The organism is Myceligenerans pegani (genome assembly GCF_014892515.1).
Taxonomy (GTDB): domain Bacteria; phylum Actinomycetota; class Actinomycetes; order Actinomycetales; family Cellulomonadaceae; genus Myceligenerans; species Myceligenerans pegani.
This window is the reverse complement of record NZ_JADBGR010000109.1, coordinates 152672-210342: the sequence shown is the minus strand read 5'-3', so window position 1 is coordinate 210342 and position 57671 is coordinate 152672. Positions and strand designations below refer to the sequence as shown.

Below are 57671 nucleotides of genomic sequence, written 5' to 3'. Positions count from 1 at the left end.
CCTACTTCTCCGGGATCGTCGACGAGAACGACCACATCCGCCTCGGCGGGTACCCCGGGGCCTACCGCGACCTGCTCGGCGTGCGGACCGAGGAGTTCTTCCCGCTCCAGGAGGGTGAGTCGGTGCGCGTCTCCGGCGCGTCGCTGCCGGGCGGCGGCCTCACCGCCGACCTGTGGACGGAGAAGTCGACCGTCACCGACGGCGTCGAGGTGATCGCCGCCTACGACGACGGGCCACTTCCCGGGGGCCCGGCGATCACCCGCCGGACGGTCCCGGCCGGCGGAGATCCGGGCACGGTGTCGGCGGCCGCGGCCCCGGTGAGCACCGCCGGCACGGCTGCCGCGGCGGGCCCGGGCGGCTCGGCGGGCCCTGGCGTTCCGGCGGGCTCCGCAGGTTCCGCCGCCGCGCGCTCGTCGACCGGCTCCGCCTGGTACGTCGCCACGCGGCTGTCCGACGAGGGAGTCGCCCACATCGCCCGCAGGGTCGCCGACGAGGCGGGTGTGCTTCCGTCGGCCGCGGTCCCGGAGGGGGTCGAGGTGGTCCGCCGCGTCGCCGACGGCGTCGAGTTCGTCTTCGCGATCAACCACACCGATGCGGAGGTCACCGTCGACGCCGGGCGCCCGGCACCGTTGTCGGACACCGATGCCGCCCTTGCGGCGGTTGTCGGCACCGACCTGCTGACCGGCGAGGACGTCACGTCCCCGCTGACGATCCCGGCCGGGGGCGTCCGGGTGGTGCGCGTCCCGGTGTGACCGCGGGGTACGCGGCCGCTCAGTCGGTGCCGCCCTCCGGATCGCCCATGGCCCGGGGGTCGGTGATGCGGTTCCTCTGGCCCACCAGCCTGTTGGTGAGCCGGGTCAGGATGCCGAGCGCCAGCCCGATCCCGAGCAGCCACGCCGCGATCTCGTACTGGATCACCGCACGTCCGGTCCACGGCCCGACGAAGAAGGCGCACGTGATCGCGCCGATCACCGGCAGGATCGTGGGCGCCCGGAAATGGGGCCGTCCGATGCGGTCCTTGCGCAGCACCAGGACACAGACGTTCACGATCGCGAAGACGGCGAGCAGGAGCAGCGCCGTCGTCCCGCCGAGGGCAGAGACCACACTGTTCTCCGGATCGCGGCTCACGAACCAGATCAGACCGAACGCGATCGCCGTCGTGAAGAGGATCGCGGCCCACGGGGTGCGCCGGGCCGGGCCGACCCTGCCGAGGAACGGCGGCAGCACGTTCTGCTTCGCCATCCCGTACAGCAGCCGCGACGCCATGAGCATGTTGATCAGCGCCGAGTTGGCCACCGCGAACATCGAGATGAACGGGAGGACGTCGGCGGCCGGCACTCCGGGCGCCGCGCGTTCCACCACCAGGACCAGTGGCGTCCCCTCCGCGGCGGCCAGCTCACCGACCGGCACGATCGCGACGGCGAAGATCGCGATCAGCACGTAGATCAGGCCGGTGAGGCCGATCCCGGCGATCATCATCCGGGGGAAGTTCCGCACCGGGTCGTGGGTCTCCTCGGCCATGTTCACCGAGTCCTCGAAGCCCACCATCGCGAAGAACGCCAGCGACGTCGCCGCCGTCACCGCGAAGAACGCGCTCTTGTCCCCGGGGCTGTCGAACACGACCGTGCGGCTGAAGTCGACCCTGTCGGCGAACACCGCGTAGAAGCCGACCAGGATCACGAGCAGCAGGCCCGAGAGCTCCACCAGCGTGAGGAAGATGTTCGCCCGGACGCTCTCGCCCACGCCGCGCAGGTTGATCGCCGCCACCGACGCCATGAACAGCAGCGCGACGACGACGATCAGCGTGGCGTCCTGCCTGTCGAGCCCGAAGCCGAGCGCGAGGTTCTCGGCGAACGCCCGCGACGCCGTCGACGCGGACGTGATGCCCGAGCACATCACGGTGAAGCACACCATGAACGTGAACAGGTGGATCCCGAACGCCTTGTGCGTGTACAGGGCGGCGCCCGCGGCGTGCGGATACTTCGTCACCAGCTCCAGGTACGAGAACGCCGTGACCAGGGCGATCAGGAACGCGACGAGGAACGGTGCCCATGCCGCGCCGCCCACCTCCGCGGCGACCTGCCCCGTCAGCGCGTACACGCCCGTGCCGAGGATGTCCCCGACGATGAACAGCAGCAGGAGCTTCGGCCCCATGACCCGCCTGAGCTCGGTGGGCTCCTCGCCCGGAACCGTCCGCCCCTCCGGCACCGACCGGCTCATCAGGGACTCCCGGCCTCGAGAGGACTCGTCGTCGACGACTCCCGGATCACCAGCTCCGGCGAGAACACCACCTGCTCCGGCGCCGAGCCCTCCGGGCGGAACAGCAGGTCGGCGGCGCGCGTGCCCAGCTCCAGCGTCGGCTGCCGCACCGAGCTCAGGGGCGTGGCGAGTTCCGCGGCGAACGTGACGTCGTCGTAGCCGACCACCGCGATCTCCTCCGGGACCGCGACGCCGTCCCGCCGCAGCGTGCGCAGCACGCCAAGGGCCACCAGGTCGTTCACGCAGAACACCGCCGACGGTCGCGCCGCCGCCGGCAGCGCGAGGAGCTCGCGGATGCCCGCCTCGCCACCGTCCGGCGTCAGGCTCGGCACCGTGATCTCCTCCAGCGCCACCTCCGGATCCAGGCCGGCGTCGGTCATCGCCGCGGCCGCGCCCTCACGACGGTCCCGGCACTGCCGGATCGTGTGCGGGCCGTTGAGGAGCGCGACCCGCTCGTGACCCTGCGCGATCAGGTGCTCGACGGCGAGGCGCCCACCCGCGACGTCGTCCACCGCCACCGACGCCACCTCCGGAACCGGCGACGGCCGGTCCAGCAGCACCACCGCGGTGCCGCGCTCGCGCACCGCGAGGACGTGGTCGATGTCGTCCGTGGCCGGGCTGACGATGACCCCCTGCACCCCGTGCTCCTCGTAGAGGCGCAGGTAGCGGCGCTCGCGATCCAGGTCCTCGTCGGAGCCGGCGACCATCAGGGTGAACGAGTCGCGTTCCAGCCGGTCCTGGATGCCGCGCGCGACATCCGTGAAGAACGGGTTCGAGAGGTCCAGCACCACGACGCCGACGCTCGTCAGCGTGCCCGCGCGGAGCTGCCGCGCCGATCCGTTGCGCACGAAGTTCAGCTCGGCGATGGCCGCCTCGACCCTCTCGCGGGTGGCGGGGAGCACACGGTCGGGCTTGTTGAGCACGTTCGAGACGGTGCCGACGGCGACGCCGGCGGCCTTGGCGACGTCGGTGATCGATGCCCGACGGCGTACCGTGCGCGCGCTCGCCGGGCTCGCCGCGTTCGACGCCTTCGTGGAATCAGCCATGTTCCCCATTATGGAGCGGTTCAGGGGGACCGGCGGGCCGGTCGGCCGGGCCGGCTGTGCCCTGCGGCGCCGGCGTGCGACGGTGGGCCGGCGTAGGCCGGTCGGCCGCTCCGGCATGGGATACGGTCTGAACCGTTTCAACCCGACGTGTTTCACCACCGACGAGGAGGTCGACGATGACGGAACCGGCAGCAGGTCCGCGGCGGGGCCGCGTGTGCTTCACCTCGCAGGTCCGGCCCGACCGGCTGGAGGAGTACCGCGCGGCGCACGCCGCCGTGTGGCCGGAGATGCTGGAGGCGCTGCGCGACGCCGGCTGGCGTGACTACCACCTGTACCTGCGGGACGACGGCTTGCTGGTCGGCATCCTCGAGACCGACGACTACGACGCCGCGCAGGCGGGCATGGCGGCCACCGAGGTGAACGCCCGCTGGCAGGCGGAGATGGGCGGCTTCTTCGTCGACGACGGCAACCCGGACGAGGGCTTCGTGATCCTCGACGAGATCTTCCACCTGGAGTCCCAGCTCCGCGCGGCGGGCCTGCCGACCACGCCGCGGCGCTGACGCCGCCGCTCCGGCGCCCCCGGGCTCGCTCAGGGCCCCTTGACGGCCCGGGTGAGATTCTCGTACCGTCCTGGGTGCAAGAAGTTGACAGCAATGAAGCAAGAAACTCTGCATCGATCGCAACTCTTCCATCTCGCCCCGTCGAGCAGCGCTGCCCGCGGGTCGACGAGCCCGCGCAGTCGGGAGAACGAGGACGTTCATGAGAATCCCCTGGAAGCACACGGTCGTGGCGGGCGCCGCGGTGGCGCTCGTCGCGCCGCTCGGGGTGGCCTCCGCCGCACATGCCGCGGACGCCACCAATCTCGCGCTCGGCAAGCCGATCACGGCGTCGTCCGTCACGCAGAACTACGTCGCGAGCAACGCGAACGACGGGAACACCGGCTCCTACTGGGAGGGTGCCGGCGGGCAGTACCCGTCGCACCTGACCGTCGACCTCGGACAGGAGGCCGCCGTGGAGCGCGTCGTCGTCACGCTGCCGCCGCCCGACATCTGGTCGCCGCGCACGCAGACGTTCAGCGTGCTGGGCAGGTCCGACGGCGAGTCGTCGTTCCGCACGCTCGAGGCGTCGGCGGCCTACGGCTTCGACCCCGCGAGCGGCAACCGGGTCGAGATCCCGCTCGCGGCGGAGGTCGACGAGCTCCGCCTGGCCTTCAGCGCCAACACCGGCGCGGGCAACGGCCAGGTCTCCGAGCTGGAGGTGTGGGGCACCCCCACGGGCGACGACCCCACGGACCCGCCCACCGAGCCGACCGGACCCAACCGCGCGGAGGGTCGCCCGGTGACGGCGTCGTCGACGCAATGGACCTACGTCGCGTCGAACGCGGTGGACGGGCAGGTCGGGACCTACTGGGAGGGCGCGGGCGGGCAGTACCCGTCCACGCTCGACGTCTCGCTGGCCGCGCCGACGACGCTCAGCAGCGTGCGTCTGCGCCTCGACCCCGACCCGGTGTGGGGCCCGCGTACCCAGACGTTCTCGATCTGGGGACGTTCGGGCACCGCCTCGTGGCAGGAACTCGTACCGTCCGCCGGGCACGCCTTCGCCTCGGGGAGCGGCAACCTCGTGGACGTCGCGGTGAGCGGGACCGTCACCGACCTGCGCCTGCGTTTCACAGGCAACACCGGCGCGGGCAACGGGCAGGTGGCCGAGCTCGAGGTCTACGGCGAGCTGGAGCCGAACCCCGACCTGACGGTCACAGAGGTGACCGCGGCCCCGGCGTCGCCCGACGCGACGACTCCCGTCACGCTCACCGCCACGGTCGAGAACACCGGCGACCGCGCGTCCGAGGCCACCGTGGTCGACGCCACGGTCGGCGGGAGCGCCGCCGGATCCGCGGACCTCGCGGCGCTGGACCCCGGCGCGAGCACGCGGGTGGAGATCCCCGTCGGGACGCATCCCGCGGGTGAGCACACGGTCGGCGCCGTCGTCGACCCCGAAGACCTGGTGACCGAGCACGACGAGACGAACAACGCGCTCACGTCGCCGGAGAAGCTCGTGATCGACGAGGCCCCCGGGCCCGACCTCGAGGTCGTCTCCGTGTCCGCGAACCCGTCTGCCCCCGCCGCCGGGGACGACGTGACCTTCGCGGTCAAGGTGCGCAACCGTGGCAACGAGCCGGTGGCGGCCGGATCCGTGACCCGTGTCGTCGTAGGCTCCAGCACGCTCGACGGCACCACCCCGGCGGTCGGGGCCGGGGAGACGGTCACCGTGACGCCCGACGACTCGTGGACCGCCACCGACGGCGGGGTCACCGCGACCGCCACGGCCGACGCGACCGACGTCGTCGACGAGACGGACGAGGGCAACAACACGGGCACGCTCACCGTCACCGTCGGGCGCGGCGCCGCCGTCCCGTACACGACCTACGAGGCCGAGGACGGCGAGTACACCGGCGAACTGCTCCAGACCGATCCGCTGCGCACCTTCGGGCACACCAACTTCGCGACCGAGTCCTCCGGCCGCGAGTCCGTGCGCCTCACGGGCACGGGCCAGTACGTCGAGTTCACCTCCACCACCCCGACGAACTCGATCGTCGTCCGCAACTCCATCCCGGACGCGCCGGGCGGCGGCGGCCAGGACAAGACCATCAGCCTCTACGCGGACGGCGAGTTCGTGCAGAAGCTGACGTTCTCGTCGAGGCACTCGTGGCTGTACGGGACGACGGACGCGCCCGAAGGGCTCACCAACACCCCGGGCGGGGACGCGCGCCGGCTGTTCGACGAGTCGCACGCGCTCCTGGGCCGGGACTTCCCCGCGGGCACGGTGTTCCGCCTCCAGCGGGACGCGGACGACGACGCACAGTTCTACATCCTCGACCTGATCGAGCTCGAGCAGGTCGCGCCGCCGCGGCCCAAGCCCGCGCAGTGCACCTCGATCACCGAGTACGGCGCCGTGCCGGACGACGGGATCGAGGACACCGACGCCATCCAGGCCGCCGTGACGGCGGACCAGGAGGGCGAGATCGACTGCGTGTGGATCCCGGCCGGCCGGTGGCGCCAGGAGCGCAAGATCCTCACGGAGGACCCCGGCCGTAACGGCTACAACCAGGTGGGCATCCGCGACGTGACGATCCGCGGCGCGGGTATGTGGCACTCGCAGCTCTACAGCCTGATCGAGCCCCAGGACGCCGATGGCATCAACCATCCGCACGAGGGCAACTTCGGGTTCGACATCGACGCGGGGGTCCAGATCTCCGACATCGCGATCTTCGGGTCCGGCCGCATCCGTGGCGGTGACGGCAACGACGAGGGCGGCGTCGGCCTGAACGGGCGGTTCGGCGAGGGCACCAGGATCAGCAACGTGTGGATCGAGCACGCGAACGTCGGCGTGTGGGTGGGCCGCGACTACTCCAACAAGCCCGAGCTCTGGGGTCCGGCCGACGGGCTCCAGTTCTCCGGGATGCGCATCCGCAACACCTACGCGGACGGCATCAACTTCTCCAACGGCACCCGCAACTCGTCGGTGGTCAACTCCACGTTCCGCAACACCGGCGACGACGCCCTCGCGGTGTGGGCCAACCCGTACGTGAAGGACACGTCGGTCGACATCGCGCACGACAACACGTTCCGCAACAACACCGTCCAGCTCCCGTGGCGCGCCAACGGCATCGCCATCTACGGCGGCTACGACAACACCATCGAGAACAACCTGATCTACGACACCATGAACTACCCCGGGATCATGCTGGCGACCGATCACAGTCCGCTGCCGTTCTCGGGGACCACGCTCGTCGCCGGCAACGGGTTGTACCGCACCGGCGGGGCGTTCTGGAACGAGGACCAGGAGTTCGGCGCGATCACGCTGTTCCCGCAGACCCACGACATCGTCGGCGTCACGATTCGTGACACCGAGATCGTGGACTCGACGTACGACGGGATCCAGTTCAAGAACGGCGGCGGGAACATGCCCGACGTGCGGATCACCAACGTCCGGATCGACAGGTCCAACAACGGGTCCGGGATCCTCGCGATGGGCGGGGCCCGCGGGAACGCCATCCTGTCGGGCGTGACCGTCAGGAACTCCGCCGAGGGGGACATCGAGACGGAACCGGGCTCGACGTTCCGGTTCACCGGGCAGTAGCTCACCGGACGGCAGCTCACCGGACGGCAGAGAGAGGCGGCAGCGCGCGGCATCGCCGCTGCCGAGGCGTGGCCGGCGCCGTCATCCTGTGGATGGCGGCGCCGGTCCGCGTCCGAGGGCCGTGGCCTGCCCGCGTCCGGGGTCAGGCCTGCCCGCGGCCGGGGTCGGACCTGCCCGCGGCCGGGAGGCGGGGTGGCTCCCCCGCCCGGGTGCTGCGGGTCGGGCACGATCGGCACCGGGACCATGCCCGGGTGACGAGGGTCGCGCACGACCACGACCGGGGGCACCCGGAGCGGAAATCGCTTGCCCGGTTCGCGGCCCGTCGCCTTGACCGCGCCCACGGGCGAGGGATACGCTCCCCTTGAATCGTTTCAAGGCGTCCTTCGAGGCGCCACACGCTGCGCGCGACGATGCGCCGGAAGGGAGCCGTGCCGATGACGCCCGAATCAGCCAAGGCGGCACTCCGAGACCACACCATCGAGCTCCCGTCGTGGGCCTTCGGGAACTCGGGGACCCGGTTCAAGGTGTTCGGCCAGCCGGGCGTCCCGCGCGACCCCTACGAGAAGCTCGCCGACGCCGCCCAGGTGCACCAGTACACCGGCGTCGCGCCGCGGGTCAGCCTGCACATCCCGTGGGATCTGGTGGACGACTTCTCCGATCTGTCGCGGCACGCCGCCGACCTCGGCGTCACCATCGGCATGATCAACTCGAACGTCTTCCAGGACGACGACTACATGCTCGGGTCGCTCACGCACCCGGACGCGAGGGTCCGGCGCAAGGCCGTCGACCACCACAAGCAGTGCATCGACGTCATGCGCGCCACCAGGTCCGCGGATCTCAAGGTCTGGCTCGCCGACGGCCTCAACTACCCCGGCCAGGACTCGATCCGCGCCCGCCAGGACCGCCTGGCCGAGTCGCTCGCCGAGATCTACGCCGCCCTCGACGACGACCAGCGCATGGTGCTGGAGTACAAGTTCTTCGAACCCGCCTTCTACTCCACGGACGTCCCCGACTGGGGCACGTCCCTGCTGCACTGCATGGCCCTGGGCGAGCGTGCGAACGTCGTCCTGGACACGGGCCACCACGCCCCCGGCACGAACATCGAGTTCATCGTCGCCCAGCTCCTGCGGCAGGGCCGCCTCGGCGCCTTCGACTTCAACAGCCGCTTCTACGCCGACGACGACCTCATGGTCGGCGCCGCCGACCCGTTCCAGCTCTTCCGGATCATGCACGAGATCGTCCAGGCGGGCGCGCTCGCCCCCGACTCCGGCGTCAACTTCATGCTCGACCAGTGCCACAACATCGAGCCGAAGATCCCCGGCCAGATCCGGTCCGTGATGAACGTGCAGGAGGCCACGGCCAAGGCGCTGCTGGTCGACGCCGACGCGCTCGCCGCCGCCCAGCAGGCCGGAGACGTGCTCGGCGCGAACGGCGTCCTCATGGACGCCTACAACACCGACACGCGCCCGCTCCTGGCGGAGCTCCGCGAGGAACAGGGCCTCGCCCCGGACCCCATGGCGGCGTACGCGGCCTCGGGCTACGCCGAGAAGATCGCGGCCGAGCGGATCGGCGGCGCCCAGGCAGGCTGGGGCGCGTAGGCCGGCCCGCGGCCGACCGCAGACGGCGCGTGGTCGGCTGGTTGTCGGATGATCGGTCCCCCGAGCGGCCGATCATCCGACATCCGACCGACCATCCGTCGTCGGACCGGCCACCCGACATGACCCACCCCGCGGCACAGCCCCGCAGGACAGCTAGGAGCAGCAGATGACCACCCCTGAGACCAACCCGGCCGTCGACGCGCTCGTCGCGCGGTCGAACCGACTCGGCTCCGACCCGCGCGTCACCAACTTCGCCGGCGGCAACACCTCGGCCAAGGGCACCGCCACCGACCCTGTGACCGGCGACGACGTCGAACTCCTGTGGGTCAAGGGCTCCGGCGGCGACCTCGGCACGTTGCGGCCTCAGGGCCTCGCGGTCCTCCGCCTCGACCGCATGCGCGCCTTGGTCGACACCTATCCCGGCGTCGACCGCGAGGACGAGATGGTCGCCGCCTTCGACTACTGCCTCCACGGCAAGGGCGGCGCCGCGCCGTCCATCGACACGGCCATGCACGGCCTCGTCGACGCCGCCCACGTCGACCACCTGCACCCCGACTCCGGGATCGCCGTCGCCGCCGCGGCCGGCGGCGAGGCCCTCACCGCCGAGATCTTCGGCGACGAGGTCGTCTGGGTCCCGTGGCGTCGCCCAGGCTTCCAGCTCGGCCTCGACATCGCGGCGATCAAGGCGAAGAATCCGCAGGCCATCGGTTGCGTCCTCGGCGGCCACGGCATCACCGCCTGGGGCGACACGTCCGAGGAGTGCGAGGAGCGCTCGCTGACCATCATCCGCAAGGCGGAGGAGTTCATCGCCGCGCGCACCGCCGACCTCGCCGAGCGCGGGGAGCACCCGTTCGGCCCCGTCCGCCCGGGCTTCGAACCGCTGCCCGACGACGAGCGTCGCGCCAAGGCGGCCGCGCTCGCGCCCGTGATCCGTGGCCTGGCCTCGACGGATGCCCCGCAGGTGGGACACTTCACCGACTCCGACGTCGTGCTCGACTTCCTGTCCCGCGGGAAGCTCGCCGTGCTGGCGGACCTGGGGACCTCCTGCCCCGACCACTTCCTGCGCACCAAGGTGAAGCCGCTCGTGGTGGACCTGCCCGCGGACGCGCCGGTGGACGACGTCGTCGCGCGCCTGCGTGAGCTGCACGCCGAGTACCGCGAGGACTACGCCGCCTACTACGAGCGTGGCGCGGCCGCCGCACGGGAACGCGGCGAGGAGCCGCCCGCCATGCGCGGCGCGGATCCGCTGATCGTGCTGGTGCCGGGCGTCGGCATGTTCTCGTTCGGGCGGAACAAGCAGACCGCCCGGGTGGCCGGCGAGTTCTACGTGAACGCGATCAACGTGATGCGCGGAGCCGAGGCGATCTCCACCTACGCGCCGATCGACGAGTCGGAGAAGTTCCGCATCGAGTACTGGGCCCTGGAGGAGGCCAAGCTCCGGCGCATGCCCACGCCGAAGCCCCTGGCCACGCGGGTTGCGCTGGTGACCGGCGGCGCGTCCGGCATCGGGCTGGCCACCGCGCGGCGGCTCGCAGCCGAGGGCGCGTGCGTCGTCGTGGCCGACCTCGATGCGGCGAAGTCCGCCGAGGTCGCGACCGAGCTCGGCGGGCCCGACGTCGCCGTCGGCGTCGCCGCGAACGTGACCTCCGCCGACGACGTCGCCGCCGCCGTGGACGCCGCCGCGCTGGCGTTCGGCGGCGTGGACCTCGTGGTGAACAACGCCGGCCTGTCGATCAGCAAGCCGCTGCTGGAGACCACGGAGCAGGACTGGGACCTGCAGCACGACGTCATGGCGCGCGGCTCGTTCCTCGTCGCCCGCGAGGCCGCCCGGGCGATGATCGCGCAGGGCATGGGCGGCGACATCGTCTACATCGCGTCGAAGAACTCGTTGTTCGCGGGCCCGAACAACGTGGCCTACTCCGCGGCCAAGGCCGACCAGGCGCACCAGGTGCGGCTCCTCGCGGCCGAACTCGGCGAGCACGGCATCCGCGTCAACGGGATCAACCCCGACGGGGTGGTCCGCGGGTCCGGGATCTTCGCCGGGGGCTGGGGCGCCAAGCGGGCGGCGGTCTACGGCGTGCCGGAGGAGGAGCTGGGGCAGTTCTACGCCCAGCGCACCCTGCTCAAGCGCGAGGTGCTGCCCGAGCACGTGGCCGCCGCGGTGTTCGCGCTGACCGGCCCGGACCTGCCCCTCACCACGGGCCTCCACGTCCCGGTCGACTCCGGCGTGGCGGCGGCGTTCCTCCGATGAGCGGTCGCGAGTCCGAGGCAGGCCTCGACGCAGCCGGGCCCGATACGGACGGGCGCGACGCAGCCGTGCCTGGTACGGAGAGGCGCGACGCGGCCGGGCCCGATGCCGCCGTGTCCGACGAGGCCCGGGCCGCGTCGGCGGCCGGTGCCGCGTTCATCGCCGTCGATCTGGGTGCGACGTCGGGCCGCGTCATGCTGGGGGTCCTGCACTCGGGCGCGACGGATGGCGACCCGGACGTCGTCCTCGGCCACGGTGCGGGCGGAGCGGCGAGGCGAGGAGACGAGGCGTCGGCGGACGACGCCGCGCGGGCAGTGGAGGACGGGCCGGCGCGGGTCGAGCTGGTCGAGTGCGGGCGGTTTCCGAACGGTCCGGCGGTGCACGACGGCGGGTTGCGCTGGGACGTCGAGGCACTCTGGGACGGGATCGTGGCCGGGCTGCGCGAAGCCGGGTCCGTCGCCGCGCGGCGAGGGCTCGAGGTGCGGGGGATCGGCGTCGACTCGTGGGCCGTCGACCACGGCTTCCTGGACGACGACGGCGCGCTGCTCGCCCGGCCCTGGTGCTATCGCGATTCGCGGACCGACGCCGCGCGCGAGCGCGTGTACGCGCGGATCCCCTTCGCCGAGCACTACGCGGTCAACGGGTTGCAGGACCTGCCCTTCACGTCGGTGTTCCAGTTCGTGGCGAGCGCGGCAGGAGCCGGCAAGACCGAGTGGTCCCGCGCCGCGCAGGTGCTCCTGGTCCCCGACCTGATCACCTACCGGCTCACCGGCCGCCGCGTGGCCGAGGTGACGAACGCGTCCACCACCGGCCTGCTCGACGCCCGGACCCGCACCTGGTCCGACGCGCACATCGCACGGCTCGCGGAGGAGTTCCCGGAACTCGGCGACCTCCGGGCGCGCCTTCCGGAACTGGTCGAGCCGGGGACCGCCGTCGGACACCTGCTTCCGGGCATCCGCGAGGCGACGGGCCTGGGCGAGGTGCCGGTGTTCGCCGTTGCCTCCCACGACACGGCGTCCGCGGTCGCCGCGGCGCCGCTCGACCATGCGGTTCCTGACGAACCACGCGATTCCGTCCGTTCTGGGGCGCAGAACGGAACGAACGACATGGTTCCTGGAGCGGCGGCCTACATCTCCTCCGGGACATGGTCGTTGGTCGGGCTCGAGCTGGACAGGCCGGTGCTCGGCGACGCCAGCCGCGAGGCGAACTTCACCAACGAGCTCGGCATCGACGGCACCGTGCGGTACCTGCGCAACGTCATGGGGCTGTGGATCCTCAACGAGTGCGTGCGGGAGTGGTCGGAGGCCGACGGCGAACCCGTCGACCTGCCAGCTCTCCTGGAGGACGCCGCGCGCGAGCCGGGCGGCCGCTGCCTCATCGAGGTCGACGGCGAGGAGTTCCTCGCGCCGGGCGGCATGGCCGACCGGGTCCGCGCGGCGATCGGGCGGCGGATGTCCGCCGCGGGGCCGGTGACGGGAGCGGTGCGGGACGGCGGCGGTCGTGCGGGAGCGGCGCGCGGTGATCGTGGGCCGGAGACTGCGGCGCAGCCTGGGGCCGGGGCGCCGTCGGGGGACCGGGGCCGATCGTCAGCCGCAGGCTCGGGCGTGGAGGCGGTCCCGGAGACCCGCTCGGCGACGGTCCGGGTGGTCCTCGACAGCCTGGCGGCGGCGTACGCCCAGGTCGTGCGGCAGGCAGGAGAGCTGGCCGGAGTGCGCGTCGGGGCGATCCACGTCGTCGGCGGCGGGTCGCAGAACGACCTGCTGAACCGCCTCACGGCCGAGGCCGCGGGCCTGCCGGTGCTCGCCGGCCCGGTCGAGGGGACGGCGCTGGGGAACGTCCTGGTCCAGGCCCGCGCGGCCGGAGCCCTGACGGCCCACGACGGCGGCCCGGCAACGCCGCGGGACCTGCGCGCGACCGTCCGCGCCAGCACACACCTGCGCACCTACGAGGCGTAGCCGACCGCACCACCTACCGGAGGGTTGCGGTCCAGTCCGCGACCGCGCGGGCGACCTCCGGGTCCTTGCCGCGGAGGTCGTGTGCGCCGAGGAGCGTCACGTGGGTGACGCTCCCCGGGATCGCGGCGGTGCGCTCCGCCAGCTCCTCCGGCGTGCCGAACGGGTCCTTGTCGCCGGACACGAAGAGTGCCGGCACGTCGAGGTCGCCGAAGTGGTCCACCCGGAGGCGTTCCGGCCTGCCGGGCGGATGCAGCGGGTAGCTCAGCAGCACGAGTCCGGCCGCGGGCAGGCCCTCGGCGACCGCCATCGAGCACATGCGGCCGCCGTACGACCGCCCGCCCAGGAGGAGGCGGTCCGTCGTCGTGCCGATCTCCTTCGCGAAGGCCTCCGCCTCCTGGACGAGGTGCGCCACCGCGACCGGCACCCGGTCCGGCATTCGCTTGCCGGCGATCCGGTACGGGAAGTCGGCGCGCCGCACGGGCAGGGGCGGATCGAGCGCGGCCAGGGCGTCCTCCACCGCGACCAGGGTGTGGTGATCGCGCGAGGCCCCGGCCCCGGGTGTGAGCAGCAGTCCGGAGACGTTCATGATCCCAGTCTCGCGGTGGCCGCCCTCCCTCACGCGGTCGGCGTGTCAGAGGGGGCGGCGGAACATCATCAGCAGGGCACCGCCCGCCGCCGCGCCGATGCCGCCGAGGATCACCCACATCCAGACGACGTCGGACTGCTGGAGCGGTCCCGTCTCGTCGTCAGCGGAGGCGGGCCGGCCGAACGACCTGACGATCGAGCTCGCCGGGTCGTTCCGCTCCGTGGACACGACGGGGCTGGGCTCGGCCGACGGGCTCGGGCTGGGGCTCGGGCTCGGCGCGGAGGGAGTAGGGTCCGGCGTCGGCTCGGGCGCGGACCGCGTGGGCTCGGGCTGCGGCGTCTCCGGCGTTCCCCTCGGGGGCGCCGGCTCTCGCGTCGGCTCGGGCCGCGTCGTCGGTTCGCCCCCCGATCCGCCGCCCGACTCGCCGGGAGGCTCCTCGGCCTCCGTCGGTGCGGGTTCCTCCGGCTCGGTGCAGGCCGGGCCGTCCATCCACTCGCCCCACTCGTAGCGGTCGAGGCGAACCCAGCTGACGCAGTAGCCGTCCGGGTACCGGTCGGGCGCCTCGTGGAAGGCGGCCCAGCCGGAGTGGCGCTCGGAGTTGCTGAGGTACCGCCGGACATAGGAAGCGTTGTCGCCGTCGAGCGGACGGACCGTGTACTCGAGGCTCGCGCCGCCGGAGACGCTCCATCTGTCGAACGAGGCGCCCTCCGCGGTGACGCCGAACTCGGCGTCCTCCTCGCGCGCGGCCGCGCCGGTTCCGGCCGCGCCGACGAGGCCCGCCGCGAGGATGGCGAGCCCGAGGAGCCGCACCGCCCCTTGCCGGATCACAGTCGGATCACGTCGGCGATCCTACGGGATTTCCCGACTTTTCCCCCGGTTCGCAGCGGGTGAAGCTCACCCGACCCGACCCGACCCGAGCCGGGCGGGGCCAAGCCGGGCAGGGCCGGATCGAGCCGCCGGAACGGCGCTGGACCATCAGGCCGCGTCGAAGCGAACCTCGAGCGTCCCGACCGGCATCTCCTTGCGGACCGTCAGCGAGAGCCGCGTGAGGTGATCGCCCCACACCGCGCCCAGTTCGTCGTCGTCGATCTCCTTGGCCTCGAGCCCGGCGTCGACCGCTTCCTGGTCCCAGCTGATCCGCAGCGTGCGGACCTCGGCGTCGGGCCTGCCGGCGGCGTGCCGCACGGTGGCGCAACCCGCCCCCGCGTCGAGCTCGACATCTCCGGCGAGCAGCCAGTGCAACGCCGTCGGGCCGTCATCCTCGTCGTCGGCGAACGACCAGTCGTCACGGACCGTCACCGATTCCGCGGCGCGATCAAGCGTGACCTCGCGCCACCAGGAGGAGCCGCGGGCGCCGTACGCACCCGCGAGGTCGAGCCGCGCGGTCCATGCCGCGTCGGCGCCCGGCGCGGCGACGGTCATCGACCGGGCCGCGAACTCCGGGCCCGGCGACTGTTCCCTGCCGCGGATCAACGGGACGTTGTGCCACGCCGAGCGCATCGGCCACTGCTCGTAGCGCCCCTCGCCGAACGTGCCGGCGCGGTAGGTCGGCTTCCCGGCGTCGACCACCACGGGCATGCCGTCGAGGGCGACCAGCACCTCCCCGACGTCGTTGTGGTTGTGGTTCTCCCCGTTGTGCCCGCCCTTGACGAACACGGCGACGCCCTCGGCCGAGCCCGGCCGGGACCGCGCGAGCGCCACCTGCGTCTCCGGCAGCCGGACCTCGCCCACCAGGGGTGGTGCGGTACCGGACGGGAGGACGGCCCACTCGTCGTCGGACAGCATGAGCACCGCCCGGGAGAGCGTGACGCGCTCGTCCCACAGGATCTCGGGGCGCCCGCGGTACGACGCCGCGTGCCGGGCGGCGTCCTCGTCGCCGACGCGTCGCGCCCACGAGTGCACCAGGTTCCACGGCCAGGCCCAGATCGGTCGCGCCGGGCTGTCGGCGACCCCGACGTACCAGTCGCCGCCCAGGTGCATCCGGTGCGGGAAGGCGACGACCTGCCGGATCGTCTCGGCGCGGCGCTCGGCGACAGTGAGGCGGTCGCTGTCCGACGGCGGCCCGTGGCCGGGACGGCTCGTCGCGCCGGGTGTTGCGCCGGCGGAGGCGATGCCGGCCGGCTCGGCGTCGCCCGCGGGGGCGTCAGCCACGGGTGCGCGGCCCTGCTCGCGGGCCCAGCCGAGCAGGTCCTCGGCCTCCAGGGCGCGGGCCGCGCCCTGCCACCAGTAGTGGTACCCCTCGTCGACGCCGCCGTCGGGCGGGAGCGAGTCCCAGTAGCGGCCCACCCCCTCGGCGACGAGCTGGATGATGTGGCGGCGCCGGGCGGTGTCGTCCTCCAGCGCGAGTGCGGCTGCGAGCACGTTGCCCTGGATCCAGACCGTCCAGTTCATCGGCGGTCGCTCGATGCCGAGCCACCACCAGTCGCGGCGGTCGGTGAACGGCCGCAGGACCCGGCGCTGCGCCTCGTACCGGATGCGGGCGCGCACGCCGGGGGCCCGGTCGTCGATCGCGGGCCCCAGCAGGTGGTCCACCCAGGCGAGCTGCGCGGCGACCTCGCCCGCGCCGAGATCCAGGCACGGATCCGTGACGTCCGCGACGACGTAGCCGTTGCGGGTGTTCGTGTGGTCGTGGGCCGCCCAGCACCAGGTGGACTGCTCGCACAGCAGGATCACGCCGTCGACCACCTCGTCGAGGAAACGTTCCTCGCCGGTGTGCAGCGCCGCGACCGCCGCGTAGGTGAGCCGCCGCTGGCGTGCGATGACGCCACCCTCGTACTCCTTGCGATCGCCGTCTCGCCAGAACCGGGCGAACTGCGACGCCCGGGCCTCGGGCCAGGGCGTGCCGAGGGCATGCTCGGCCTTCCCGACCGCGGGGACGAGCGCCGTCGCCATCCGCTCGGAGGTCCAGAACTCGCGTGCGGTGACGTCGGGCGCGGGCAGGCGGGTCATCGGGATGTCCTCTCCTTCGTCGGGTTCACGCTATCCATAGGACGAACCGGACACGACCGCACCGGACGGTCAGAGGTGCGGGGCCACGTGGTCGGCGTAGCGAGACAGCACCGTCGACGCCGTCTCCGCGGGCGGGGCCGCCCAGATCTCCTCGTTGAAGATCTCGGTCTCGATGTAGCCCGCATAGCCCGCGTCACGCACCCACCCGGAGATGGTCGCGAAGTCGATGTAGCCGTCCCCCACGTGCCCGCGCGAGTTGAGCGGCTCCGCGGCCAGCGGCAGGATCCAGTCGCACACCTGGTACGACGCGATCCGCCGCGCGCGCCCCGCCCGCTCGATCTGCTCCCGCAACTCCGGGTCCCACCACACGTGGTAGGTGTCGACGACGACGCCGACCTCCTCCGGCGCGAACGGCTCCGCCAGGTCGAGCGCCTGCCCGAGCGTGGAGATCACGGCCCGGTCCGCCGCGAAGATCGGATGCAGCGGCTCGAGCACGATCCGCACGCCGTGCTCGCGGGCGACCGGCACCAGGTCCGCGATCCGGTCCGCGACGCGTGCCCGGGTCGCGACCAGGTCCCGGTCCGCCGGCCCGGCGTCCGGGCGCGGCCCGGCCCCGGAGGCCGACATCGCGGGCAACCCGCCGACCACGAAGATCAGCTCCGGCGCCCCGATCGTCGCGGCCTCCTCGAAGGCCCGCTTGTTGTCGTCCAGCGCGGCGGCGATCCCGGCGTCGTCCCGTGCGGTGAGGAAGCCGCCCCGGCACAGCGACGACGCCACGAGGCCGGCGTCCGCGACGATCCTCGCCGCCTCGGCGGCGCCCACCTCCTGGACGCGATCCCGCCACGGCCCGACCGCGCCGAAGCCGGCCGCGGCCGCGACCTCGCACGCCTCCGCGAGCGTGGCGTGCTTGACGGTCGCGGTGTTCAGCGAGGCCCGCCGCAGGCCCGTCGGGAAGCTGGACGACGACGGCGCAGCGGGCGTGCTCCCGGCCTTTCCGGGCGCGGTGTTGTCGGCGCTCATGCGTCCACCCCGTTCACCGTGAGGAACGCGCGCATCCGGCGCGCCGCGAGCTCCGGGTCGAGGAGCATGCCGCAGCCGTCCGCGAGCCGGAACAACTCCACCAGGTGTGCCACCGACCGGCCGGAGTGCAGGCCTCCCACCAGCGAGAACGCCGGCTGGAAGCCGTTCAGCCAGGACAGGAACGCGATTCCCGTCTTGTAGTAGTACGTGGGCGCCTCGAAGATCTTGCGGCCGAGCGCCTCGGTCGCGGCGAGGATCTCGTGGCCCCGCTTCGCCGCGACGGCGTCCCCTGCGGCCGCGGCGTCGAACGCCTGGAGCGCCGTGGAGGCCGCGGGATAGATCGCCGCGAAGATGCCGAGCAGGGCGTCGGAGTGGCCCTGCTCGTCGCCGGCGATGAGCTCGGGGTAGTTGAAGTCGTCGCCCGTGTACAGGCGCGGGCGGGCGCCGCCGACGCCGGCGTCGGCCGCGGCCGCGACGCCGAAGCCGGCCGGCATCGTCACGGGCTCCAGCGCGGCCAGTGCCCGCCGCAGCCCGACCTCGTGCGCGGCGTCGAGCAGCGACACCTTCACGCCGTCGACTTTCGCCTGGTGCGCCCGGATGACGTCCAGGAAGACGTTCGTGGCGTCGGCGACCGACGTCGAACCCCAGTACCCCTCGAGCGCCGGGTCGAACATCGTGCCGAGCCAGTGCAGCACGACGGGCTGATCCGCCTCGGCCAGGACGGCGTCGTACACGCGTGCGTAGTCCTCCGGACCGCGTGCGACCCGCGCCAGCGCGCGCGACGCCATGACGATGACCTGCGCTCCCGCGTCCTGCACGACGTGCACCTGCTCGCGGTACGCGCCCGTGACGGCGGCCAGCCCGGCCTCGCCCGGCTCCAGCGCCGCGACGGCCGCGGGCGAGAGCTGGTCGGTCCCCGCGCCGCACGCCACGCGCGCGGGGTGCCCGGCGTCCGACGTCGAACGGAACGCCGCGGCCTCGGCCGCCGACCGGCGCACCAGCTCCTGCGTCGCGGCCCAGTCCAGGCCCATGCCCCGCTGGGCGGTGTCCATCGCGTCGGCGACGCCCAGGCCGTACGACCAGATGCGGTGGCGGTAGGCGAGCGTGCTGTCCCAGTCGACCGACGCCGGCTCGCCGGGCACGTTCCCGGCCCCGGCGTGCGGGATCACGTGGGCGGCGGCGAACGCGACGCGGCTGGTCAGAGGCGTGTCCGGGGTGGTCCAGGGCCCGGGGGCACCCAGGTCGTGGTTCTCGGTGCCCGACGGCGCCCCGGCGTCGTCGAACACGGGCAGCGTGATCGTCCTGGCGCTCACAGCGTGATCTCCGGGATCTCGATGCGGCGGCCCTCGGCCGACGACCTCAGGCCCAGCTCCGCGAGCTGCACGCCGCGCGCCGCCGACAGGAGGTCGAAGCGGTGCGGGCGCCCGGCGACGGCGTCGCGCAGGAACTCCTCCCACTGCGCCTTGAAGCCGTTGTCCAGCTCCGCGTTGGCCGGCACCTCCATCCACTGGTCGCGGAACGACTCCGTGACCGGCAGGTCCGGGTTCCACACCGGCTTGGGCGTGTGGGAACGATGCTGCGCCACGCACTTGTTCAGGCCCGCGACGGCCGAGCCGTGCGTGCCGTCGATCTGGAACTCGACCAGCTCGTCGCGGTACACGCGCACCGCCCACGAGGAGTTGATCTGGGCGATCACGTCGTCGCCGCCCGGGGTGCGGAGCTCGAAGATGCCGTAGGCGGCGTCGTCGGCGGTGGCCTCGTACTCCTTGCCCTGCTCGTCCCAGCGGGCGGGGATGTGCGTCGCGGTCTTGGAGGTGACCGACCTGACCTGGCCGACGATGCCCTCCATGACGTAGTTCCAGTGGCAGTACATGTCGGTGGTCATGGACCCGCCGTCGGCCAGGCGGTAGTTCCACGACGGGCGCTGGGCCGGCTGGATGTCGCCCTCGAAGACCCAGTACCCGAACTCGCCGCGCATCGACAGGATGCGGCCGAAGAAGCCCTCGTCCACGAGACGGCGGAGCTTGACCAGGCCGGGCAGGTAGAGCTTGTCGTGCACGACGCCGACCGTCACGCCGGTCTCCTCGCGCAGGCGGGCGAGTTCGATCGCCTCGTCCAGCGTCTCCGCCGTGGGCTTCTCGGTGAAGACGTGCTTCCCCTGTCGCATCGCCTTGGTGAGGGTCGCGGGGCGGAGGTTCGTCATCGCGGCGTCGAAGACGATGTCGGCGTCGGCGATGGCGCCGTCGAGGTCCGTGGTCCAGTGCTCGACGTCGTGCTGCTTGGCCAGGTCGGCCAGCTTCTCGGCATTGCGGCCCACCAGCACGGGCTCGACCTGCACGCGCGAGCCGTCCTCCAGGGTGACGCCACCCTGCTCGCGGATCGGCAGGATCGAGCGCAGCAGGTGCTGGCGGTAGCCCATGCGGCCGGTCACGCCGTTCATGGCGATGCGCAGGGTGCGTGTCATGCGGGACTCCTTCGTCAGTGCTTTCGTCGTTACTTGGAATGCGCTTTCCTCAGCCTAGCGCAAGGTGGTGGCGATGTGGGAAGCGCATGGTTCGACGGCAGACGGCGGTCAGCTGGCCGGCGGCCGTCAGTTGGTCGCCGGCGTCTGTTGACCGGCGTCCGCGCGATGGGGCGGTCGAGGTAGTCAGTCGGCGGGGCGCCGCGGCGTCGAGGCGCGGAGGACGACCTCGCCGTGGACCGTGACCGAGCCGGGGGCCGTGGCCTCCAGGCCGTCCGTGGCGTCGGGGTCGGGCTCGGCCGTGGCCTCCAGGCCGGTCGGCTCCCCGAGTGCCAGCTTGGTCGCGGCCTCGCCGATCCGTTCCAGAGCGATATGCACCGTGGTCAGCGCCGGGGTCACGTCCCGCAGGGTCGGGATGTCGTCGAAGCCGGCGACCGCGACGTCGTCGGGCACGCTCAGGCCGGCGTCGCGCACGGCGGCCATCGCGCCCACGGCCATCACGTCGTTGACGGCGAAGACGACCTCGGGGAGGGAGGCGTTGTCCGGGTCCGCACCCGCGAGGTGGCTGCCCTGACCGGTCCCGTCATCGGTGGCGGCGTCGTCGCCCCGAGGGGCGTCCGTCCCGGCGACGTCGGCGGCGCTTCCGGCGCGCGCCCGCCCGGACCGGGCGATCAGCTCGGTCATCGCGGCGTACCCGCCGTCGCGCGTGAACTCGCCGGGGACGACGTCGTCGTCGCGCACCCCGTTGCCCAGCGAGGCGAGCGCGTCGCGGAAGCCCGAGGTCCGGTCCGCGGCCGTGCGCAGGCCGGACGGCCCGGACAGGATCCCGAACCGCTGGTACCCGAGCCCGTGCAACTCGCGGGCGAGCGCGGCGGCGCCGCCGGAGTTGTCGATCTCCACGACCGGGAGGGACCCGATCGCCTGCCCGATGGTGGCGACCCCGCCGCCGGACTCGCGGAACGCGGTCAGGATGCTCTCGAGGTCCTGGCCCGCGGCTGTCCCCACGAGCGCCTCGGCCGGCCCGGCGACTCGTTCGGACTCCGTGTCGGGTGCGGGTGCGCCCGCGCCGTCGTCGGACACCATGCGGCTTCCCGCGAGGATCACGGCACGGCCACGCTGACGGCGCACCAGCTCGACGAACGCTCGCTCCCGCTCCGGGCGCAACTGCGTCGACGCGAGGGTGACGATCAGGCCCTCGGCCTCGGCGGCGCGGGTGACGCCGGAGGCGATCGCGGAGAAGTAGGGGTCGGCGATGTCGTGCACCACGAGGCCGAGCGCGGCGGTGCGGCCGCGGGCCATGGCCTGGGCGCTCGGGTCCGGGACGTAGCCGAGACGCCGGGCGGCCGCCATGACGCGGTCGCGCAGCTCGGGGCGGACGGTGCGGGTGGCGCTCCCGTTGATCGCGCGGGAGGCGGTGGCCAGCGACACGCCCGCTTCGCGGGCGACGCGGCTGAGCGTGACAGGGCCGTCGGACATGTGCTCATCCTGCCGCACGGTGAACGACGGCGGTCGCGGGCGTGCCGCACCTGTGCAAAACCGCAACCTGGCGGCGCGGAGCCGCGCGATGGCCGACCCCTCGCCCCGGCAGACCTAGGCGGGCCTGCCGGGGCGGTCTCGGCGTGGGTGCCGGGCGGCGGTCGGGGATCAGATGCGCGTCAGGCGGCGGCCGGCCTCCTTCCGGGCGCGTTCGATGACCTGGGTGTAGCCCGCGATCATGCGTACGTGGCTGAAGCGCGGACGGACGGCGTCGCGCGCGGCCCGCAGCGATTCCCGGCGGGCCGCCGCCTCGATCCAGGTCGCCGCGATGTCGGCGGGCTCGTACGAGGTGACGTACCCGATCCCGGCCACGATCGACGGCGCGTCCCCGACCGGCGTCGTCACCGGGACCGCCCCGCACATCGCGCCCTCGATGAGGCACAGCGGAGCGGCCTCGCCGAACGCGGAGGTCAGGGCGACCACGTCCGCCGCCGCGTACAGGAGCTCCATGTCGTGCCGGACGCCGAGCAGCTGCAGCCGGCCGAGCAGGTCGGGCCGGTCGCCGAAGATCCGCGTGAGGTCGTCGGCGAGCCCCGGGTTGGAACCCGTCATCCCGGCACCGCACATCAGCACCTGGCCGGAAGGGTCCAGGTCGAGGAACTCGCGGGCGGAACGCAGGAACAGCTCCGGGTTCTTCATCGCGTCGTAACGGGCGGCGTACACGACGGCGGTGCTGTCGGGCGCGACGCCGAGCGATCCCCGCAGCGCGAGACGCCGGGACCCGCGGACCGGGCGGAACCGGACCAGGTTGATCCCGTTCGGCACGACGCGGAGCAGTTCCCCGGGGACGCCGGCCGCCCGGTACGCGTCGCGTGTCGACTCCGCGCAGCACACCACCGCGGCGAGCTTCCCGAGGTTCGCCGCGGTGATCAGGTCGTCGAGCGCGTGACCCTGGTGCTCCGGATCGGACCGGTGCAGGCACGCGACCACGGGCCGGCGCGGGAAGGCCGGCTGGTTCACGAGTCGCAGAGGTTGCTCCTTGAGCGACAGGATCACGTCCGCGGCCTTGGCCTGACGGACCGCCGCCGTCATCTCCGCATCGGTGAACCCGCGGGGATCGTGCTCCACCTCCGTGCTGCGGCCCAGCGACGTGACGCGCACGCCGGCGGCGCGAAGCGCGCGATAGCGCGGATCGTCCTCCATGCGTTGCAGCGTCGACTCCCGCTTGACCTCGTGGTGCAGGCTCAGTACCGAGTGCTGCTGCCGGCCGCTCTGGTGCAGCCCGGTCACGACCGTGGAGTGCAGTACCCGGGCACCGCCACTGAAGAAGCCCTCGTAGAGCGAGAGCACACGCAATCCGTTGCGCTGGATCACAGACATCACCTCCGTCTCTAGGAGGCCGTGTGGGTGGCTGATGCCGCCGCGGCACCGTTCCGGCACACGCCGACATCAGCCACCCACGTGACCTCTTCACAGGGTGAGGTGGATTGATGAGAGGCATGTGGCGTCTGTGTTACGCGTACATGACTTCTCTCAGAGGATGTCGCGCGCGAGCTTCCGCAGGGACAGCTCGGCCCGCGTACGACCGACCGCGCGGCAGCCCAGCGCCGTCCAGCGCCTGATGAGCCGGGGCTCGTCACGGTAGAGCGCCACTCCTCGGCGCAGCAGGGTGCCCAAGGGCTTGCGGGACTCCGCGACATCACGCAGCAGCCGGAACCAGAACGTCACGATGCGGGGCCTGGCCAGGCAGATCGCATCGGCGAGGATGCCCTCGGACCGGCACGCGGCGACGAGTTCCGCCGCGAAGATGCCCTCCGCGATGACGAGCGGCGCGCCGCCGGCGTCGAAGACGTGCGTGCCGGTGCGGCGCGAGGTCGGGATGTCGTAGACGGGGAGCTCCGCGCGCCCCGAGGTGGCGATCTCGCGGAGTGCGGCGAGGGCGGCGGTCCCGTCCCAGGACGCCGGATCGTCCCAGTCGACGATGCCGAACGCGCGCGGCAACCCCGGGTGGTCGGCGTCGAGGTAGAAGTCGTCGAGCTCGACGACGGGCATGCCCAGGCGACGGGTGAGGGACGACTTGCCGGAGCCCGACGGGCCTGTGAGCAGCACGATCTTCGTGCGGGGGTGGCGGCTCCCTGCGGGGACGTCGAACAGGGTCATCTCGCTGGGCGAACCGGGATCACTCACGAGCGTCCATTCTCCCGCATCGCCGAGGGAACATCCGAGATCACCGCTCTGATGGCGGCAGCGGTCGCTACCCTGCGGACCGTAGGCGTGTCCCTGGCCTGAGCCATCGCTCGGCCTCCGATCGCGATGCCGGTCGGCGTCTCGCCACCGATGGCGAGACGCCGACCACGTCACCGACGGCTTCCCTGTCGATCAGCTCTTGTCGTCGCCGGGCGATTCCCGTGCGATCACTCGGTAGCAGAGCCAGGCGATCGCCGCGCAGCCGACGGTGACGAGCGCCGCCATACCCGTGTGGGACCAGTCCGTGCTGCCGCGCAATGAGGCGATCGCCATGACCACCGTGACGATCACCCCGACCACCGCCCCGAGCCCGCCGACGATCGCTGCGCCGATCGCCCCGAAGACGCCCGCTCCCTGGGCGAGCGCGGCGACAAGTTCACCGATGTCCCGGAGGAAGGCCAGAGGCCCCGCCCGGCCATGGCTCTCGCTGGTGATGCCCGTGACCGACTTCTTGGCCTGCGCGAGCTCCCGCTCCGTGCGGGCGCTGCCGGCCTGTGTCATCTCCTTGTAGCCAGGAGGTTCCGGAGCTTCACGCTCCGGCAGGACGACGCGGGCCTTCTCTGGCACCCGCGACGTGACCCGCTGCTCGACGGCGTCGGGCTTGAGGTCGTCGTGCAGCACCGGCTCGATCGGGATGCGTGCGCCGCTCTTCCCCACCAGGAGTCGCCCGCCGTCGGGGTACATGAGGAGTGCCGCCGTGTCGTCGAACCGGACCGTGCGCCAGGTCCAGCCGTCGCGAAGCGTGACGCCGTCGTCGCCGATCACGACGTCGATGTCGGCGTCGAGGCGCTTGTGGGTCGTGCCCTCGACGGGATCCCCGGCACCGGCCTGTGCCTCTTCTGTCCCGATCCAGCCGCCGGCGACTGGCGTCACGATCAGTGCGGTCTCCCACGCGGCGCGCGCGACGGCGACGACGTCGTCCGCCGTGACGCGCTCGAGAGCGGCACGGCGCTCGCCCGGCGTCGGCACGGGGCGCCCGAGCGCCGTCAGGATGGCGTCGTGAACGATCCACTGGGCGTCCAGGTGGGGTTCGTCGAACGGCGCCAGCAGGTGCGTCCGGGCCGAGTCGACCTCGGCGTCGGTCACCCGGAACCGTAGCCGTCCCAGCGTGTCCAGAAACTCGCCGGTGGCGGCCGACGCCGTCTCCCGGCGGAGGTTCGCCGAGACGCGCAGGACGGCGTGGGCCCCGTCGAGGCGCAGGATGTCGGCCGACACGTCGTAGGACCAGCCGTACTCCTGCCGCACATCTTGGAACAGGGCGCGTCGTGCGACCTCCGCCAGTACGTCGGTGGCAGGACCGTCGGGCACGACGACGTCCCAGGCGGCTTCCCGGCCACCCACCACGGCTTCGGCGGGAAACGGGATCGCCGCCTCCGGAACCGGCGGCGGCGCGCCGACCACATCGCCCGGCGCACCCGAGGGCAGCGGCAGATCGACGTCCAGCTCGTGTTCGGCGACAACCCATGCCACGGCGTTCCCAGCGGCGAAGTGCCGGCCCGCCCAGGCGCGGAGCTGCTCGTCGGAGACGGCCCGCGCGCCGAGCAGGAAGCCGTCCAGGCCGTAGTTCTGCGTGCCGAACCGGAGCGTCGCGACGTCGTTCACGCTGAACGAATCGTTGAGAGCGAACGTCTCGGCCTCGCGGAAGCGCAGCGGCAGGTCGGCAAGCGCTCGTGAGACGTCACGCAGCGCCGCGGTGACGCGCTCGTCGCTGCCGGACACCTGGATCTGGGTCGTGGTCGGCCCGACCCCGCCGGAAAGGTCGAGCCCCGGGCGCTCCGCCGCGCGCATCGCCATCGCCACGATCAGGGCAGTGATGCCGCTGGTCGGGAGCGTCTCATCCGCGGAGCCGACACGGAAGACCAGGCCCGCCGCGGTCCGGCCGGGCCGAGTCGCGCGCAGGAGGCGCACACCTTCATGGGTCAGGGCGGTCACTGGTTCTTCTCCTTGCCATGGCGCGAACGGACGATGGACATCGCGGCCAACACGGCCAGGGGCGCGAGGCCCACCCCGACAGGGACCGACGTCCCGGTGAGTTTCTCGATCCCCGCACCGATCCCGATGCCGACCACCATGATGGCGATCAGTGTCACGGGGACCAGCACGATCGTCGCCACCACCTTGCGGGCCCGCCGTCTCAGGTCCGACCGTCCCGCTCGGTTCGCCGGCCCGGGATCCCGCGGCACGGGAATCTCGTCCGCTTCGCGGGCAGGCAGGTGGACGACGACGTCCTGGGGGACCTTCGTGTCGATGCGCGCGATCAGGTCCGGGCCGAGGCCCTGGTACAGCGTGGGCTCGAGTTCAACCCGGAACCCGTCGTGGCCGGTCAGCGCGCGGGCGCCATCGGGCACCGTTTCAAGAAGCGCGACCTCGGAGAACAGGACTGTGACGGCGGCGTCGCCGGCGACGAGGCTGACGCCGTCGTCCCCGATCACGAGCGAGACCGACGGGTCGTCCAGGCGCGGACAGGCGGTGCCGTTCACTCGTGTCAGCGAATGCTCGGGTGCCGGCGTGGCGCCGATCGAACGCAGTTCTCGCGGGCCGAACCAGAGGGCCTCGGACCAGATGGCGGCGATCAGCTCGCGCACGCTGTCGGCGGTGGCCGCCTCGATCCGCGCTCGAACCTCGGCCGGTTCCTCGACGAGTCTCCCGGTCAGCGTCTGATGCGCGATCGACGGCAGCACGGCTGCCTCGGGGGCCGCGGCCCATTCGGCCAGCTCTTCGAGACGGAGTGCCCGGGCCGCGGCCAGATCGTCGTCGGACACGTGGAACCGGAGACGTCCCAGGACGTCGGTCAGGCCGCCGGCCGTTGCCTCGTGCCTGCCCTCGGCCGCGTGGACCGTGATGGTGACGCGGACGTGGTCGTCATCGAGGCGCTCGTGTTCAGCGTGGATCTGGCTTGCGATGTCGGTGTCGCGGCGCAGGTCGCGGTGCAGGGCCTGTTCGATGACACCCGTGACGACGGACTCGATGCCGGTGCGGCGGACGATGGCGTCGACCGCGATGCCGTCCCGCAGCCCGGTGAGAAATGCCGGCGTCCCACTCAGCACCTTCGTGACCGGCGGGAGCGGCATCCGGCTACCTTCTGGCAGGCGGAGGTCCAGCGCGCTCGGAACGGTGTCCGAGCTGAACCAGGCGATGGCGTTCTGGCGGGTGAACCGCGTCGTGGCCCACGTCTCGACCTCGCGTGCGGTGAGGCGGTCGAGACCGCGCTCGCCGAGCGCGCGCACGCCGTAACCCTGCGCGCCATGTCGCTCCAGGTGCATACGGCCGACGTACCCGGGGTTCCTCAGGCTCGCCTCGGAGCGGAGGATCTCCATCTCGGTCTCGAGCCGATCCAGGGGAAGCCCGTCACGCAGCGCGGAGCAGACGTCATTGAGGTAGCGGACCACCTCGTCCTCGCTGCCCGTGGCGTGGAACACGGTCACGTCGGGACGCGTCTGCCCGTTGACGTGCGCATCACTGAGAACCTGGCTCTGGAGCGCGAGGTGCTCCACGAGGTGGGTGATGCCGGACGTTGCGAGCGTCTCGTCGGCTGAGCCGACGCGGAAGATGATTCCGCCGGTCGTGTTGCCCTCGCGGGGGGCGATGAGGACCGGTACGCCGTCGGCCTCGACACGCTGGATGCCGGGGAACGCGGCGGTGAGGGGCGCGGTCGTCACGACAGCCCGCCCTTGGCCGCGGCCTTGTCCGCCCTGGCGCGCAGCTTGCGGTACGTGGCCTCCGGGGCGCCGTTGTAGAACGTGGTGCCCTTCGCCGGGCGGTCGCCGAGCCAGTCGTAGTGGGGCTTGGCCTCCGCGGGCAGTCCGGCGAGCGAGAAGAAGTGTGCGAGATCCGCGTGAGCCTGTGCCGTTCCGTGACCGGCGACGTGCTCCGGATGCCTGACCGACTGCCGGGCAGCCTCTCGGACTGCATCGACCTGCTGGGCGGGCGCCTGCTTGTCGCCGTCCCAGTGGCGCTCGATCGTCAGATCCACGATCAGCAGGTGGCTCAGGCTCGCGGGCGGGGCGTCGCGGGTGCACGCGCTGACGAACTCGGAGGACTCCTCCCAGCTCCCGCTCCACTTCGGCAGGATCTGCTGGAGGAACGCCTTCTGCGCCCGGCTGTGGTGCGGCGCGATGGCCGCGAGCTGGTCGTAGCGGCGGCGCGTCTCGCTCGCGCCGAGCTGGAGGCCGCGTGCCGAGGTGATGCGGGTCTCCCAGGCGGGCACGTACTCCGGGAACTCGCAGCAGACGTCGAACAGCACGCGCTCGGCCTGCCGCAGCAAGGCGTGGAACTGCTCGAACTGACGAGCGGTGACGTGTTCGGCACGCGCGTGGGAGCGGATCTCCCAGCCCAGCACGACGTAGCGGCTGGCCAGCAGGGTGGCGGCGAGGGGAGAACCGTCCTGGGCGTCGCGGATCGCGCCCGTGAGTCCGTTCTCGTCCGGGTCGAGGGTCTCGCCCGCGACCGTCCACAGGGCGGCGCCGAGCTCCTCCTGGTCCTCGATCGCCTCGAGGGTCTTCAGGGTCGTCGGCACGTCGGCGGACCGAGAGGCGTTCCGCAGGGCCTCGGCGTCACGCACGTACGCCCACGGATCGAAGAATGGAGTCGTCTGCTTCGCGCTGATGGCAGTCATGGTGACCTGTTCCGGATAGTTCTGATACGTCGGGCAACGCCCCGGGCAGGATCGTAGACGCCGTCAGCCGGCAGATATGGCCGATTCCGGGCTGGGCGCGGGTGAATTCGCCGGTGTCGTCGTCAGGTCTTGTTCGGCGCGCCAAGTCCATGGATCGCTACGTGGCCCCTCCGCCGCGTTGGTACCGCCCCGGCGTCGTGCGGAGGAGCCGGCGGAAGTGGCGGGCCAGGTGGGCCTGGTCGTGGAACCCGGTGGCGGCCGCGACGTCGGCGGCGGGCTCCCCCGCGAGCAACCGGCGTCGCGCCAGGTCCAGCCGGCGGCCCACCAGGTAGCGGTGCGGCGGGAGGCCGAACTCCCGGGTGAATGCCCGCACCAGATGGGGGACGGTGACGCCGATCCGGTCGGCGATCTCGGCGAGCCGGATCGGCCGCGTGGGGTCGGCGTCGAGCAGATCGCGGGCGTTCCGGGCGGTCGAGGCGGGCGGCGGCTCGCGCGGCGGGGCGGGCCGGCCCGAGAGGTGCCAGGCCAGGCCTTCCGTGACGAGGGCGAGCAGGCTCTCGGCGGCGACGTCCTCGCGCAGGGTGAGCGCGCGGTCGAGGCCGGCGAAGCGGGCTCGGAGCGAGTCGTCCACGACGAGCGGCGCGTCGACCGCATGACCGACCAGACGGCCGTCGAGCGCGCCCTCCTCCAGGTAGACGACCCGCTTGCGGAAGCCTGCCGCGCTCACGGACCGCCCGTCGTGCACGACGCCGGGCGGCAGCACCGTGACGCCCACGTCCTGCGCCGCGTGCTCGCGTCCGTCCAGGCCGTAGCCGATCAGGCCGTCGTCCACGATCAGCACGGTCCAGGTGTCGTGCGTGTGGGCCGGGTAGGAGTGCTCGCGCCAGGCGGCGTGCAGCACCTCGGCGACACCGGGAACCCCGGGGCGCCAGGCGCGCACGATGTCGTGAGCCATGTCAAGAACGTACAAGATCCGCGCCGCCGCCCGGCTGCAGCCTGGGTGCCATGACCTTCGAACAAGCCAAGATCGTGATCGTGCTGCGCGACGACCTGCTCGGCTGGCAGGAGAACAACGTCACCGCCTTCCTGGCCAGCGCCGTGACGGCGGCGTACCCCGAACTCGTCGGCGACACGTACCGTGACGCCGACGGTCGCGAGTACCTGCCCATGCTCGGCACCCCCGTCATGGTCATGGTGGCCGACGGCGATCGCCTCGCCACGATCCGCGCCCGCGCGGAGTCCCGCGGGCTGAGCATCGGCGTCTACACCGCGGACCTGTTCGCGACGGGCAACGACGTCGACAACCGCGCGGCGGTCGCGGCGGTCGCCACCGAGAAGCTCGATCTGGTCGGCGTCGCGGTGGCCGGCGAACGCCGCGTCGTCGACAAGGTGGTCAAGGGCGCGAAGCTGCACCCGTGATCGGTGATTCGTAATCCGCGACCTCGGCTCGGTCACGGGGCCCCCGGCCGCTACTGGAGCTTGCTGTGATCGGTGCCCGAAGGAATCACCACGCGATGCGGACGCCCGGGAGTCCTGTGAACGCGGCATCGGCTGTGACCAGAACGACGTTCTCGACGATCGCCTGCGCCGCGAGCAGGCGATCGAAGGAATCACGGTGCTGCCAGGGCATGGAGCCGGCGTGGAGTGCGTGTGCCGTCGTCAGATCGAGTGGCGTTGCGTCGATGTCCTCGACTCGCCGGTCCCAGGTGTCGACCAGTGGCCTGGCCTCGTCGAACTTGCCAAGGCGGACCTTGGTGGCGATCTCCATGGCTGAGACCGCCGAGACGAGGAGCTGGTTCTGCGTGGATCCGAGCTTGGCACGCAACTCGGCGTCGAACCTCTCCGGTGCACTGAGAAGCCAGACGAATGCATGCGTGTCCAGCAGGTATGTCACTCCCATGCGGCCAGTTCGTCCTCATCGAGCGGCTGGAAGAAGAGGTCGTCCGGCAGATTGATCGGCACGGTGCCGAACGTGCGCTCGGCCACGGGTTCCACAGGGGTCAGACGCACCATGGGTTTCCCGGCGCGCGCGATGGTCACCTCGTCGCCGTGCTGAGCGCGCGAGATCAGCCGGGACAGATGAGTCTTTGCTTCCTGGACATTGACGACCGTCATGGATCAAGTATTGGTCGCCGAGCTTGGTCTGGTCAACCTGACCAGGTCAGAGTTCGATGCGACGCGGCATCGACGAGGACCACGTGCAGCGTCCGCGGCCCGTGGACTCCCTCGACGCGGTTCAGTTCGATGTCGCTCGTGGCGCTCGGGCCGCTGATCCAGGTGAGGGGGCGGTCGGGGTGGTGTGCCAGGAGGCGCACCGCCTCCGGGACCGTCTGCACCACCTGGTCCGCGCGGACCACGCAGATGTGCACGTCCGGGACCAGCGAGATGGCGCGCCTGCCCTGGTCGGGGCCGGCGTCCAGCACGATCGTGCCGGTCTCGGCGATCGCGACCCGCGCCGCCGTCACCACGGCGGCCGTCCGGTCGAGGTCCGACGGCGTGAGGGGCGCCTCGGGCGTGTCGACGACGACCTCCACACCGCCGTCGGACATCGCCGCCACCCACTCTGGCTCCAGCCCGGAGGGCGCGACGACGCGTCCGCGCGGCGTGTCGGCTGCGGGCGCGATGGCGTCAGGGCCCGGCGTCGGTCCGGAGCCGGCCGACTCGGCGCGTTCCGGAACGTCGTCTCCGCTCGGCAGCGCGGCGGTGAGCCGAGCGACGGCCGTCGGCACCTCGGCCGCCGAGACGCGATGCACCTCCGCCTTGTAGTCCTCCAGCCGATCGACCAGCAGCTCCAGCGCCGCCGCCGACCCCACGGCATGCTCGCCGCTCTCCCGGTACTCCCGGGAGACGTCCGCCGCCATGCCGTCGTCCGACGGCCCTGCGCTGCTCGACATGCCCGTCGATCCGGCGGAACCCGACGTCAGTGCCGCGCGGACGCGGGCAAGGACCTCGTCGCGGGCGGTCGTCATCGGGACTCCGTTCCAGGTGCGTCGGTTCCAGGTCGGCCCGTTCGGGGCCGTTCCGATCCGGGCCGGTCGCCTCCGCTCCGCTCGTCGTCGGCCCCCTCCCGCTCATGCGCAGCCCACCAGTCCCGGAACGTCTGTTTCGGCGGTAGAGGCAGGTCGCGTGAGTCCGTCCACGCCGCTCCCGGCCCGGGCAGCCGCGCGATGACGCCGTCCCGCCCGCCCGCGACACGTCCCACCCGGCCGAGCCGGGCCGCCCGGCGGAACCGGCCGCCGTCGGACATCACCATCGACGCGGCCTTCATGGCGGCGCCCCAGCCCCGCCCGGCCGATCCGGACTCGACCTCACGGGCCCGCAGGTCCACGAGGATGGACGGGATGTCGATCTTCACCGGGCACACGTCGTAGCACGCGCCGCACAGCGTCGAGGCGTACGGGAGGTCGGAGGGCTCGCCGGTGAGCTGCGGCGTGAGGATCGCGCCGATCGGCCCGGGGTAGACCGACCCGTAGGCGTGCCCGCCGACGCGTTCGTACACGGGGCACACGTTGAGGCAGGCCGAGCAGCGGATGCAGTGCAGGGCGGACCGTCCCACCTCGTCGGCGAGCACGCGTGTCCGCCCGTTGTCGAGCAGGACCAGGTGGAACTCCGAGGGTCCGTCGCCCGGCGTCACGCCCGTCCACATGGACGTGTACGGGTTCATCCGCTCACCGGTGGAGCTGCGCGGCAGGAGCTGGAGGAACACCTCGAGATCGGTGAACCGGGGGATCAGCTTCTCGATCCCCATCACGGTGATCAGGGTCTCGGGGAGCGTGAGGCACATCCGCCCGTTGCCCTCCGACTCGACCACCGACAGCGTCCCCGTCTCCGCCACGCCGAAGTTCGCCCCGCTCACCGCCACCTTTGCGGAGAGGAACTTGCGCCGCAGGTGCGCGCGGGCGGCCATGGCGAGCTCGCGCGGCACGTCGGTGAGATCCGGCGGCGCGTCGCCCATGCGGTCCAGGAAGATCTCGCGGATCTCCGCGCGGTTGCGATGGATCGCGGGGACGAGGATGTGGGACGGCATGTCGTCGGCGAGCTGCACGATCAGCTCGGCCAGGTCGGTCTCCGTGGCGTGGATGCCCTCGGCCTCCAGCGCCTCGTTGAGCCCGATCTCCTGCGTGGCCATGGACTTCACCTTGACCACCTCGTCGGTGCCCTTCGCGCGGACCAGGCCCGCGACGATCCGGTTGGCCTCGGCGGCGTCCCGCGCCCAGTGCACGACACCGCCCCGCGCCGTCACGTTCCGCTCCAGCTCCTCCAGGAGCTCCGGCAGGTTGTCCATGACCTGCGTCTTCAGGGCGGAGCCGGCGTCGCGCAGCGCCTCCCAGTCGGGCACCTCGCCGACCACCTTGGCCCGCTTGGCGCGGATCGTCGAGGTGGCGTGGCCGAGGTTGCGGCGCAACTGGTCGTTGCCCAGCTCGCGCCGCGCGGCCTCCGGGAACGACGACCCCCAGCGCAGGGGGTCGGCCGGTTGCGGCATGCCCAGGAAGGTCGTGGTCGACGACGTGCCGGCGGTGTGCTCCGCGGTCATCGTGTGGCCCCCTTCGACGCGTCCCCGGCCGGTGTGCTGCGCATCGTGCCACTCGACTCCGACACCGGTGCTCCACCTGCGGATTCGGCGAGCCAGGGCCGCTCACGAGTGCTCGCGAGGATCTCGGCGAGATGAATGGTGCGGACGGCGCGCGACGAGCGCGACAGGCCGCCGCCGATGTGCATCAGGCACGAGTAGTCCCCGGCCGTGAGGAACTCCGCGCCCGTGCCGGTGACGTTGCGGACCTTGTCGGCGAGCATCGCGGCGGAGGTGTCCGCGTTCTTCAGCGCGAACGTGCCGCCGAAGCCGCAGCAGCCCTCGGCCTCCGGGAGGTCGGCGAGCTCGATGCCCTCCACGGCCCGCAGGAGGCGGAGCGGCCGGTCGCCGACCCCGAGCATGCGCAGCGAGTGGCAGGTCGGGTGGTAGGTGACGCGGTGCGGGAACCAGGCGCCGACGTCGGTCACCTCGAGGGCGTCGACCAGGAGCTCGGACAACTCGTACGTGCGGGAGGCGACGGCGGTCGCGGTGCGGGCCTCGGCCGCCAGTCCGGCGCGGTCCAGCACCATGGACTGCTGATGCCGGATCGAGCCCGTGCACGACCCGGACGGGACGACGACGGCGTCCCACTCGCCGTCGGCCACCGGGCCGAACGCCCGCACGTGGTTGCGGATCACGGGCACGGCCTGGCGCCGATAGCCGGTGTTGACGTGCATCTGTCCGCAGCACGCCTGCTGCTCCGGGACGACGACGGTGTGGCCGAGCCGTTCCAGGAGCCGTACGACGGCGGTGGGCGCCTGGGGGAACATCGCGTCACCGAGGCAGGTGGCGGCGAGGGCGATGCGCATCCTGAATCCTTTCAAACAGCATCGCCGCGGGCGGCGATGCGCGCTTCGGCACACCGTACCGCATGTGGTCAGACCACAGGGGTACGGTGACCGTCATGCGTACCCATGAGCGCGTCCTCGCGCAGATCGAGGCCGACCTCGCCGCCGGACGATGGGCGCTCGGGGAACGTCTGCCGGGTGAGCGGGCGCTCGCGGAGGAGATCGGGGTGTCGCGGGCCTCGGTGCGCGAGGCGGTCCGGATCTTGGAGGCGGCGGGGATCGTGCGCACGGCGGTCGGTTCGGGGCCGACGGCGGGTGCCGTGGTGATCGACCGCCCGGCGGCCGGGCTCGGGACGGCCGTGCGGCTGCACGTCGCGTCGGGCGCGCTGCCGGTGTCGGACGTGGTCGCGACCCGAGTACTGCTCGAGACCTGGGCGATGCGGGAGGCGGCGGAGCGGGTGCGGGGCGGTCGGGTGCCCGGGGAGGTCGGGGGCGGCGCTCGTGGTGATCGCGCTCGCGACCGGGCCGACGACGGCTCCCCGCTGGCCGGGGCGCGGCGCCTGCTCGCCGAGATGGAGGAGCCGGGTGTGAGCTCCCTCGACTTCATCGCCCGCGACCAGGACTTCCACCTGGAGTTCGCGCGCATCGCCGGCAACCAGCTCGTGGAGGCCTTCATGCTCGGCCTTCGCGGGGCGATCGGTGCTTACGTGGCCGAAGGCGTCTCGCGACTGCCGGACTGGCCGACGACCTCCGCTCGGCTGCGCACCGAGCACCGGGCGATCCTGGAGGCGGTCGCGGCGGGTGACGGGCCGGCGGCGGAGCGGCTGACCCGCGAACACATCGAGGGCTTCTACGCCGAGGCAGGGCTGGCGGGCGGGACGAAGTTCACCGAAGCCGGTTGTGGATAACTTCCGGCGCGTGTCAGACAGTCTTCCTAGGTTCGATGTCGTCCGGACGGCCCGGGCGGTGACGAATCAAGGGGGCAGCCATGAACCTTGTCGAGGCGCGGAACCTGGCGCGGGATCTCATGGACCAGCACGGTCTGGTGGACTGGAAGTTCGAGTACGACGACGCGAAGCGGCGCGCCGGCATGTGTCACTTCGCCAGGCGGCGCATCAGCATCTCGGCCCCGCTCGCGGCCGTCTACGACGAGGCCGAGGTCCGCGACACCGTGTTGCACGAGATCGCGCACGCGCTCGCCGGCCGTGAGGCGGGGCACGGCGAGAAGTGGCGGGCGAAGGCCCGGGAGATCGGGTGTTCCGCGATGCGGTACGTGGACCCCAGCGCGCCGACGCTGGACGGGCCATGGATCGGGGTGTGCCCCGGCGGGCACCGGATGACCCGCTTCCGCCGTCCCGGCGCGCCGGTGTCCTGCCGGAGGTGCGGTGACGGCGCCAAGACCTTCCAGCCGCTGCACCTCATCGCGTGGACCTACCGCGGTCACGACGCGGCGATGGGTGAGCGGTACGAGCGCGAGCTGCGTGATCTGTGCGTGCAGTTCGGGGTGCCGGTGTCGGTGGAGCCGGGCACCGAGGAGCGGATCGTGCGGGCGGCGTCCGGGCGGCGACCGCTCGTCGTGGAGCCACTCGACCTGAGCACGCTCGACCTCGACGAGCCGGCGAGCGAGGTCCCCGTGACCGATCGCTGGCGGAGTCCGGTATCGAGGCGCTGACGCGCCGGTCGAGTCCGCCACCGGCGGGATGCGGGCCGGAACCATGTCCGGTCCGCATCCCGCCAGGCCTCGCCGCCGGCGGCGAACGATCGGGCCGCGGGATCGCCGACCGATGGACCGGCGTCGCGGCCGTGTACGGCACACGTATGCGTGCCGCGAAACCGCGGCCGTTCAGTACCAGTAGCCGTTCAGCGACGTGACCGCCGCGGCGGGGTTGCCGACGTCGTACCGGTCGACCATGAGGTAGTTCGGCTTCTTGCGTGCGGCCGGCTGGCAGAACCGCTGGGCGCGGTTGAGCGCGTTCGCGTTGTCGGTGCGTGCGGTGGCCTCGACGGGCACGTCGCGGAAGTGGTTCATCACGAACAACGGCCGGAATCCGGGCTCGGTGCGGGTCAGCGGAATGTTCTCACCCGCGCCGTACCACCGGCTGTAGCACGCCCAGTCGGAGTCGCCGATGCCCGGACCCATCGACCAGTAGTTCTCGACCGTCCACTCTCGCTGGTACATGACGCCGAACTCGTCCCGGGTGAGGCCGGCGGCGGTATCGGCCGCGCGGCTGTGGTCGGTGAAGATGAGCAGCCGGTCGTTGTTCGCGATCAGCTCGTCCAGCGTGTGCCAGCCGTTCTGGCGGACGCCGGTACGAGCGGGGTCGTAGAGCACGTCCGGCAGCCCGTTCACGCGCTCGATCTCGCTGCGCAGCACCTCCGGGTCGACGTAGTCCTCCAGGAAGACGGTGACCACCTGGTCGGGATGGGCGTTCAGGAAGTCCACGATCCGCTGCAGGTCCACCCAGAGGGCCACCGGGCTGCTCACCCAGAAGCAGCTGTTGTGGCACAGGATCGCGCCGTCCGGCGTCTGGTGGATGTCGAACGAGAACCCGCGAACGCCGTCGGCGAGTTGCTGCTCGATGCCCCTGACCTGGTTGGGGGCGAGGTTGATGAAGGGAGGCGCGAAACCGCCGTCGACTCCGTTGGCGTAGGAGTTGTGCGTGGTGAGGAACGACAGCTGGTCCAGCGTGCGCTCGCCGGCTGGCGGAAGGGGACGCCGTACCGGTTCGGCCGGGGTGAGGTACCAGCGGGTGAGCTCGCTCGCGCCGCCGACGCCCAGCCCAGCGGGGTAGTTCCCGCCGGACGGCTTGGGCCGCACCGTCAGGAAACGTTCGGTCCCCGGCTCCCGGAGCAGGTGCCGATCCTCTCCGGCGTCGTCGATCGCCCAGACGGCGGCACTGCTTGCGCAGTCGACGACGCGTGCGTCACCGCTCTCCCGGCCCAGGCAGCGGCCGGCACCGTCGACGCTCTCCAGGACGTGTCCCGCCCCGGACGCACGCAGCAGCCACTGCTGACGATCCTCGTCGCCCTGCGGGCGGTGCTGTTCGACGGCGCCGTCGGAGTCGGCGGCGTTCAGGCCGGTCGTAGCGCTCTGGACGTAGTAGGTGCCGTCGGCGGGCGCGGCGGTGGCAGCCGCGGGGACGACGGCGGTCGCGGGGACGGCCACGAGTGCCGCCGCGGCGGCACCGGCAAGGGCGGGAAGCATACGGGAGGCGCGCATCGGGAACCTTCCTCGAGGTCACGGGATCGCTCGGTGCCCATCCCAGCAGACCTGTCGGCCCATGTCAGTAAGGGAAATCTGCACGACGGGGGAATTCCCCACCACGAATACGCCTGTACACCTCATATCGGCGAGCTCCGCCGCGCAATAGCTTGAGCGGCGTTACCGCGCACCAAGCCCGAAGGAGCACAAGGATGCGCATCCCAGCTGCCGAATGCCGGCGCGTGGCCGTCGCCGTGGTCACCTCAGGAATCGTCGCGACACAGTTGGCGGCACCCGCCGCGGCCCAGAGGGATACCGGGATCGAGCAAGTGGTCGCCGAGGTCATGGAGGACCATGGGCTGCCCGGAGCCGCCGTGGCGGTGGTCGCCGACGGGAAGGTGGAGACCCATGGCCTCGGCGTCAGTGACGCGACGAGCGGCGACGCCGTCGACCCCGAGCAGACGCGGTTCCCCATCGACTCCGTGACCAAGGTGTTCACCGCGACCGCCGTCATGACGCTCGTCGACGAAGGGTTGCTCGACCTGGACACCGACGTCAACGACTACCTCCGCGAGGTCGAGGTACCCGACACCTACCCCGGCCGGCCGATCACCCTGCGGCACCTGCTGACCCACACCGCCGGATTCGAGGAACGGGTCATCGGGAACCTGGCCGCGAGCGACGGCGGCCTCACCGCCGTGCTGCGCGACCGTCTGCCCGCGCGGCTGCGGCCGCCGGGAGAACTCGCCGCCTATTCGAACGACGGCTTCGCGCTGGCGGGTCTGGTCGCGGCGGATGCGCTCGGCGTCGACTTCGCGGAGGTCCTTTCGACGCGGCTGCTCGCGCCGCTCGGTATGGACTCCACCTCCCTGCTCGCCCGTGATCCTGTTCCCTTCCTGGCCACGCTCCACGGCCAGGACGGTCGCGCACTCCCGCGCGAAGGGGAGCCCCTGTCTCCGGCCGGAGGCCTCGTCTCGACCGCCGCGGACATGGGCTTGTTCATGAGGTTCCAGCTCGGCGAAGGCGACCCGGTGCTCACTCCGGATGCGAAGTCCGAGATGCACCACACGCAGTTCCGGCACGATCCGCGGCTGCCGGGCTCGGCCCTCGGACTCCGCGAGGACTACCGCGGGAAGACCCGCATGCTCGTCCACGGCGGTGACGGGCCGGGATCGCACAGTCTCATGACGCTCGTGCCAGGCCACGACCGGGGCGTGTTCGTCGTCTTCAACGGTGACGGCACCCGCGACGGAGCCGCCTCCGCCGAGCTCGCCACCGATCGCATCCTCGATCTCCTCCTGGGAAAGAGCACGAGCGCGGACGGTCCGTCCGGCACGGAAACGCCGGACACTGCCGCGGCGGCCGAATCCGGCAGCTATGGCACGACCCGCATGAACTACAGCGACTACTCCGGCCTGTTCCTCGCGCTCGGCACCGGCGTCGATGTCGCGGTGAAGCCCGACGGGTCGCTCACGACGATCGGGCTCACCACCGACCCCGGTGCCGCCGAACAGGACTGGCGGCCCGTGGGCGAGGGCCTGTACCAGGAGCGCGGTGGCTCGCGGCTCATCGCGTTCGGCGAGAGCGACGGGCGCCTCATGCTCTACGACGGTCACGAGGCGCACACGAAGCTCGCCTGGCACGAGCAGGTGTGGCTGCATCTCGTCCTGGCGATGGCGGGCTTCATGCTGCTCGCGAGCCTGATCGTGTGGCCGTTGGGAGCGGCGGTCCGCCGGCGGCGCGCAAGACGACCACTCCGGCGATCCCACGGTGAGCGCATCGCCGAGATCCTGGCTGGGGCCACCGGTCTCCTGGTCACGGCGTTCGTCGTGGCGATGAGCCTGCTGCTTGCCGACCCCGAGCGGTTCATGGTCCGCGTCCTCGAGGGCCGCCAGGACATCGAACTCGCCGCGATCCCGCTCGCGCTCGCGGTCGTGACGAGCCTCGGTATGGTCTGCGCAGCCGTCCTCGGCTGGATTCGCGACTGGTGGGGTCGTGGACGCCGCGTCCACTACACGCTCGCCGCGCTCGGGGCGACCCTGGTCGTCGGCTTCGCCATGCGCTACCACCTGGCCACCGCCCCGCTGGCGCTCCTCTGACGGGAAGTCGTTGTCATCAGCGGCTGAGACGTCGATGTGGAACTGCTTCAAGCTCAACGTGGTGAGCGGAGGCAGTTGGCGACGCTGTTGTCAGTGTCGGGCGGGCTTGCCGGATCCGGGCCAGGTCTCCGATCCGCTGCCCTTCTTCTGGTGCATGGCGGTCACGCCGTTGACGACGCCGACCCGCTGTCCGCAGGACGGGCACTTGGTGGACTTGCTCATCAGAACGCCTCAGAGATCTTGAATCTGGACTCCTCGGTCCGGCGCTGGCCGGACTGGAGGGTGTAGAACGGCGTGGAGTAGGTGCGTTCCAGGCTGTGCCAGTAGACGCAGAACCCGAACTGTGGCTGATACATGGCCTCGCGGGTGGACAGCCGCTCGACGCGGTCCATCTCCTTGTTGCCGGCGTTGTTCAGGACCACCATGAGCCATTCCTCCAGGTCCGCCATGCGGATCCGACCGTCCGCGGAGACCTTGAGGTCGATGGGCGCGGCCGGCTCGGGCGGGTTGCCCTCGACGATCCGCTCTGGCTCGTCGTAGCTGTCACCGCTGGATTTGAAGTTGGCGTTGGTCACGCTCATGTACATCACGCCGCCCGCAGGTGAGCGCAACACGATCCCGTCGGTGTGCTCTCCCACGCCCGGGTCCTTGCCGATGCCGGTCTCGCCCCAGTCCAAGCGTTCGACGCCCTCGGGTAGGTTCGCATCGATGACGGGCCACAGCCATGGTTTGAAGCGGTTGAGTCGCATGAGCATGAGCCTCTGACGGGCTCTCTCCTCTCGCTCTCAGGGGATACGTGCTGGATCGATGGCGGTGGGCCGCGACCGGGGACCTCGTTGGCGAGCCGTCGCGGCGGTTGTGGTCGTTGATGGTGCGGCCCGTCAGGTAGTGATGCGGTGTTGGGTCCAGGTACGTGCGGCCTGGACGGGTCCATCGCGGTGGGGGCTGGGGTGTTCGACGGCGAGGCGGCGCCACATGCCGTAGGTGGAGGCGGCGAAGGTGGTGACCGCAGCTGCGCTTGTGTCGGGCTGCCGCATCCCCCACGTGGTGACGACGAGCTGTCCGGCGTCGGCCGGGTCGTGGCCGGCCGCGATGAGCCGGATGGTCAGGAGCGTGGCGTCGACCCATGCCGGTCCGGTCCGTGCCCAGGCCCAGTCGACCAGGCTCGCCTGCCCGTCGGTGACCATGAGGTTCAGTTCGTGCACGTCGCCGTGGACGAGGCTGTGTCCGTCCAGGGCTTCGGTGATGCCGAGGTCGGCCCGGATGAGCCGGTCGAGGTGCTGTTTCTCCCATGGGTCGAGCGCGTCGGCGTGCCGGTCGGCAAGCCATTCCCAGCCCGCGAACCGCTGGTGCTTCCTCGCGAGCGGGGCCACGTCCGGGACGGGACCGGGGGTGAGTTCCTCGGCGAGGTGGGAGATGAGGCCGGCGACGGCGGGGATGTCGGGTGATCCGGGGCTCAGATCGGCGTGCCGGCCGGGCACGAAGGTGTACCCGGCCAGCAGCCAGTGGTCGGTCTCCACTGTCCACAGCAGGCGCGGCACATGGGCCGTGATCTCCCGCAGCCGCTGGTTGACGTGGATCTCATGCCGGTGGGCGCGTGCCTGCTGGTCGTCGAGCCGGACACCCTTGCAGAACACCGGCCCGCCTGAGGTGTCGAGAACGGCGGCGAACATGCTGTTGCGGCCCGCTTCCGGCGCGGTCGTGTGCAGCACGGTCCCGCACTCGGCTTCGACGGCTCGGCGTACGGCCTCGGGCAGGTCGTGCCACGACCAGCGGCTCATGTGGGTCTCTCCGATCGGATCAGACGAGGGTCTCGCGTCAGGTGGGTGAGCTGGTGCAGCCCTGGTGGCACTGTGAGCATTCGACGTGGTTGCCGGTGGGCCACAGTTCGGTGTCAACGTAGAACCCGGCCGCGCTGATGGCGTCGACGGTGCGTGTCAGCGTGTCGTGGGCAGCCTCCCCGGTGGTGTTCGGGTCCGCGGGGTCGGTGGGCACGTGGTGCAGGAACCGTCCGGCGATCTGATCGCAGAAACGGGCGTAGTCGATGGTGTGCAGGATGAACTCGTGCCAGCCGTGGTCCACCAGCGGCGACGGGGACAGAGCCTCGTCGGTGGTGGCGGACACGGCCAGGAACGCCAGCGCCTGGTCCACGATCCGCTCGGCCAGCGCCGTCCCGTGGCCGTGCTCCTTGGCGACGCGGTCGGCGAGCCTCTGGAACAACTCGTGGTCGATCAGCTCTCGGCCTTCACGCAGGGTGTGCTCGGTGATGGTGGCCATCATTTCCTCCAAGTTCTCTCGGTGCTTGATCGAGGTGCGGGCCGGGACCGAGGGGCGTCGGTCCCGGCCCCTCTGTGGTGCCCGCCCGGGGTGGGCGGGCGTGCGGCCGGGCGTTGTGCAAGGAGGTGCAGGAAGCGAAGGGACTTCCTGGGGGTGCGCGCCCGGCCGCAAGTCGAGTGGTGTCAGGAAGGCGGAGTGACGGGGAGCCCGAACCCTGGGGGGCGGTGGGAGTGTCGTCCGGTGACGGCGAGTGTGGAGTGCCAGTGCGCGCGGCGTCTTCCGACCTGGCCGCGGGGGAAGGTCAGGCCCGCGTCGGTGACGGCGTGTTCGATGTCGCGCATGGTGGCGCCTCGTGCGGCCGGGAGTGGGGCGTGCCGGGCCCCGTCTGTTGTGCCGGGTAGGCGGGTCCAGAGCTCGGCACCGGCCAGGTCGGTGTCCGAGTGGGTGTCGTGCCAGACCCGTACCGTCACGACCGCACCCGGGGTGCGGCTGGTGGCGGTGGTGACCGCGGCATCGAGTTGCGCGGCCAGGGGCGTGAGCCCGGACCGCAACGCTGTGGCCGGGACGAGGGAGCGTAGGACATCCACTACCCCGTTGACGTCGATGGACCCGGTGACCTCGTCGGCTACCGCGCGCACGGCCTCGGGTGCATGTCGCATCGCGACGCCGCGGGCGGCCCACTGCAGCAGCGGCGCGTCGTTGTGGCCGTCGCCGACCGCGATCGTCGCGCTCTGGGGGATGTCGAGCAGGCGGCGTACCGCCTCGATGGCTGTGGCCTTGGAAACCGTGGAAGACGTCGCATCACACCAGTCGGGCCCGGCAGGCGTGACCGTCAGCCGAGTCAACGACGCCAATACGCCGGCGTGTTCGCCGATCCCGGGCGCATGGAGCGCGACCCGCGTGGTCGCCTCCCCGGTCAGGTCGTTGTTGGTGACCACGGACTGGGGGCCGTTGAGCAGTCCGGGGCCGAACTTGCGATTGACTCTCCACCGGTCCCCGATACTCTCCACCGCGACCAAGGCGCGGGACACCAGCGCCTGAGCCTGCTGGATCAGCGGGGCGGGGTCGAAGGTGGCCGCGTCGATGACCTCGTACCCCGACGGCATCCCCGGGTCCAGGCGTACGGTCGCCGCACCATTCGAACACACCGCATACCCCTCGCTCAGCCCGCACTGCCGCGCGATCGGCAACAGCCCGACCAGACTCCGCCCACTCGCCAACACGACCTCATGCCCGGCCGCACGCACCAACTCCAGCATCTCAACAGTCTCGACCGGCACCGTCCGACCTGAACCGGTCAGAGTCCCATCCACATCCAGGGCCACCTGCATCTTGGCCCATACGGCCTGGTCGGAAGCTGCCGAGTCCGCTGTCGTCAAGGTAGTCGCGGGGCTCATCGGGCAGCTCCGTCCGGTCGGCGCAGTTCTGCGCGGACCTGGACCTCCAGGCCGTAGCGGTCGCCGGTCCACACCGTGTGCCCAGGAACGAACATCTGATGGTCCAGGGGTAGATCCAGACCGAGTTCTTGCGCGATGGACTGGCCGTCGCGAAGGTGTCGGGGCTGCAGTCCGAGGCGGGCTCGCGTGATCGTGACGACCTCGATCAGATGTGTGCCGGTCTCACGCAGTAGCCGGGAGGTGGCGCGGATCGCGTTGTGCAGTTCGGCGCTGCGTGTCTCGATCTCGTCGTGGCTTGCGATGTTCATCACTCTGCCCTTCGCCGGTAGACGTGCCGTTGTCCCCACAGGCTCTCCCGGTCGGCAGACCGAGCCCAGGGTGCCAAGAGCATCTTTCGGCGATGGACTTCTGGCGAACCATGCCACTCAGGCATGGTTCGCTTCCTGCGGCGCCGGATATGGTCGGTCCATGGATCTGCTTCCGTTCGACGAGTACGTGGCCTCGCTACCGCGCAAGCGGATGTCGGCCGGTGTGCTTCTGCGAGGCGATGCAGGTCGCGTGGTGCTGATCGAGCCGTCGTACAAGGCGCACTGGGACATCCCTGGTGGTGTCGTCGATGACGACGAGGCGCCATGGCGCGCGGCGGCGCGGGAGCTGTCCGAAGAACTCGGGCTGGTCCGGACACGGATGCCGCTGTTGGTCATCGACCACGTCTCGGCGCTACCGGATGGGATGCCCGAGGGCATCGCGTGGGTGTTCGACGGTGGCCGGATCAGCGAGGCAGAGTTGGGCGGGCTCGATCTCACCGACCCGGAGATCGTGTCGGTGGGTCTCTACGCTCTGGACGAAGCGGCCGGCAAGATGAGCGCCGACCTGGCCCGCCGTGTCCGGACCGCGCTGCACGCGGTCGAACAGGGCACGGGCCCCGTACTGTGCGACGACGGTACCCCGGCCTCCTGGTGACGACGTGTCCTACCTGGCGGAGAACGTGGCCCGGCTGCGCAAGGCCCGCGATATCTCCCAGGAAGACCTGGCCGCTCGCGCCGGGGTCGGCATCGACACGGTTGCTCGTATCGAGCGGGGAACCCGGACCTCGTGTCGGCCGGCGACGCTCAATCGCCTCGCAGCAGCACTCGAGGTCAGCGCGATCCGCCTCCTGACCGGTCCGGACAGCGCTCGAACTCGCGCGGTGGCGGATACACAGGCCCTCACTCGCATCCGGCAGGCGATCAGCAGTTCCAGAGAGATTCCCGGGCTCAACGAGTTCGCAGATGCTGAAGACATCTCGATCGGCGGTGCCGCACGGCAGACCAGTCTGGCCTGGCAGCACTACGTCGCCGGACGGCACACCGAACTCGTCGATGCACTTCCTGTCGTACTCGACGACGCCCGGCGCCTCGTCGATTCAGCGGTCGGTGACGACAAGGCCCGGGCTCATCGCGTGCTCGCCACCTGCTACCGCATCGCCGCAGGCATCGCGGGACGGCTCGGACAGGAAGACCTCGCCTGGAGCGCCGCTGAGCGCTCCTTGAGCACTGCCCGCCATTCCGACGCGCCCGAACTGCAGCAGGCGATCTCGTTGCGCTACCTCGCCTGGACACTCGTGCGGCAAGGCCGTGGTGTCGAGGCCGAGCGAGTCGCCACCCGAGCCGCCGAATCCATCCAGCCGCGCATGCTCGACAACGAACCCATCCGGGCCACCGTGTTCGGGAATCTCCTGTTCAACGCAGCCACAGCGGCCGTCCGTGTCAACGCGCCCGGCCGCGCAGCGGACCTGCTTGCCGAGGCGCGCTCGGCCGCCACCCGAACCATGACTGAAGTCGTCTCCGAAGCCGGGATCTTCAGCCTGCGCGCTGTCGCGCTCCAGGAGATCGAGCACTTGACCAAGACAGGCGACCCAGAAACCGCACTCCAGCGAGCCGCCGGCCTGCATCAGGCCCCCGGACGGCTTCCCGCCTTCTGGGAAGCCGGAAATGCCATCCGCCTCGCGTCCGCGTCAGTGGCAACACGACAGTATGACAACGCCATTGCCTACCTCGAACACGCCCACCGCCTCGCCCCGGATTGGTCCCAAGTACAGCCACTGGCAGTCGGCACCATGCGTCAACTCCTCGACCGTGCTACACGACGACGCGGCCCTCGCTTCGCCGCCCTTGCCACAGCATTCGGCCTCGGATAGCGCGGAAACCGACCAACGACCTCCGGAGGAACCTCATGCCGCCAGCGCACAGTGAGGCCGACTGGATCGCCGGGATCGCCGCTGAAGGCGTGGTCTCCATCGGTGACCCTCGCCTGAGGCACCCGCCCGCGAGGCGGACCTCGCGCCGGACACCAGGCCGAAGCGCATGTTCGTGATGGAAGGAGCAGCCTCGATGAGCAGCCACCCGCGGTGGACCAGCGTCTCGATGCCGTATGTCACCGGGGTGCCCGGGGATGCCTGGGCGGCCGAGGCGGCGGCTCAGGGAGGCACGGGCACCCAGCGGCTGCTGGAGGTCGGGGAGAAACCCGCCCCCGAACCCGTCGCCGCCGCACTTGACCTCCAGGCGGGGGACCCTGTGGTGCTGCGCTCGCGCCTCATGCTGCTGGACGACCAACCGGTGGAACGAGTCGAGTCCTACTACCCGGCATCGATCGCCCGTGGCACCAGGCTCGCCGAAACACGGAAGGTGCCCGGCGGCGCCGTGGCACACCTGACCACGCTCGGCTACCCCTCCCGGCGCATCGTGGAAGACGTCACCGCACGCCTTGCCAGCCCCGACGAGGCCGAAGAATTCGGCCTGCAGCCGCCGTCGTGCATCGTCCAGATCTCGCGCGTGATCCTGTCCGACCACGACCTGCCGGTCGAGGCCAGCATCATGACCGCCCCGGCCGACAACCGCCGCCTCAGGTACGAGATCACCCCATGAACGCTCACGACCTGCGGCGAAGATCATGCCTCGCTTCATGTGTCGAGTCCTACGAACGGGCCTCGGCCCGGCCCGCCGAATCACTGACGGAGGCTCGATGAGCAAGGCCACCCGGCGCATCGACTACTGGCAAGACCCGAGTGCGCCCAAACCCACCAGTCGCAAGACCTCGGCCTCCGTGTTCGTCCGCGACGACGAGGGACGCCTCCTGCTGCTTCGCCGTGTGGACAACGACCTGCGGACCATCCCCACCGGCGCGGTCAAGAAGGGCGAGACCGTCGCACAGGCCGGCGTGCGCGAGTGCCGCGAAGAGACCGGACTCGACGCCGAGGTCACCGGCCTAGTGGGAGTGTTCTCCACCCCGGACCACGTGATCGTCTACCTGCACGGCGACACGATCGACGAGGTACGCCAACCCATCAACATCTGCCTCCGCGCCCGCCTGACCGGCGGACACATCACGCCACAACCCTCCGAAGCATCGGACGTCGGCTGGGTCGACCCAGCCGACCTCTACGACTACTTGATCCACCCCGCTCTGCGCACCCGCATCGACCACGGACTCCACTCCACCGAGCCCTACATCACCTGACCGGGATGCCGACTACGCAGGTAGGGAAACCATCATGAGCAACCAGAGCCCGATTCCGGAACTGGCGCAGGATGTCGCGCGTCTGGTGACGTCGATGATGGGTCAGATCCGGCCGCGGCTGGTCCAGGCGGCCGTGACCGGGCGGCGCGGTGAGAATGAGAACGTGCGCCACCAGGGCAACTTCTTGTCCGACTTCGACCTGTGGATGCACGAGCGGTACAAGGAACTGCTGGTCGAGGTCATCCCGTCCTTCATCTACGCCTCGGAGGAGGACGAGCCCGAAGTCGTCGGCAGCGACCCGGACCCGGACCTGTGTGTCCTGGTCGATCCGCTGGACACCAGCGAGCTCGCGGTACGCGCATTGAACGGCTACACCCACATCCTCATCTACTCCCGCTCCTTGCAGCGGCCCGTGGCCGCCATCGTCGGCGACATCTTCCACCACGTCCAGCTCTACCTCGCTGCACGGGGCGAGGATGGCGTCGACCGGGCGTTCCTGATCACCGCCGACGGCGACCAGCATGCCCTGACCCGGTCCTCGGCCCCACCTCTATCACGGGCGCTGGTCACCAACTACCTCATGCGCCCGGCCGAACGGTTCGGGCCTCTGGCGCGACAGCAGCGCTTCCTCGACCTGCTCAGCGCCCCTGCGGCGGACGGGAAGAAGAAGGGCAGGATCGGCGTCGACTTCGGCTCCATCAGCCTGTGCCACATCGCCGCCGGGTTCACCGACGCCACCCTGGAGATTGCCAAGGGCTTCGCCACCTGGGACCTGTCCCCCGGTCAGTACATCCTCCACGCCGCCGGTGGCACCACCACCGACCTGGACGGCAAGCCCATCCCGCTCGATCTCGGGCTCAACACGCTCCCGGAGATCACCAACGCCATGAACACCCGCCAGAAGTTCATCGCCGCAGGCAGCCACCCCCTCGCCGAAGAGATCCGCAGCGCGATCGAACCGTAGAGCCAGCTGCTGCTGTCAAACGAACCCCGGATCACCTCGACGCCATCGAGTCCGTCGACCGCATGCCTGACATGCACACCCTCACCACCGTCCAGAACTGGCTCCACCGAGAGCGAATGACGGCGTGGGCAAGCGGCTCGTGCCGTCCGGCCGCCGAACTCGGGAAATCTCGTTGGCAGGCCACGGCAACCGCTGCTACCGTCCCAGAGGCCGTGCGAGAGATCGAGGAGGTGGTACCCGTGAACGCAGTACTGACATGGGTGCTCCCCTCCGGGGTCACGGTCGGGCGATAGGTCGTCCGGGAGCGCCGTTCACGAGCACTCCCGAAAGGCACGACCATGCGATTCATCTCCGAACAGCGCCTCGACGACGACGTCCTCGAGCGCGAGTTCACGCTCGGCGAGATCCCCGGCATCCTGTGGACATCCGGGTCCGCCTCCGCGCCGGCGCCGCTGGTCCTGGTAGGCCACCCCGGCGGACTGCGCGCGATGTACCCGCGGCTGGTGGCCCGCGCCCGGCAGTCCGTGGCGAACGGCTTCGCCGCGGCCACCATCGAGCTCCCCGGGAGCGGTGACCGTCCCCGCGATCCCGCCGCCGAACAGGCCCGCGCCGACCTGCGCTGGGCGCTGGAGGCCGGCGAGCCGGTCGGCGACGAGATCGTCGACGCCCTCGTGCTCCCGCTGGTCGAGAAGGCGGTCCCGGAATGGCGGGCCACCCTGGACGCCCTCCTTGCGCTGCCCGAGATCGACGGCCCGGTCGGCTACTCGGGCGGCGTGATCGCCATCGGGGTCCGCCTGGCGGCGATCGAACCGCGCATCGTGGCGGCCGGCCTCTTCGCGGGGAGCTTCGTCCCCCGCGCCACGTTCGACGACGCCCGTCAGGTCACGATTCCGGTGCACGTCCTGCTCCAGTGGGACGACGAATGGAACGACCGGCAGCAGGCGCTGGACCTGTTCGACGCTCTCGGCAGCAGGGAGAAGGCGTTGCACGCCAACATGGGCGGACACACCGGCGTCCCGGCGCACGCGGGGGACGACGCAGCCACGTTCTTCGCCCGCCACCTGAAGTAAGGCCGGGCTACGGGCGGCGGTGGCGAGAGCAGTGCATGCCGGTTGAAGCGGTTGGCAGCGGGTATGGCTTTGCCCCGTGACGCGACCCGTTCATAGGGTGATCCGGTGCGTATCTTCCTCGCCGGGGCGACGGGCGTGATCGGGTCCCGATTGCTGCCGCTGCTCGTCGCCGCCGGCCATGACGTCGCGGGGACGACGCGCTTGCGCGAACGCGCGGGCATGATCGAGAGAGCCGGCGGCAGTGCCGTCGTCGTGGACGTGTACGACGCCGAGGCGCTCACCTCCGCCGTCGTCGACTTCCGGCCCGACCTGGTGATGCACCAGCTCACGGACCTGCCCGACGATCCCGCGGAGATCCCGGCGCGGGCCGTCGCGAACGCGCGGATCCGGACGGAGGGGACCGCCAATGTTCTCGCGGCGGCGCGAGCCGCAGGCCCGGCTCGTGTATTCGCGCAGTCCATCGCCTGGACGCCGCCCGGGCGGGGCGATGCCGTCGCGTGGCACGAGGCCGCTGTGCTGGACGCCGGCGGGGTGGTGGTCCGCTACGGGCAGTTCTACGGTTCGGGAACGTACTACGAGGCGGAGCTGCCCGCGCATCCGCGGATCCATGTGGACGAGGCCGCGAGGCGGACGGCGCCGCTGGTGGAGGCGAGCCCGGGGATCGTCGTCGTGACGGACCCCGAGGACTGAGCCACGATCGTTCTCGCGGCCTGGTCGTGCGGGGATGTGCTACCCGCCGGGGCAGTGGCGGCTGGGCCGGTTGCCACGCGGCCAAGACGTCGAAGGCACGGCAGGGAAGCGCTTTCCAAAATTGCCTCCGGCTGAGTATTGTCATGAGGCGACCCAGTTCGTCGACGATCTGCTCGTCGATGTTCCGCCTGTCGATGACGACCCCGAGGAGCGCACCATGCCCGAGCCGACAGCCGAGCGGCCCGAACCCCAGCCGAACGCCCCCACGACCGAGCCGATCACCGGGTCCACCCACGTCCCGGCACCGATCGACGGTCCGCTTCCGGAGGGCCGCACCCGCTACGCCGTCGTCGGGACGGGTCACCGTGCGGCGATGTACATCGACGCGCTGATCGGCGCGCACGCCGCGGACGGCGAGATCGTCGCCTGGGTCGAGCCGAATCCGGTGCGCGCGGCGTTCCACGAGGCGCGCGTCGCCGCGGCGGTCGGCGGGGAGCGCCCGGTGTACGACCCGGACGACCTGGAGAAGGCGATCGAGACCGAGCGCGTGGACCGCGTGATCGTCACCTCGATCGACCGGACCCACGGGGACCTGGTCAGTCGCGCGCTGCGTGCCGGGGCCGACGTCGTCGTCGAGAAGCCCATCGCCGCGCACGCGGACCAGGCGCGTCAGATCGTCGACGCCGTCGCGGAGACCGGGCGTGACCTCGTGATGACCTTCAACTACCGGTACGCGCCGCGGAACTCCGCGCTGCGCGAGGTCATCGCCTCCGGCGAGATCGGCCGAGTGCTGTCCGTGCACTTCGACTGGGCGCTCGACACCGTCCACGGCGCCGACTACTTCCGCCGCTGGCACCGCGAGAAGGTGAACAACGGGGGGCTGCTCGTGCACAAGTCGAGCCACCACTTCGACCTGGTCAACTGGTGGATCGACGACGCCCCGCGCCGGGTCTTCGCGGCCGGCGGCCGCATGTTCTACGGCGACGACGCCGGCCACGCGAACGGCTACGAGCCCACGGAGACCGAGAAGAAGCTGAACGACGGCGGCGTCGACCCGTGGCACCTCGACGTCGACAAGAACGAGTGGTTGTCCGGGCTCTACGGTCCGGAGGCGCAGGCGCACGACGGCTACGTCCGCAACCGGTCCGTGTTCGACGCCGGGATCACCACCGAGGACACGCTCAGCCTTGTCGTCGAGTACGCGAGCGGCGCCACGATGAGCTACTCCCTGACGGCGCACTCGCCCTGGGAGGGTTACCGGGTGGTGGTCAACGGGACGCGCGGGCGGGCCGAGCTCGACGTGGTCGAGCGTGGATCCGTCACGTTCTCCGCGGAGGGGGCGGCGATCCTCGATCCGAGCGCCACCGACGCCCAGGCCGAGGATCCGGTCCGCCCGGCGGGCGAGCGGCTCGTGGTGCAGCGGCACTGGGAAAAGGCGGAGGAGCGGCCGATCGTCGCGGTCGGTCCGGGCGGCCACGGGGGTGGCGACACGCTGCTGCTGCGCGACGTCTTCGCGCCGTCGGGCGAGACCGACCCGCTCGGACGGGCGGCGGGCTATCGCGACGGCATCCGGGCCTCGGCGGTCGGCTACGCGGGCAACGCCTCCCTGGAGACGGGCGACCCGATCCCCCTGAAGGACCTCGACCTGGCTCTCTGACGCGGACGCCCCTCGCTGCGCAAAGACAGGCTTGCGCGGTCGAGGGGTTTCGTGCCACCGTACGGGAAACCGGTTTCCCGAAGGTGCCGCGATGTGCGCGGCAGCAGGTGGCGGGTACCGCACCCACGCATCTCAACGAGGAGATCATGTCTCGAACACGCGTAGGACCTCGCCCGTTGTTCACCGCGGTCGCCGCGTCGGCGCTCGTCCTCGCCGGCCTCACCGTGCCGGCCGTGGCCGACCCGGCCTCAGCGCTCGTCGCCGACGACCTCAACCCCGGCAGCATCACCACCGCCGACGTCGTCGCGGGCGCCTTCGCGATCATGGCGTCCGAGGCCAAGGCCGTCACCGTTGACTCCGCGGACCGTACGTCGGACCGCGGCGACGTCTACACGCAGCGCCTCAAGCTCAACGGCTCCGGCAGCGCCGCCGAGCGCTCGCTGCGCTTCGACGCGACGGCCGGCACCGAGGTCACGGTGCACGCCCGCAGCGGCAGCGGCACCGCCGACCGTGCCCTCGCGCTCTACGACACGTCCTGGACCGAGGTCGACCGGGTCGTCGCGGCGGCCGACGACGACAGCGCCCCCATCGCCACCGAGGTCCTCACGGTCCCGGCGGACGGCACCTACTGGCTGGCCTCGCCCAGCTCCGGGGTCAACGTCTTCTACGCCGAGCTCGACGTCGCGCCCGACACCGGACGCACGCCGTGGTCCGAGGTCGCGGCGCCCGTGGTAGACCAGGTCGTCGCCGGCCCCGGGGCCCCGGGAAGCCTGCTGGTCGGCTACACGGGAACCGTCGGGCCGGACGGCGCGGACCTCGCCCACGCCTACCTCTACGACGTCGACGGGAACGTCGTCGACCGGGCCTTCACCGCCGCCGACGGCGCCACCGGCACGCTCGCGGTCGAGCCGCCGTCGTCGGGCAGCTACGCCGTGGAGGTGCTGCTCACCCGGGCGGGCGAGGATGCCCCGCTCGTCTCCGAGCGTGTGGCGACGCCGGAGTTCTCCCTCCCCCTCGCGACGCCGGAGATCTCGGGCATCCTGACCACCGCCGTCTCGGGCGCCGCGGGCACGGTCACGGTCGAGTGGGGCGCGGTCGCGGAGGCGGAGACCTACTCCATCGGCCTCCGGCAGGGCACGGAGGAGTTCACCACCGTCGTCGACGGCGTCACCGGCACCACCGCCGACGTGACCGGCCTGACCGTGGGCCAGACCTACGAGGCGCGCGTCGTCGCGCACCGCGGGGGCGACGCCGCGACGTCGGCCCCCGTCGAGTTCACCGTCTCCGACGCCGTGGAGCGCTGGCAGACGGCGCACGTCGGCGTCGGCTCCGGCGGCGAGGTCATCGAGAACGAGGACGGCTCGATCACGTTCGACGCGCTCGGCAACTCCGGCAAGGCCGCCGACTCCGAGGACGGCTTCTGGTACCACTACACCGCGATCGACCCGGCGACGGAGAACTTCACGCTCCGCGCGACCATCCACGTGGACGACTCGGCGTCGAAGGACAACCAGTCCGGGTTCGGCATCGTCGCGGTGGACGACCTGATCCCGAACGACAGCTCGGCCCGGTACATGAACTCCGCCGGAGCGTCGGTCGCCAAGTACCTGTTCGGCGCGGGCGGCGAGGAGGGCGTGCGCTACGGCACGCCGGGCGCGAAGTTCGTGCACGGCTACACCGGCCCGCCCACGGAGAGCTCCGCGAGCCGCGACATGACCGACTCCCGCGCGTTCGACTGGGACTACAAGGACGGCTACGAGGAGGGCGGCAACGCCAACCCGCCGCGCTTCGAGGCGGGGGAGGACTACGAGCTCACGCTGCGCCGCTCCAACACCGGGTTCCACGCGATCTGGCACCGCGACGGCGAGCAGAGCCACGAGGTGATCCAGTACGACCCGGACATGCTGCTCACGCAGAACGACGAGGTCTTCTACGTCGGCCTGTTCGCGGCGCGCAAGATCAAGGTCACGGTGACCGACTGGTCGTTCGAGACGATTCACCCGGACGACGACGAGCCCGCGCAGGAACCGCCGCCGGTGTACGTCACGCCGGAGCTGGCCGCGGACGTCACGCGCACGACGCCGCACGACTCGATCGACGTGCCGCTCACGTCCAACGTGTACGGCACCGCCCGGGTGACCGACGCCGACGGCGCCGTCGTGGCCGACGGCCTCGACGTCGTGCCCGGCGAGCGCACCGTCGTGCCGCTCGACCTGGCGCGCGGTACCAACGAGTTCACCGCCCGCCTGGTGCCGGCCGCGGACCAGCCCCACTTCGGTGAACGCGAGGAACTGGAGTCCACCGATCCCGTCGAGATCGGCCTGAGCTTCGACGCGCGGGCGTACAACGAGCCCGGCCAGGCGATCCGGGTCGCGCCCGACGGCGACGCGGGCGGGGACGGCACCTCCGACGCACCGCTCGACCTCCACACGGCGGTCGCCTACGCCCAGCCCGGCCAGCAGATCGTGCTCGAGGGTGGCACCTATCTCCCGCAGGAGGCGATCGTCATCGAGCGCGGCCGGAACGGCACCGCCGACGCCCCGATCACGCTCATGTCGGAACCCGGCAGCCGCGCGGTACTGGATCTGTCCGAGTCCGAGAGCGGCGGCATCTGGCTGCGCGGCGACCACTGGCACCTGTACGACCTGGAGATCACCCGGTCGCAGGGGTACAAGAAGCCGCTGCACATCGGGGGCCACCACAACGTGATCGAGAAGATCGAGTCGCACCACAACCAGGACTCGGGCATCCAGATCTCCGGGCTCTCCGCCGAGCCTCCCGAGATGTGGCCGTCGCACAACCTCGTCGTGTCGTCCGAGGCCCACAACAACAGGGACCCGCTGGGCAACGACGCCGACGGCTTCGGGGTGAAGCTGACCGCCGGCGAGGGCAACGTGATCCGGTACAGCATCGCCCACCACAACATCGACGACGGCTGGGACCTGTACGCGAAGTCCACGACCGGCCCGATCGGCGTCGTGACGGTCGAGGACTCGGTCGCCTACGCCAACGGGTGGCTCGAGGACGACGAGAACCTGACCGACCTCGGCGAGGGCAACGGGTTCAAGCTGGGCGGCGAGTCCATGCCGGGCGCGCACGTGCTGCGCAACTCGGTCTCGTTCGGGAACCTGGCCAAGGGCGTGACCTCCAACTCCGGTCCGGACGTCCGCCTGGAGAACGTCACGAGCGTCGGCAACGGGATGGTGTCGCCGTCCAGGAGCGCCATGAACGTGCAGCTCAAGACGGCCGCGAGCGAGACGGACTACCGGGCGTCCGGCGTGCTGTCCTGGCAGGCCACGCTCGCCGACGAGCTCGAGCTCAAGCAGGACGACACCTCGCTCCTGACCGACCCGACGAACTACTTCGACGGCGTCGCGGCAGCTCCGGGTGACGGCCCGGCCGCGGTGACCGAGGACTGGTTCGTCTCGACGGACGCTGTGAACCTCCGGCCCGAGATCGGCCCGGACGGCTCGGTCGTGATGCACGGCCTGTACGAGCTGACGGACGTCGCGCCGTCGGGCACCGGGGCGCGCCTCGCGGGCAACCCGGACCCGACCGTGATCGAGCCGCTCCCCGAGGTGGTGCCGGTCGCGCCCTGGTATCCCACCACCATCTACACCGCGGGCGACGTCGTCGCCTACGACGGCGTCGCGTACGAGGCGCGCTGGTGGACCCGCGGTACGACGCCGGTCGACGGCTCGTGGTGGGGCCCGTGGGTCGCCGTGGGCCCGGCGGCCATGCCGCCCGTCGAGGAATGCGCGACGCCGTGGTCTGCGGACGCGGTCTACACCAGGGACGTCGTCGTCTCCCACGACGGCGTGAACCACGTGGCCTACTGGTGGACCCGGGGACTGGAACCGGGCACGTCGGTCCACGGCGCCTGGGGTGCGGTCGCCCCCTGCCGCTGACGCAGGGTGCATAACCGTTTCACCCCTCTTCTCAAGAGGTCACGAAGGCGCAATCCTGCTGTGTATCGATTCAATCGGTCAACGACGACCTTCTGGAGGAAGCGATGCCCATCAACCGAGCGACCGTCGCCGTCGCCGCGGCGGCTCTCGTCGCCGCCGTCGGCCTGATCCCCGGTTCCGCCCCGCCCGCCGCGGCCGCGGACTGCAACTCAGGCACCTCGATGGTCACCGGATCGTCCGGTAACTACACCACGACCAGTCACGGCAACACCGTCTACCGGGGCGGCGACTACCGCGCCGCGATCCAGGCCGGGATCGACAACCTGACGCCCGGCCGCACCTCGCAGCAGCACGTCGCGGTCCCGGCGAGCGGCTCGATCGGCGCGAGCACGATCTCGCTGCCGAGCCACACCTCGATCTCCATCTGCGGAACGATGAACGTGGGCAACCGGGGCGGTCGCGGCGCGATCGAAGCCCTGAACGCCACCGACGTCACCATCTGGGACGTCAACATGACCGGCAATCCGTACTTCGGCATGCGGTTCTACGGCATGAACGGGCTGCACCTCGGCGACATCGACCTCAACCTCAGCGGCGGGCTCGGCATCCGGTTCGAGCGCGACCACGCCGGGAGCCGCAACGTCGTGATCGACGACGTCTACGTCTCCGGCACGAACAACCACGGCGTCGAGACCTGGAACGTCGACGGCCTGGAGGTCGGCACCGTCGTCGCGCGCAACGTGGACGGGACCGGACTGCTGCTCAACAACACCGTCAACGCGAGGATCGGAACGGTGGACGGGAACGACGTCGCCACCGGTACCGGGTACGCCACCTTCCGCACCGCCAACCGGGCAGGCCGGATGAGCAACGGGTCCTACCCGACGAACATCGTGGTGGACCGCGTCGTCTCACGCGGCGGCGGGCGCGGCGTCTTCTGCGTCTCCGAGTCGGGCGGCGTGCAGATCCGCAACATCGACCTCGCGAACAACGGCAACAACGCGGTCCTCATCGAGAACTGCTACAACTACCGGATCGACGGCGGGACGGTGAACGGCGGCGGCGAGGTCCGCGTCGCCGCCCGCAGCGAGTTCCCCAACACCCGCGACGTCACGGTCACGGCCCGCGTGGACAACACGAGCGTCCGCGAGTCCCCGTGCGGCGTGAACATCACCTGGAACATCACCGGCAACGCACGCGTCAACGTCTGCTGAACCGGCTGTCGGCCCACCGCCGGCCGCCCCGAAACGGCGGCCGGCGGCTGGTCCGGCCAGCGAGCATCGGAGCCGTGGCGTCGCGGTCAGGCGCGGACCGCCGTCCAAGGTGCGCCGAGTTCCGAGAAGAGCTTCTGTGTCTCCGCGACGCGTTCGCACCAGCGCTCGACGTCGTGGATCACCGGCCGACGGTCGCCGCCCTCGCCGCGCCACTCCATGACGACGGCGGGGCCCGCCACCCCCGCGACACCCTGCGGCCGCACCCGGCCGGCGCCGGCCTCCACGGCCCCCGCGCCGTCGCCCCCGATCGCGCGCGGCTCCGCCCCCGTCCGCACGGCCTCGAGAACCCGCATGAACGCCCCGGTCTCGGCGACCTCGCAGAGCAGCGGCCCGCCGGTGCGCCGCGCGGCCAGCAGGTCCTCCAGCAGCGAGGTCCGGCCGTACTCCTTCTCGGCAGTCACCGACCCGGTGCGCAGCAGCACGCGGTCGTACTCGTACTCCAGCGCGATCGTCCCCTCGGTGCCGTACACGATCACGCGCGCGGGGGTTCGCTCGTGGGCGCAGAGCGTCAGCCCGAAGCCGTACCGTGTCCCGTTCGCGGCGACCACCCTGACCGATGACGTGTCGTCCGCCTCGATCGGGTTCGCCCGCCACAGGTCGGTGTCCACGTAGGCGACGTCGTCGGCCCGGCGTGCGCCGCCGATCCGCAGCGCCGTCGCCACGGCGTGCGCGAGCGGGTTCGTCACGACGCCGTCGACGACGTCGTGGCCGTCGAGGTGCCGCCGCCCGGCCCAGGCCGAGCGGCTCCAGTACGACGCCGTCCGCACCCACGCGCCGACCGCCCCGATCCCGGTGACCTCGCCGATCTCTCCTCGCTCGATCATCCGCGAGACCGCGGGCAGCGCGTGCGACCCGAACGTCTGGAAGCCGACCTGGCACCGCCGTCCGGTCCGCTCGGCCACGGCGACGAGCGCCTCGTGCTCGGCGAGCGACGCCGCGGTCGGCTTCTCCAGCAGCACGTCGATCCCGGCCTCCATCGCGGCCTGAGCGAGCGGCAGGTGCGTGTGGATCGGTGTGGACAGGACGACGACGTCGGGCAGCTCGCCTTGCGACAGCAGGTCCCCGAGGCTCGCGAACCACGTGGCCCGCGCCCCGCCGAGCGTTCCGGCCTCCGGCTCCCGCGGGTCGACGACGGCCGTCAGCTCCGCCTCGCCCCGCGCCGCCAGCTCGCCGACTCGCCGCACGTGCGACGCCCCGTGCCCGTGCACGCCGACGACGGCGATCCGGGGAACGTCCCGCATGCGGCCGGCCTCGGCCGCCACGGCACTCGCTCCGCGCGTTCCGGCGCCTTCGCTGGGTCCTGCGGCGCCGCGGGACGTCATACGATCGCCTCCGCCACGGCGGCCGCCTCGGCCGGCCCGAGCTCGGCGTCGAACAGCGCGGCGACCAGGCCCACCTGCACCGATCCGCCGTCGGGCACGAGCAGCGGCGCGTCCCAGGCCAGGGCCGGGCAGGCGCCCGGGTACTCGGCCGAGCGCACGAACCAGGGCCGCACGGTGCCCGGCTGGGCGAGCACGAGCGTCGTCGGACGGTCGCCGTGGCGCTGCACGAAGGCCAGCCAGGGCGAGTCGCTGCCGTGCGCGAGGGTCTCGCCCTCACCGGCGACGGACAGCACGCGCGTCTCGTCCGCGATCGGCAGCCGCCAGAAGAGTCCGCCGTAGCCGGCACCCGGCCGGCCGT

At 71.6% G+C, this 57671-nt stretch carries 49 protein-coding genes (2 of these 49 running past the window's edge); 20 read left to right on the top strand and 29 right to left on the bottom strand.

Translation table 11 applies throughout. The features are described 5' to 3' along the window. A protein-coding gene (locus IIE03_RS23890; RefSeq protein WP_192865279.1) for a beta-galactosidase crosses the window boundary here: on the top strand, positions 1-752 show its final stretch. It extends 1492 nt beyond the left edge of the window; the window shows 752 of its 2244 coding nt (coding positions 1493-2244); the start codon falls outside the window, past its left edge; its stop codon occupies positions 750-752. A gap of 19 nt (positions 753-771) precedes the next feature. Here IIE03_RS23890 and IIE03_RS23885 read toward each other — a convergent pair whose 3' ends face one another. Both IIE03_RS23885 and IIE03_RS23880 read right to left on the bottom strand, forming a co-directional pair. Then, the gene (locus IIE03_RS23885) at positions 772-2220 is read right to left on the bottom strand and encodes an APC family permease (protein WP_225998242.1); all 1449 of its coding nucleotides are present in this window, start codon (positions 2218-2220) and stop codon (positions 772-774) included. Next, the gene (locus IIE03_RS23880; protein WP_192865278.1) at positions 2220-3305 is read right to left on the bottom strand and encodes a LacI family DNA-binding transcriptional regulator; all 1086 of its coding nucleotides are present in this window, start codon (positions 3303-3305) and stop codon (positions 2220-2222) included. The genes IIE03_RS23885 and IIE03_RS23880 overlap by 1 nt, the downstream gene beginning before the upstream one ends. A 176-nt stretch (positions 3306-3481) precedes the next feature. On the opposite strand from IIE03_RS23880, the gene IIE03_RS23875 reads away from it, so the two are divergent. The 5 genes from IIE03_RS23875 (at position 3482) to IIE03_RS23855 (ending at position 13243) form a co-directional block, all read left to right on the top strand. Next, entirely contained in the window at positions 3482-3865 is a 384-nt protein-coding gene (locus tag IIE03_RS23875; RefSeq protein WP_192865277.1) for an L-rhamnose mutarotase, read from the top strand. Positions 3866-4064: 199 nt separating this feature from the next. Continuing rightward, complete coding sequence (locus IIE03_RS23870; protein WP_192865276.1) at positions 4065-7442, top strand: CARDB domain-containing protein; 3378 nt, start codon at positions 4065-4067, stop codon at positions 7440-7442. A gap of 434 nt (positions 7443-7876) precedes the next feature. Beyond that, complete coding sequence (gene rhaI, locus IIE03_RS23865) at positions 7877-9040, top strand: L-rhamnose isomerase (RefSeq protein WP_192865275.1); 1164 nt, start codon at positions 7877-7879, stop codon at positions 9038-9040. Between the two features lie 166 nt (positions 9041-9206). Continuing rightward, positions 9207-11291: a bifunctional aldolase/short-chain dehydrogenase gene (locus IIE03_RS23860; protein ID WP_192865274.1), complete on the top strand. Its 2085-nt coding sequence runs from the start codon at positions 9207-9209 to the stop codon at positions 11289-11291. Continuing rightward, positions 11288-13243 carry a rhamnulokinase gene (locus IIE03_RS23855; RefSeq protein ID WP_225998241.1) on the top strand — a complete coding sequence of 652 codons (1956 nt, stop codon included), beginning with the start codon at positions 11288-11290 and terminating at the stop codon, positions 13241-13243. Before IIE03_RS23860 ends, IIE03_RS23855 begins: the two co-directional genes overlap by 4 nt. 13 nt (positions 13244-13256) lie before the next feature. Here the strand turns inward: IIE03_RS23855 and IIE03_RS23850 are convergent, their stop codons facing one another. The 13 genes from IIE03_RS23850 to IIE03_RS23790 form a co-directional block, all read right to left on the bottom strand. Next, positions 13257-13829, bottom strand: coding sequence for an alpha/beta hydrolase family protein (locus IIE03_RS23850; protein WP_192865273.1), 573 nt, complete (start codon positions 13827-13829; stop codon positions 13257-13259). 45 nt (positions 13830-13874) lie between these two features. Continuing rightward, positions 13875-14657: a hypothetical protein gene (locus IIE03_RS23845; protein ID WP_192865272.1), complete on the bottom strand. Its 783-nt coding sequence runs from the start codon at positions 14655-14657 to the stop codon at positions 13875-13877. Positions 14658-14804: 147 nt separating this feature from the next. Next, positions 14805-16778, bottom strand: coding sequence for a heparinase II/III domain-containing protein (locus IIE03_RS23840; RefSeq protein ID WP_192865271.1), 1974 nt, complete (start codon positions 16776-16778; stop codon positions 14805-14807). A 69-nt stretch (positions 16779-16847) separates the two neighbouring features. After that, the gene (locus tag IIE03_RS23835; protein WP_192865270.1) at positions 16848-17798 is read right to left on the bottom strand and encodes a sugar phosphate isomerase/epimerase family protein; all 951 of its coding nucleotides are present in this window, start codon (positions 17796-17798) and stop codon (positions 16848-16850) included. Next, positions 17795-19111: a dihydrodipicolinate synthase family protein gene (locus tag IIE03_RS23830; RefSeq protein WP_192865269.1), complete on the bottom strand. Its 1317-nt coding sequence runs from the start codon at positions 19109-19111 to the stop codon at positions 17795-17797. The genes IIE03_RS23835 and IIE03_RS23830 overlap by 4 nt, the downstream gene beginning before the upstream one ends. Continuing rightward, positions 19108-20262 carry a Gfo/Idh/MocA family protein gene (locus IIE03_RS23825; protein ID WP_192865268.1) on the bottom strand — a complete coding sequence of 385 codons (1155 nt, stop codon included), beginning with the start codon at positions 20260-20262 and terminating at the stop codon, positions 19108-19110. Before IIE03_RS23825 ends, IIE03_RS23830 begins: the two co-directional genes overlap by 4 nt. Before the next feature lie 183 nt (positions 20263-20445). Further along, complete coding sequence (locus IIE03_RS23820) at positions 20446-21735, bottom strand: LacI family DNA-binding transcriptional regulator (RefSeq protein WP_192865267.1); 1290 nt, start codon at positions 21733-21735, stop codon at positions 20446-20448. 168 nt (positions 21736-21903) lie between these two features. Beyond that, positions 21904-23115, bottom strand: a complete 1212-nt coding sequence (locus IIE03_RS23815) for a glycosyltransferase (protein WP_192865266.1) — start codon at positions 23113-23115, stop codon at positions 21904-21906. A 153-nt stretch (positions 23116-23268) separates the two neighbouring features. After that, on the bottom strand, positions 23269-23922 hold the full coding sequence (locus IIE03_RS23810; protein ID WP_318843151.1) for a uridine kinase family protein: 654 nt from the start codon (positions 23920-23922) through the stop codon (positions 23269-23271). 192 nt (positions 23923-24114) lie between these two features. Beyond that, complete coding sequence (locus IIE03_RS23805; protein ID WP_192865265.1) at positions 24115-25914, bottom strand: insulinase family protein; 1800 nt, start codon at positions 25912-25914, stop codon at positions 24115-24117. Continuing rightward, positions 25911-27641, bottom strand: coding sequence for an insulinase family protein (locus tag IIE03_RS23800; protein WP_192865264.1), 1731 nt, complete (start codon positions 27639-27641; stop codon positions 25911-25913). Before IIE03_RS23800 ends, IIE03_RS23805 begins: the two co-directional genes overlap by 4 nt. Next, positions 27638-28597: a hypothetical protein gene (locus tag IIE03_RS23795; RefSeq protein ID WP_192865263.1), complete on the bottom strand. Its 960-nt coding sequence runs from the start codon at positions 28595-28597 to the stop codon at positions 27638-27640. The genes IIE03_RS23800 and IIE03_RS23795 overlap by 4 nt, the downstream gene beginning before the upstream one ends. Before the next feature lie 157 nt (positions 28598-28754). Further along, positions 28755-29552: an AraC family transcriptional regulator gene (locus tag IIE03_RS23790; protein ID WP_192865262.1), complete on the bottom strand. Its 798-nt coding sequence runs from the start codon at positions 29550-29552 to the stop codon at positions 28755-28757. Between the two features lie 50 nt (positions 29553-29602). On the opposite strand from IIE03_RS23790, the gene IIE03_RS23785 reads away from it, so the two are divergent. Beyond that, positions 29603-30016, top strand: a complete 414-nt coding sequence (locus IIE03_RS23785; RefSeq protein WP_192865261.1) for a DUF2000 domain-containing protein — start codon at positions 29603-29605, stop codon at positions 30014-30016. 85 nt (positions 30017-30101) lie between these two features. On the opposite strand, the gene IIE03_RS23780 is transcribed toward IIE03_RS23785, so the two are convergent. Genes IIE03_RS23780 through IIE03_RS23760 form a run of 5 tightly spaced genes read right to left on the bottom strand, consistent with a single transcriptional unit; the run spans position 30102 to position 33976 of the window. Then, positions 30102-30497 (bottom strand): type II toxin-antitoxin system VapC family toxin, encoded by a 396-nt coding sequence (locus tag IIE03_RS23780; RefSeq protein WP_192865260.1) that lies wholly within the window; start codon positions 30495-30497, stop codon positions 30102-30104. Beyond that, positions 30488-30712 carry a type II toxin-antitoxin system Phd/YefM family antitoxin gene (locus tag IIE03_RS23775; RefSeq protein WP_192865259.1) on the bottom strand — a complete coding sequence of 75 codons (225 nt, stop codon included), beginning with the start codon at positions 30710-30712 and terminating at the stop codon, positions 30488-30490. Before IIE03_RS23775 ends, IIE03_RS23780 begins: the two co-directional genes overlap by 10 nt. A gap of 32 nt (positions 30713-30744) precedes the next feature. Further along, positions 30745-31566 carry a LutC/YkgG family protein gene (locus tag IIE03_RS23770; RefSeq protein ID WP_192865258.1) on the bottom strand — a complete coding sequence of 274 codons (822 nt, stop codon included), beginning with the start codon at positions 31564-31566 and terminating at the stop codon, positions 30745-30747. Beyond that, the gene (locus IIE03_RS23765) at positions 31563-33131 is read right to left on the bottom strand and encodes a LutB/LldF family L-lactate oxidation iron-sulfur protein (protein ID WP_408632868.1); all 1569 of its coding nucleotides are present in this window, start codon (positions 33129-33131) and stop codon (positions 31563-31565) included. The genes IIE03_RS23770 and IIE03_RS23765 overlap by 4 nt, the downstream gene beginning before the upstream one ends. Then, the gene (locus IIE03_RS23760; RefSeq protein ID WP_192865257.1) at positions 33128-33976 is read right to left on the bottom strand and encodes a (Fe-S)-binding protein; all 849 of its coding nucleotides are present in this window, start codon (positions 33974-33976) and stop codon (positions 33128-33130) included. The genes IIE03_RS23765 and IIE03_RS23760 overlap by 4 nt, the downstream gene beginning before the upstream one ends. A gap of 95 nt (positions 33977-34071) precedes the next feature. Here IIE03_RS23760 and IIE03_RS23755 point away from each other — a divergent pair, with 95 nt between their 5' ends. Both IIE03_RS23755 and IIE03_RS23750 read left to right on the top strand, forming a co-directional pair. Continuing rightward, complete coding sequence (locus IIE03_RS23755) at positions 34072-34863, top strand: FadR/GntR family transcriptional regulator (protein ID WP_192865256.1); 792 nt, start codon at positions 34072-34074, stop codon at positions 34861-34863. 80 nt (positions 34864-34943) lie between these two features. Beyond that, positions 34944-35627: a SprT-like domain-containing protein gene (locus IIE03_RS23750; RefSeq protein WP_192865255.1), complete on the top strand. Its 684-nt coding sequence runs from the start codon at positions 34944-34946 to the stop codon at positions 35625-35627. Positions 35628-35798: 171 nt separating this feature from the next. On the opposite strand, the gene IIE03_RS23745 is transcribed toward IIE03_RS23750, so the two are convergent. After that, entirely contained in the window at positions 35799-37175 is a 1377-nt protein-coding gene (locus IIE03_RS23745) for a PI-PLC domain-containing protein (RefSeq protein ID WP_192865254.1), read from the bottom strand. Positions 37176-37369: 194 nt separating this feature from the next. Here IIE03_RS23745 and IIE03_RS23740 point away from each other — a divergent pair, with 194 nt between their 5' ends. Next, the gene (locus tag IIE03_RS23740) at positions 37370-39256 is read left to right on the top strand and encodes a serine hydrolase domain-containing protein (protein ID WP_192865253.1); all 1887 of its coding nucleotides are present in this window, start codon (positions 37370-37372) and stop codon (positions 39254-39256) included. A 90-nt stretch (positions 39257-39346) separates the two neighbouring features. Here the strand turns inward: IIE03_RS23740 and IIE03_RS26520 are convergent, their stop codons facing one another. The 6 genes from IIE03_RS26520 to IIE03_RS23715 form a co-directional block, all read right to left on the bottom strand. Continuing rightward, entirely contained in the window at positions 39347-39478 is a 132-nt protein-coding gene (locus IIE03_RS26520) for a hypothetical protein (RefSeq protein WP_264158631.1), read from the bottom strand. Beyond that, positions 39478-40005: a hypothetical protein gene (locus IIE03_RS23735; RefSeq protein WP_192865252.1), complete on the bottom strand. Its 528-nt coding sequence runs from the start codon at positions 40003-40005 to the stop codon at positions 39478-39480. Before IIE03_RS23735 ends, IIE03_RS26520 begins: the two co-directional genes overlap by 1 nt. A gap of 132 nt (positions 40006-40137) precedes the next feature. Then, a complete protein-coding gene (locus tag IIE03_RS23730) occupies positions 40138-41037 on the bottom strand; it encodes a phosphotransferase (RefSeq protein ID WP_192865251.1) in 900 nt (299 codons plus the stop codon). A 37-nt stretch (positions 41038-41074) separates the two neighbouring features. Further along, entirely contained in the window at positions 41075-41533 is a 459-nt protein-coding gene (locus IIE03_RS23725) for a glycine-rich domain-containing protein (protein ID WP_192865250.1), read from the bottom strand. 182 nt (positions 41534-41715) lie between these two features. Continuing rightward, the gene (locus tag IIE03_RS23720) at positions 41716-42864 is read right to left on the bottom strand and encodes an HAD family hydrolase (protein ID WP_192865249.1); all 1149 of its coding nucleotides are present in this window, start codon (positions 42862-42864) and stop codon (positions 41716-41718) included. Between the two features lie 62 nt (positions 42865-42926). Beyond that, positions 42927-43238 carry a hypothetical protein gene (locus IIE03_RS23715; protein WP_192865248.1) on the bottom strand — a complete coding sequence of 104 codons (312 nt, stop codon included), beginning with the start codon at positions 43236-43238 and terminating at the stop codon, positions 42927-42929. 160 nt (positions 43239-43398) lie between these two features. On the opposite strand from IIE03_RS23715, the gene IIE03_RS23710 reads away from it, so the two are divergent. From IIE03_RS23710 to IIE03_RS23665, 10 genes are all read left to right on the top strand, one after another. Further along, positions 43399-43893, top strand: coding sequence for an NUDIX domain-containing protein (locus IIE03_RS23710; RefSeq protein ID WP_192865247.1), 495 nt, complete (start codon positions 43399-43401; stop codon positions 43891-43893). A 4-nt stretch (positions 43894-43897) separates the two neighbouring features. Beyond that, positions 43898-45109, top strand: coding sequence for a helix-turn-helix domain-containing protein (locus IIE03_RS23705; RefSeq protein ID WP_192865246.1), 1212 nt, complete (start codon positions 43898-43900; stop codon positions 45107-45109). A gap of 193 nt (positions 45110-45302) precedes the next feature. Then, positions 45303-45836 (top strand): GntR family transcriptional regulator, encoded by a 534-nt coding sequence (locus IIE03_RS23700; RefSeq protein ID WP_192865245.1) that lies wholly within the window; start codon positions 45303-45305, stop codon positions 45834-45836. A 97-nt stretch (positions 45837-45933) separates the two neighbouring features. Beyond that, the gene (locus tag IIE03_RS23695) at positions 45934-46428 is read left to right on the top strand and encodes an NUDIX domain-containing protein (RefSeq protein WP_192865244.1); all 495 of its coding nucleotides are present in this window, start codon (positions 45934-45936) and stop codon (positions 46426-46428) included. Positions 46429-46462: 34 nt separating this feature from the next. Further along, the gene (locus IIE03_RS23690) at positions 46463-47392 is read left to right on the top strand and encodes an inositol monophosphatase family protein (RefSeq protein WP_192865243.1); all 930 of its coding nucleotides are present in this window, start codon (positions 46463-46465) and stop codon (positions 47390-47392) included. A gap of 338 nt (positions 47393-47730) precedes the next feature. After that, entirely contained in the window at positions 47731-48462 is a 732-nt protein-coding gene (locus IIE03_RS23685) for a dienelactone hydrolase family protein (protein WP_192865242.1), read from the top strand. 105 nt (positions 48463-48567) lie between these two features. After that, on the top strand, positions 48568-49152 hold the full coding sequence (locus IIE03_RS23680; protein WP_192865241.1) for an NAD-dependent epimerase/dehydratase family protein: 585 nt from the start codon (positions 48568-48570) through the stop codon (positions 49150-49152). 217 nt (positions 49153-49369) lie between these two features. Further along, positions 49370-50809 (top strand): Gfo/Idh/MocA family protein, encoded by a 1440-nt coding sequence (locus tag IIE03_RS23675; RefSeq protein WP_192865240.1) that lies wholly within the window; start codon positions 49370-49372, stop codon positions 50807-50809. A 146-nt stretch (positions 50810-50955) separates the two neighbouring features. Next, entirely contained in the window at positions 50956-54717 is a 3762-nt protein-coding gene (locus tag IIE03_RS23670; protein ID WP_192865239.1) for a carbohydrate-binding protein, read from the top strand. 104 nt (positions 54718-54821) lie between these two features. After that, entirely contained in the window at positions 54822-55931 is a 1110-nt protein-coding gene (locus tag IIE03_RS23665) for a hypothetical protein (RefSeq protein WP_192865238.1), read from the top strand. An 86-nt stretch (positions 55932-56017) separates the two neighbouring features. On the opposite strand, the gene IIE03_RS23660 is transcribed toward IIE03_RS23665, so the two are convergent. Together IIE03_RS23660 and IIE03_RS23655 are read right to left on the bottom strand one after the other, a co-directional pair. Further along, the gene (locus IIE03_RS23660) at positions 56018-57232 is read right to left on the bottom strand and encodes a Gfo/Idh/MocA family protein (protein WP_192865237.1); all 1215 of its coding nucleotides are present in this window, start codon (positions 57230-57232) and stop codon (positions 56018-56020) included. Between the two features lie 77 nt (positions 57233-57309). Continuing rightward, positions 57310-57671 carry the end of a DUF6807 family protein gene (locus IIE03_RS23655; protein WP_318843150.1) on the bottom strand. 1651 nt of this gene lie beyond the right edge of the window, so the window shows 362 of its 2013 coding nt (coding positions 1652-2013); its start codon lies beyond the right edge, outside the window; its stop codon occupies positions 57310-57312.

What these genes read in the sequence shown, in the direction of transcription:
- IIE03_RS23885 (WP_225998242.1), bottom strand. Translation starts at nt 2,220, where the DNA reads ATGAGCCGGTCGGTGCCGGAGGGGCGGACGGTTCCGGGCGAGGAGCCC.
- IIE03_RS23880 (WP_192865278.1), bottom strand. Translation starts at nt 3,305, where the DNA reads ATGGCTGATTCCACGAAGGCGTCGAACGCGGCGAGCCCGGCGAGCGCG.
- IIE03_RS23875 (WP_192865277.1), top strand. Translation starts at nt 3,482, where the DNA reads ATGACGGAACCGGCAGCAGGTCCGCGGCGGGGCCGCGTGTGCTTCACC.
- IIE03_RS23870 (WP_192865276.1), top strand. Translation starts at nt 4,065, where the DNA reads ATGAGAATCCCCTGGAAGCACACGGTCGTGGCGGGCGCCGCGGTGGCG.
- rhaI (WP_192865275.1), top strand. Translation starts at nt 7,877, where the DNA reads ATGACGCCCGAATCAGCCAAGGCGGCACTCCGAGACCACACCATCGAG.
- IIE03_RS23860 (WP_192865274.1), top strand. Translation starts at nt 9,207, where the DNA reads ATGACCACCCCTGAGACCAACCCGGCCGTCGACGCGCTCGTCGCGCGG.
- IIE03_RS23855 (WP_225998241.1), top strand. Translation starts at nt 11,288, where the DNA reads ATGAGCGGTCGCGAGTCCGAGGCAGGCCTCGACGCAGCCGGGCCCGAT.
- IIE03_RS23850 (WP_192865273.1), bottom strand. Translation starts at nt 13,829, where the DNA reads ATGAACGTCTCCGGACTGCTGCTCACACCCGGGGCCGGGGCCTCGCGC.
- IIE03_RS23840 (WP_192865271.1), bottom strand. Translation starts at nt 16,778, where the DNA reads ATGACCCGCCTGCCCGCGCCCGACGTCACCGCACGCGAGTTCTGGACC.
- IIE03_RS23835 (WP_192865270.1), bottom strand. Translation starts at nt 17,798, where the DNA reads ATGAGCGCCGACAACACCGCGCCCGGAAAGGCCGGGAGCACGCCCGCT.
- IIE03_RS23825 (WP_192865268.1), bottom strand. Translation starts at nt 20,262, where the DNA reads ATGACACGCACCCTGCGCATCGCCATGAACGGCGTGACCGGCCGCATG.
- IIE03_RS23820 (WP_192865267.1), bottom strand. Translation starts at nt 21,735, where the DNA reads ATGTCCGACGGCCCTGTCACGCTCAGCCGCGTCGCCCGCGAAGCGGGC.
- IIE03_RS23815 (WP_192865266.1), bottom strand. Translation starts at nt 23,115, where the DNA reads ATGTCTGTGATCCAGCGCAACGGATTGCGTGTGCTCTCGCTCTACGAG.
- IIE03_RS23795 (WP_192865263.1), bottom strand. Translation starts at nt 28,597, where the DNA reads ATGACTGCCATCAGCGCGAAGCAGACGACTCCATTCTTCGATCCGTGG.
- IIE03_RS23790 (WP_192865262.1), bottom strand. Translation starts at nt 29,552, where the DNA reads ATGGCTCACGACATCGTGCGCGCCTGGCGCCCCGGGGTTCCCGGTGTC.
- IIE03_RS23785 (WP_192865261.1), top strand. Translation starts at nt 29,603, where the DNA reads ATGACCTTCGAACAAGCCAAGATCGTGATCGTGCTGCGCGACGACCTG.
- IIE03_RS23780 (WP_192865260.1), bottom strand. Translation starts at nt 30,497, where the DNA reads ATGGGAGTGACATACCTGCTGGACACGCATGCATTCGTCTGGCTTCTC.
- IIE03_RS23775 (WP_192865259.1), bottom strand. Translation starts at nt 30,712, where the DNA reads ATGACGGTCGTCAATGTCCAGGAAGCAAAGACTCATCTGTCCCGGCTG.
- IIE03_RS23770 (WP_192865258.1), bottom strand. Translation starts at nt 31,566, where the DNA reads ATGACGACCGCCCGCGACGAGGTCCTTGCCCGCGTCCGCGCGGCACTG.
- IIE03_RS23765 (WP_408632868.1), bottom strand. Translation starts at nt 33,131, where the DNA reads ATGACCGCGGAGCACACCGCCGGCACGTCGTCGACCACGACCTTCCTG.
- IIE03_RS23760 (WP_192865257.1), bottom strand. Translation starts at nt 33,976, where the DNA reads ATGCGCATCGCCCTCGCCGCCACCTGCCTCGGTGACGCGATGTTCCCC.
- IIE03_RS23755 (WP_192865256.1), top strand. Translation starts at nt 34,072, where the DNA reads ATGCGTACCCATGAGCGCGTCCTCGCGCAGATCGAGGCCGACCTCGCC.
- IIE03_RS23750 (WP_192865255.1), top strand. Translation starts at nt 34,944, where the DNA reads ATGAACCTTGTCGAGGCGCGGAACCTGGCGCGGGATCTCATGGACCAG.
- IIE03_RS23745 (WP_192865254.1), bottom strand. Translation starts at nt 37,175, where the DNA reads ATGCGCGCCTCCCGTATGCTTCCCGCCCTTGCCGGTGCCGCCGCGGCG.
- IIE03_RS23740 (WP_192865253.1), top strand. Translation starts at nt 37,370, where the DNA reads ATGCGCATCCCAGCTGCCGAATGCCGGCGCGTGGCCGTCGCCGTGGTC.
- IIE03_RS26520 (WP_264158631.1), bottom strand. Translation starts at nt 39,478, where the DNA reads ATGAGCAAGTCCACCAAGTGCCCGTCCTGCGGACAGCGGGTCGGCGTC.
- IIE03_RS23735 (WP_192865252.1), bottom strand. Translation starts at nt 40,005, where the DNA reads ATGCGACTCAACCGCTTCAAACCATGGCTGTGGCCCGTCATCGATGCG.
- IIE03_RS23730 (WP_192865251.1), bottom strand. Translation starts at nt 41,037, where the DNA reads ATGAGCCGCTGGTCGTGGCACGACCTGCCCGAGGCCGTACGCCGAGCC.
- IIE03_RS23725 (WP_192865250.1), bottom strand. Translation starts at nt 41,533, where the DNA reads ATGGCCACCATCACCGAGCACACCCTGCGTGAAGGCCGAGAGCTGATC.
- IIE03_RS23720 (WP_192865249.1), bottom strand. Translation starts at nt 42,864, where the DNA reads ATGCAGGTGGCCCTGGATGTGGATGGGACTCTGACCGGTTCAGGTCGG.
- IIE03_RS23715 (WP_192865248.1), bottom strand. Translation starts at nt 43,238, where the DNA reads ATGAACATCGCAAGCCACGACGAGATCGAGACACGCAGCGCCGAACTG.
- IIE03_RS23710 (WP_192865247.1), top strand. Translation starts at nt 43,399, where the DNA reads ATGGATCTGCTTCCGTTCGACGAGTACGTGGCCTCGCTACCGCGCAAG.
- IIE03_RS23700 (WP_192865245.1), top strand. Translation starts at nt 45,303, where the DNA reads ATGAGCAGCCACCCGCGGTGGACCAGCGTCTCGATGCCGTATGTCACC.
- IIE03_RS23695 (WP_192865244.1), top strand. Translation starts at nt 45,934, where the DNA reads ATGAGCAAGGCCACCCGGCGCATCGACTACTGGCAAGACCCGAGTGCG.
- IIE03_RS23690 (WP_192865243.1), top strand. Translation starts at nt 46,463, where the DNA reads ATGAGCAACCAGAGCCCGATTCCGGAACTGGCGCAGGATGTCGCGCGT.
- IIE03_RS23685 (WP_192865242.1), top strand. Translation starts at nt 47,731, where the DNA reads ATGCGATTCATCTCCGAACAGCGCCTCGACGACGACGTCCTCGAGCGC.
- IIE03_RS23675 (WP_192865240.1), top strand. Translation starts at nt 49,370, where the DNA reads ATGCCCGAGCCGACAGCCGAGCGGCCCGAACCCCAGCCGAACGCCCCC.
- IIE03_RS23670 (WP_192865239.1), top strand. Translation starts at nt 50,956, where the DNA reads ATGTCTCGAACACGCGTAGGACCTCGCCCGTTGTTCACCGCGGTCGCC.
- IIE03_RS23665 (WP_192865238.1), top strand. Translation starts at nt 54,822, where the DNA reads ATGCCCATCAACCGAGCGACCGTCGCCGTCGCCGCGGCGGCTCTCGTC.
- IIE03_RS23660 (WP_192865237.1), bottom strand. Translation starts at nt 57,232, where the DNA reads ATGCGGGACGTTCCCCGGATCGCCGTCGTCGGCGTGCACGGGCACGGG.